Source organism: Joostella atrarenae (assembly GCF_021764745.1).
Lineage (GTDB): Bacteria > Bacteroidota > Bacteroidia > Flavobacteriales > Flavobacteriaceae > Galbibacter > Galbibacter atrarenae.
The window spans coordinates 1-57671 of the sequence record NZ_JAETXX010000006.1; the positions used below are offsets into that span (position 1 = coordinate 1).

A 57671-nucleotide genomic window follows, 5' to 3' on the forward strand; every position below is an offset into this window, starting at 1 on the left:
TTAACAATCACGGCTTCTAATGGCACTTCTTGTGAAACGATAACTACCATAGCCATTCCATCGGATTGCCCATCGGATTGTGTCTTCCCAGACTTAACAGTTGGACAAGGAATTTGTGATGGTGTAGGCGCTACTACATATACGGTAAACTTTACAGAGACTACCGGAGCAACACTCACTGTTACTGGAGGAACAAATAATGGTGATGGTACAATTGCTGGAACCATAGGTACAGATATAGAAATCACAGCCACAAATGGTAGTTGTGAAAGTATAATTACTATTACATCTCCAACGGACTGTGATAATCCATGTGATAGCGCAAGTATTAGTATAGGAGGAACAGAGTGTTCAGAGGATTTAACAACTTATAGCGTGTTGTTTACAGCGGTTCCAGGAGTTACTGTTACAGCAGATCAAGGAACGGTAGATCTTGCTAGCGGAACAATCACAGGTATTCCAACAGGAACGAATGTTATTATTACAACTAGTTATACTGGTTGTACAGAAGATAGAGTGGTTACTGTAACAGCTCCTTTATGTTTATCCTCTGGTATTGCTATTTTAAAAGATGGTGTTTACGAAGACAGTAATAACGATGGTATTGTAAATATTGGAGATACTGTATTATATACTTTTGAAGTTAGTAATACTGGTGACACAGCCCTTACTAATATCACTGTAACTGATCCAAAGGTGACCGTAGTTGGTGGTCCAATAAATTTAGCTGCTGGCGAAACAGATGCTACGAGTTTTACGGCTTCTTATATGATCACACAAGCAGATATTGACGCAGGTGGAGCTTATAACTTGGCGACAGTAACAGGAACTGATCCAAGAGGAGATCCTATAACGGAGACTTCTACAGATCCAACGCCTGTAGATCCATCGGATCCAACAGCGCCACCAGTAGACCCAACGTGTCCTGATTGTACGATTACAGTGATTCCAAAAGAAACTGGTATTGCTATTTTCAAAGATGGTATTTATGAAGACAGTAATAACGATGGCATTGTCAATATTGGAGATACTGTATTATATACTTTTGAGGTTAGCAATACTGGTGAAACAGACCTTACTAATATCACTGTAACTGATCCAAAGGTTACCGTAGTTGGCGGTCCAATAGACTTAGCTACTGGTGAAACAGATGCTACGAGTTTTACGGCTTCTTATATGATCACACAAGCAGATATTGATGCAGGTGGAGCTTATAACTTGGCGACAGTAACAGGAACTGATCCAGGAGGAGATCCTATAACAGAGACTTCTACAGATCCAACACCTGTAGATCCATCGGATCCAACAGCACCAGCAGTAGATCCAACGTGTCCTGATTGTACGATTACAGATTTCCCTGATGAAGTATCGCCACCACCACCATCAGATGCGACTGATATAGCAATCACTAAAGAGATAAGTAAGTTGTCTGCAGTATTAAATGAAGAAATTGTCTTTACAGTAACGGTTACTAATTTAGGAACTATCGAAGCTACAAATATTGAAGTTAGTGATAAACTCCCTAGCGGATATCGCTTTGTGGGAGCAACCTCAGATGTTGGTAGTAACTATAATGAAATTACAGGAATACTTAGTATAAATAGTTTAGCTCCTGGTGAAAGCGTAACACTATTAATGCGTGTGGCTGTTCTTAATATTAATGATTATATGAACACAGCTCGATTAGAATTTTTAGATCAAGAGGATTTAGATGATACAAATAATGAGGCGAGCGCTGGTTCTGGAGTTGTACTTTCAAATTGTTTTGAAATATTTAATGAGATGACTCCTAATAATGATGGTAAGAACGATTACTTTAAAATCCAATGTATTGAAAACTATCCAGGAAATACGGTAGATATTTATAACCGATGGGGTATAAAAGTTTACAGTGCTAAAGATTATCAAAATAATTGGGATGGAACCTCTGATGGTCGTGCTACGATAGACAAAGGAGCGAAGCTTCCAACGGGAACTTATTATTATGTGATTGACTTAAATGAAGGGGATAAACCACTCGTTGGTTGGTTGTATATCAACTAAGAAAAAGGAGCTGTTTAATTTTAGAATATTAAAATAGATGAAAATAGTACATAAATATACATTAGGGATTTTATTAGGATTGTGTGCATTCACATCTTGGGCTCAACAAGACCCGCAGTTTACACAGTATATGTATAATACAATGAGCGTAAACCCAGGGTATGCAGGGAGTCGTGAAGTATTCAGTATAACAGGACTTTATCGCAATCAATGGGTTGGAGTAGATGGAGCACCTACTACTCAAACATTAGGAATTGATACGCCGCTAGGAAAAAATGTAGGAGGGGGACTTTCTATTATTAATGACGAATTAGGGCCTTCCCAAGAGACTTATGTTGATGGAAATTTTTCATATACAGTAAATACAGGAGTGGATCATAAATTATCCTTTGGACTTAAAGCTGGGGTACGTTTTTTAAATGTTGATTTTACAGAAGGAAATATAGAGGATCCAACTGATAATAATCTTCAAAATATTAATTCAGAAGTACTTCCTACAGTTGGTGCTGGTATTTATTATCATACTAATAAATGGTACTTAGGGTTTTCTGTTCCTAATTTTTTCACTTCAGATCATTATGATGAAGTTCAAGGGAATATTGCTGCTGAACGAATGCATTACTACCTTATTGGAGGATATGTGTTTGATTTAGGTGCTTCCGTGAAGTTTAAGCCTGCCTTTTTAGCAAAAGCAGTGGAAGGAGCTCCTTTTTCATTGGATCTTTCTGCAAACTTTTTAATTCAAGAGAAGCTAACATTAGGACTTGGTTACCGTTGGGATGATTCTGTAAGTGGACTTATCGGTTTTCAGCTTACTCCAGGAGTATTTGCAGGCTATGCATATGATTATACCACAAGCGAACTAAATAATTATAATAGTGGAACTCATGAAATTATGGTTCGTTTTGATATCTTTAATAACCGTAGAATTAAATCACCTAGATTCTTTTAATTATGAAAATGAAACTACACTATACGCTACTGTTACTGATGTATCCAATTTTTATGATGGGACAAAGTTCTTCGGTGGCAAATCGATATTTTAATGAATATGCCTATGTAAAGGCTTCATCGATGTATGAAGAGATTGTAAAAAAGGATTCTTCGCAGGTCAATTTAGAACGTTTGGGAGATAGTTATTATAATATAAGAAACACCCAAGCGAGTGCTCCTGTTTATGCAGCGCTTTTAAAAGATTATGAAAAGCAAGTAGCTCCTACGTATTATTTTAAATATGCACAGAGTTTAAAATCTAATGGAGAAGATGCTTTGGCGACTACTTGGTTTGAGAAGTTTTTTAATGCTATTGAGAATGATCAGCGAGCTCAACGTTTTTTAGAAGGAATTACTACGGTAAATAAATCTAAGATTCCTGTTGCAGAAAATATTAAGTTGTCAAATATCAACACCGAATATTCGGACTTTACAGGGTTTATTCAAAAGGACACACTGTATTGGTTTTCTACAAGAAATACTACAGGAAGCAAAACCTATCAATGGAATTCTCAGCCTTATTTGGATGTCTTTGCTTCTAAAATAAGTCCCGAGGGAACCATAAACCCTGCGTTAGAAGCTAATTTTTTAACTGATATTAATACAAAGTATCACGAGGCGACTCTATGTATTACAAAGGATGGAAAGACAATGTTTTTTACACGTGATAATTATGACGGTAGAAAGCTTGGTAAAGACAAGGAGAAGACAACGCATTTAAAATTGTATAAGGCTAGTTATGTAGATGGTAGATGGGAAGATATTACAGAGCTCCCAATAAATAGCGATGCTTATTCGGTAGGACATCCAGCGTTGAATGCAGATGAATCGAAACTATACTTTGTATCAGATATGCCTGGGAGTTTAGGGAATACAGATTTATATCAAGTAAATATTGTTAACGGCAATGTTTCAGAGCAAACAGTAAAGAGTTTAGGGGATCATATAAATACAGAAGGAGATGAAATGTTTCCTTTTATTGATGCTGATAATAACTTATATTTTTCTTCAAACGGACACCCAGGATATGGGCTTTTAGATGTATTTGTAGCTTCACCTGTTGGAGATCGTTACGATACAGTAGAAAATATGGGAAGGTCTATAAATAGTAATCGTGATGACTTTGGTTTTATAGCTAAAGACGGCTTTGGTTTTATGGGATCGAATCGTGAGAATGGTATTGGAGATGATGATATTTACCGTTTTGATTTTAATAAATGTGCAAAGACACTTCAAGGAATTGTTTATGATGAGCGGACTAAAGAACCATTACCTGATGCTACCATCCGATTGATAGATACCAATGGAGAGCAATATGCTACAATAACTAGTGGAAGCGATGGTTCGTATAGTTTTGAGAATATTGATTGTTTTCCGTCTATTGTTGTTACTGGAGATAAACAAGATTATCGCCCTGCAAAAGTAGATGTGACTCTAGCAGAAGCACTAACCACACAAGATTTATATTTAACCAACTTAATAGTAGACGATCAGATTGTTTTAAAGCCTATTTACTTTGATTTTGATAAATCAGATATCCGTCCAGATGCTGCTTATGAACTGGAGAATATTATAACAGTAATGACCAATCATCCAACAATGGTGATTGCAATCGAGTCGCATACTGATTCTAGGGGTCCAGATGAGTACAATAGATTGTTATCAGATAGAAGAGCAAAGTCTACTCGGGATTACCTATACAGCAGAGGACTTGCTAGAGAGCGTATCCAAAGTGCAATTGGTTATGGAGAATCACAGCTATTAAATGGTTGTAGTAATGGAGTACGTTGTTCTAAAGAAGAACATCAACTGAATAGACGTTCTGTATTTAGAATCGTAAAATAATAGATGTTAGGATTATAAATGTGTATTCATCCTCGGAGGTTTCTTCGGGGATGAGTGTTTTTATATAACAATCTAAAACAAGTACATCAAGGACCTTACAAACCAGAACAGTATAAATATCTTAATCTAATTCCTTTAGACGTCCGCTAAAGGCTTAACTTAGGTTTGAAAGTAAGTTTATGCTTAATACTCTAAAAGCTCTTGTGGCTTAAAAGATGTATAAATATTCAGAAATGAAAACGCGATAAATTAAAAAAGCTGAACAATAAATTTATTGTTCAGCTTTTTTAGAAGTTCTTAATTATTTATTATATAAAAGAACTATATATTTTATTCAGCTAATTCGAAAACAGCCAATGGAGCCATACGAGATTTTGTAATACTAAGAACTCCATCTTTAATAGTGTAAGTGTCTGCCTTAGCTAGAATTCCTAAAAATTGACTTTCGATTTTCATATCGATACAAGCTTTTCTTGTACTTGCCATTTCAGAAGTAGAAAATCTATTTCCCTCTTTTAGAGTATATGTTCCTGAGAAATTATTACATCCAGAATTTCCACTTACTCTATTTTCTTCAGAAGAAAACATTATAAATGCTTCAGGAGCTGGTTTCTTACTCTCAGCAACAGGTTTTCCCATTAGAGATACAAGCTTCCATTTTTTATCTGTAAGCGCTTCATTTTTCACCATAACTTCTTTGTTAAGAACGTATTTATCAGCCAAATCGCCTTCTATTTTATTACCGCTATTATCTAATTTGGTAATTGTGTTTTCGCCAACAAAATATTGTTGATTAGCATCTTTATCTAAAGTAATTTGATTTCCTTTTTCATTCCATGCGAAAGATCCCGTTGAAGTATGTGGTTCTCCTTCCTTCCCCATATAGGAACTAACAATACTATATGTTTTATCATCATTTAGTTGAATAGTTGTTTCTATTCCTTCGCAGTCGGCACATGGTAAAATTCCAGTGTAAGTTCCATTCCAGTCTAAAGAATTTTCACTATTATGAGAGTCTACCATTGTTTCTTCTGTAGCAGAAGTAGTTTTATCTTCTTCTTTCTTTGCCTTTTCGTTACATCCAGTGGCTAATAATACCATGGAAAACATACTTATAGTTATTACTTTTAAACTCATCATTCTTTTTATTTTTTTAAATTAATTTTTATACTTCAGCATCAAAGTCTAATTTCTTTTTTCTTAGCTCAAAGTTTTGACCTAAATAGACTTTCCTAACCATTTCATCAGCTGCCAATTCTTCGGGAATTCCAGCTTTTAAAATATTACCTTCAAACATTAAATAAGAACGTTCGGTAATCGCTAATGTTTCTTGAACGTTATGATCTGTAATTAAAATTCCTATGTTTTTATTTTTTAGCTGAGCTACAATACGTTGGATATCTTCTACCGCAACTGGATCTACTCCTGCAAATGGCTCATCTAATAAAATAAAGCTTGGATCTGTAGCTAGTGCACGTGCGATTTCTGTTCTTCTACGCTCACCACCAGAAAGTAAATCTCCTCTATTTTTTCTGATATGTCCCAAACTAAACTCATCAATAAGCGCTTCCATTTTCATCTGTTGCTCCTTTTTAGAAAGTTTAGTAAGCTGTAGGACACTCATAATATTATCCTCAATACTTAATTTTCTAAAAACAGAAGCTTCTTGTGCTAAATACCCAATTCCATTTTGAGCACGCTTATACATAGGATAATTGGTAATCTCTTGATTGTCTAAAAATATTTTACCTCCATTTGGTTTTATCAGACCAACAATCATATAAAAAGAAGTAGTCTTTCCAGCTCCATTAGGGCCTAAGAGTCCAACAATCTCACCACGATTTACTTCAAGAGAAATTCCTTTAACTACTTTTCGTCCTTTGTAGGACTTCATGATATTTTCAGCTCTTAGCTTCATATAATGTTGCTTGCTTTTAGTACTTTAATTGCTGTATAGTATCTATAATTCCAAAAATATGCATTTTCATTATAAATAGCCTACAGTTTAATATAGGTTTAGGATTCTTTATTCTCTAAAGCATCCCAAAATTCGTAAGCTTTCCTTAAATGAGGAACTACAATTGTACCACCAACTAGTGTTGCAATTCCTAAAGCTTCTACAACTTCATCTTTAGTAAGTCCTTCTTTATAGCTCGTTTCAAGATGATATTTTATACAATCATCACAACGCAATACAGCAGAGGCAACTAAACCTAATAATTCCTTAGTTTTTACATCTAGAGCACCAGCCATATATGCATTGGTGTCTAAATTAAAAATCCTCTTAATCAGTTTATTATTGTCTTGTAAAATACGGTCGTTCATCTTAGAACGATAGTCATTAAATTCGTCTACGATATCAGCCATTATTTCTTAGATTTTTCTTTTCTTAATTTACGTGCTTCTCTTTTAAGTACAATTTTGGAAATATAAATACTTAATTCATATAATATAATAATAGGAATAGAAACTACAATCTGACTTGCTACATCTGGAGGTGTAATAACCGCAGATAGAATAAGCACGATTACAATAGCGATTTTTCTATATTTTCTAAGGAATTCTGGAGTAACGATACCTATTTTTGTTAGGAAATACATTAAAATAGGAAGTTCGAAAATAAGACCACACGAAATAACAGAAGCCCTAATTGTAGAAATATATGATGCCAAATCGATATCATTAAATACCTCTTTACTGACTTGGTAATTTGCTAAGAAGTTTATAGAAAGTGGTGAAATTACATAGTATCCAAACAATACTCCCATAAAGAATAGAAGAGAGGCTATTAATATAAATCCACGTGAATTATTACGTTCTTTTTCATAAAGTCCAGGACTTATAAAACGCCATAATTCCCATAAAATATATGGGAAACCAATTATAAAACCTGCCCAGATTGAAGTCCAAATATGTGCAGAAAACTGTCCTGCCATTTGTCTACTTTGAATTCTAAATTGAGGACCTTCACAAAAGGACTCATCCATCCCTAAAGACTTAGAAATGCTACAAAAGAATTTATAGGTGGGGAAATCTGCTTTTTTGGGACCAAAAAGGATTGTATCAAAAATGAAATCTTTAGCAATAAAAGCAACAATTCCAATAATCATTACCGCCAGAACAGCTCTAATTAAGTGCCATCTTAATTCTTCCAGGTGATCTAGGAAAGACATCTCTTCATTCTCACCAGTTCCAATTTGTTTTGTCATTATAAAATTCCTTCTTTAATTAAATCATGAAGATGTATTACTCCAAAATATTCATTGTTTTTTTCGACTAGTAGTTGAGAAATACCAAATTGATCCATAATATCCAATGCGTCAACTGCTAGCATATCATGGTTGACAGTTTTAGGATTGACTGACATAATGTCTTCTGCCTTTAATCCATTTATGCTATCGTATTTACTTAACATTCTACGAATATCACCATCTGTAACGATTCCTACAATTTTATTTTTGTTAATTACGGCGGTAACACCCATTAATTTTTCTGAAATTTCGACGATGACTTCTCTTACATCTGCATCCTCAGTGACTTCAGGCTTAAAATTAACTGCGGCAATATCTTTAACACGTAGGTAAAGTTTTTTTCCAAGTGCTCCTCCAGGATGATATTTTGCAAAATCTTGACTGCTGAAACCTTTAAGCTCTAATAAGCAAATAGCAAGTGCGTCTCCCATAACCAATTGAGCAGTAGTACTAGTAGTTGGCGCAAGGTTATGAGGGCAAGCTTCATTCTCAACATGAGCATTAATTACATAGTCTGCCTGTTGCGCCAAAAATGATTGTTTATTGGAAGTAATGGCAATAAGTTTATTAGGACCTTCTTTAATAAATGGCACTAAAACTTTAATTTCTGCTGTATTTCCACTTTTAGAAATGCAAATCACAACATCATCCTTAAGAATGGTACCTAAATCACCATGTATAGCATCTGCTGCATGCATAAATACAGACGGAGTGCCAGTAGAATTAAAAGTAGCGACGATTTTATTTGCTATAATGGCACTTTTTCCCACGCCCGTAACAATTACTCTCCCCTTGGAGTTGTATATATACTCTACTGCGTCAGCGAATTCATCATCTATAAAAGAGGCAAGGTTTTTGATGGCATTACTCTCGTTATCGATCGCCTTTAATGCATTGGCTTTGATGACACTTTTAGTATTCAAATTTAAATTTTTTAGAATTTGTAATAACTAAAGATTAATAGTATCTTTAGTAGTGCAAATGTATATAAAATAGTAAAACGAAAGGATGAGTTCAGCTGAAATTGACTTACAAGCAGCGCTTAAACAGTATTTTGGATTTAGTCAGTTTAAAGGTTTGCAAGAAAAGGTTATTAAGAATATTGTTAATGATCATAATACGTTTGTTTTAATGCCTACTGGCGGAGGGAAATCTCTCTGTTACCAATTACCAGCGCTAGTTAAAGATGGTACTGCCATCGTAATTTCCCCCTTAATTGCACTGATGAAAAACCAGGTGGATGCTATTCGTGGAATTTCTTCGAATAAAGGCATTGCACATGTTTTAAATTCTTCGCTAAATAAAACGGAAGTTCGACAAGTAAAAGAAGACATTACCAATGGAGTTACAAAATTACTTTATGTAGCGCCAGAATCATTAACGAAAGAAGAGTATGTAGAATTTTTTAGGACGGTAAAAATATCGTTCGTTGCCGTAGATGAAGCCCACTGTATATCAGAATGGGGGCATGACTTTAGGCCAGAATACAGAAATATAAAAACAATAATACAGCGTTTGGGTGATGATATTCCTATCATTGCACTTACTGCAACCGCAACTCCTAAAGTTCGAGAGGATATCTTAAAGAATCTTGGGATGAGTAGTGCAAAGGTTTTTATGGCTTCATTTAACAGGCCGAATTTGTACTACGAAGTGCGTCCGAAGACTAAAAATGTAGATGCAGATATTATCCGATTTGTAAAGCAAAACGAAGGTAAATCTGGAATCATCTATTGCTTGAGTAGAAAGCGTGTTGAAGAATTAGCACAAACACTTCAGGTAAACGGTTTAAATGCAGTTCCTTATCATGCAGGTTTAGATGCGAAAACAAGGGCTAAACATCAAGATATGTTTTTGATGGAAGATGCCGATATTGTAGTCGCTACAATTGCTTTTGGTATGGGAATAGATAAACCCGATGTACGTTTTGTAATACATCATGATATTCCTAAAAGTATTGAAAGTTACTATCAAGAAACTGGGCGTGCAGGAAGAGATGGAGGGGAAGGACATTGCTTGGCTTTTTATTCTTACAAGGATATTGAGAAGTTAGAGAAGTTTATGAGCGGCAAGCCTGTTGCAGAGCAAGAAATTGGTCATGCTTTATTGCAAGATATGGTGGCTTATGCAGAAACTTCTATGTCTAGAAGAAAGTACATACTTCATTACTTTGGAGAAGAATTTGACGAAGTGAATGGAGAAGGTGCAGAAATGGATGACAATATTAGACATCCTAAGAAAAAACATGAAGCTAAGGAAGATGTAGTTAAATTGCTGCATGTAATTAAGGAAACTAAAGAGAAGTATAAAGCAAAAGAGATAGTAAATACTTTAGTAGGAAAGGTAAATGCGGTAATAAAATCTCATAAAACAGATGAACGTCCTTTCTTTGGAATAGGAAAAGATCACGATGCATCTTATTGGATGGCTTTAATTCGTCAGGTTTTAGTTTCAGGAATGTTACGTAAAGAGATCGAGCAATATGGTGTTTTACATATTGCGGCCAGAGGAAAGGAATATATTGCAAATCCAACTTCCTTTTTAATGACAGAAGATCACTCTTATACGGAAGCCAATGATGATACCATTGTAACCTTAGGGAAAAGTGGTGGCGCCGTTGCAGACGAGAAATTACTTAAAATGCTAAGAGATTTAAGAAAGCAGCAAGCTAAAAAATTGGAGGTGCCTCCGTTTGTTGTTTTTCAAGATCCTTCATTAGAAGATATGGCTTTAAAATATCCTATTTCACTTGAAGAATTAATTAATATTCACGGAGTAGGAGAAGGGAAAGCAAAAAAATATGGAAAGCCATTTGTAGCATTCATCAAAAAATATGTAGAAGAAAATGATGTAATACGACCAGATGATATGGTTGTAAAATCTACAGGTGCAAATTCGGCTTTAAAACTTTTCTTAATTCAGAATATAGATAGAAAGTTACCATTAGATGATATTGCAGCTTCTAAAGGTTTAAAAATGGATGACCTTATTAAAGAAATGGAGCAGATTGTTTTTATGGGAACTAAGCTAAATCTTAATTATTGGATCAATGAGATTTTAGACGAAGATCAACAAGAGGAGTTATATGATTATTTCCTAGAAGCTGAAGATGATAAAATATCATTAGCAATGGAAGAATTTGATGGGGAATATGAAGATGATGAGATTCGTTTGTACCGAATTAAATTTATTAGTGACGTAGCAAATTAATTTTTTAAATAGCTTGAATAATCTCCGTGACTGATAAGAACAAAATTATCTGGGGATTTTTTAAAATGATAAACAGAGGCTTTTATTTGAGTATTATTTACTTGGATGAAAGCCTCTCTCTTTTCATAATAGTCAAAAGAAGAGTCGTAAATCCCTTCGTAACCATCTAAGGCTTTTATTACCGCGTTCGTGTTGGAATTTATTTGATATACTTCACCATAAATGAAATTCGTAGCGTTTTCATTAAAAACAGCTCCTGGAAAACTTCCTAAATCATAGATCTCGCCTTTAGTTTTTCCTTTCCCAATAAATAGACTGTTTTTTCGTAAAAATTCAGCAATAGAATTATGAAACCCACTCATTAAAGTTCCGTAGACAAAAACATACATATATTTGTTAATTGGATATTTTGTAATAACGATCAATACAATTATCTGCTTCGTTATAGAATTCTTTGATAAAATTAAAGGTAGAATCTAAAATACGTACGGAAGTAACATTGTTCTTATCCACATAAGCAACAATCTCCTTTATTTTTTTCTCTTCAAAAGCATATTTAATAAGTCCGTTTGTAACTTCTTTACCATACCCCTTTTTCCAGTATTTCTTTAAAAGTCTATAGCCAATTTCATGTTCATTTTTTTCATTTTTCACTAAAGCTACAGTGCCAATAAAATCATTATTTTCAGATAAAGTTATAGCCCAAACCCAGAAATCATTTCTTGGATCTTTATAGAATTTTAAAATATTCTCTAAGTCTTTTTTATTCTCTTCAAAAGTAAATACTTTACCACCTACATACTTCATCACCTCTTGATCGTTTTGCATTTTATGAAACAAATCGAGGTCTTCTGTAGTTAGTGCTCGTATAGATAATCTTTGAGTGTTGAATATCATACTATAAAGGTATAATAAAAAACTAACAGTTAACTTCCGTTATGTATTAAGACGATAAGCGTACTATAAATAAGTTGAAACTATTAAGAAACACTATTTTCTATTAGTTTCAAGCTATAATCTTCGGTGTTTAAAGTGGCATTTATACCTACAGGAAGTGTAATATTGTGGTCTACATGTCCTATTGGGAAACCATAAACAGCTGGTATGTTTGTAGGCTTTAATCGGTCTAATATTACTTCTTTAAGACTGAAGGAAGTGGAGCGTTTTGGGTCGTCACAACCTTTAAAAACACCTAAAACAATACCTCTAGCATGCTTAAATGTTTTAGAGTCTAATAATTGGGTTAGCATTCTATCCACACGATATGGGTCTTCATCTATCTCTTCAATAAAAACAATTTTATCTGTGTAATCTACATCGAAATCAGTTCCTGTCATCGCAGATAATAAAGAAAGATTTCCTCCTACCAATCTACCAGTTGCAGTACCAGGATTTATTACATAGTTCTGGAAAGTAGAGTCGGAAGTTGTTTTTGCTGCTGAAAAAGTTTCTGTAGCTACTTCAATACTGTTATTTGCATTTTCGATAATAGCCGATAATTGATCTCGGTTAAACTCATTATCTAAAGTAGTCCCAACGGGCCCATGAAAAGTTACAATTCCCGTTTTCTGATAAATACTATTTACTAAAGCAGTAATATCACTAAACCCTAAAAGGATTTTAGGATTCTGTTGGATATAATCAAAATTTATATCTTTTAGAATTCTAGTACATCCATATCCTCCACGAGCACAAAATATAGCATCGATCTTTGGGTTTAAAAACATCTCATGAATATCTTCAACTCTAGCAATATCAGTATTACTAAAGTACCCAAAACTTCCTGAGATTCTAGAAGTATGATACGGAATAAAACCCATTGCTTTTACATTGGTAATGGCATTTTGTAACGCTCTGTCCGAGAGAGAGTATCCAGGAGCAATTAAACCAACGGTATCTCCTTTTTTTAATTTCTTCGGAAGAACGATTTCACTTTCAACTTGATTTGTAGTTGTTTGTTGAGCAAATACAGAGCCTATTGGAATTGCCGAAAGTGCAGATGCCTGTACACTACGAGCTATAAATTTTCTACGATTCATTTTTAAAAAAGGATTTATTATTTTCAAAACTACTTATTTTTTTTCGCATCATAATCACTTTCTACAATTCATCCATGAAAACCGACAGTTCAGTATGCTCTTTTTTTAAAAAGACTCTAAATGTTACAATTTTACAGCAGTATAACTAAACCGATAACTATGATACGAATTGTTTATTATTTATTGTTACTTGTTTTGAGTTTGATAAAAGAAGAGTCGACCTCGGAACATACGTTAGCACAGAGAGAAATTATAATGGAACATAGTTCTAAGCAATGCTTCATTATTTTTAATTCACTTAAAGAAAAAGAGAAAAGCAATTATAGTTTTATAAAAGATGCTATTCAGAATAAAGATATAACAACCTTTTCTTGATTTTATTAACTTTAAGCTTTTAAGTGAAAGACGAATTAAGGTATAATTGGTTAAGAATAATAAAGTAAGCAACCTATAATAATGATTAATGTAATTAAAGAGTTTGGAAGGGCGTTCTTTTTGGGAGTGTTTATATTTATAGTGATTAACATCATAAATTATGTAAATGGAGATGCTATTGTTTTTAATCAAAGTCTCATTACTGCGTTTATATACAATCAACTTTATACCATAGTTATTTATTTGTCCAATTCTTTTTTTATTAGATATCTATTTAAAACTTATGGAAAAAAGATACGTTCATTTAGTATTATTTGGCGCTTTGTTTTAGGCTCTTTGTTGGTCACTTTTATCAGTATTTTCATTTTAAATACTTTTATCTGGACGGTTATTAAAGGAGTTACTTTTAATGAGTCTATCCAAAACCAACATTGGGCAGATTACGTTGGATATATGGTAATAGCACTTATAGTGTCGATACTTTTCTCTGCTTTCTTTTTTTACAAAACAAAGCAAGAGTCAAAGGTAAAAGAACAGAAGGTGATTGCAGGAAGGGCGACAGCTCAATTTGACGCACTTAAGAATCAATTGGATCCACATTTTCTGTTTAATAGCCTTAATGTTCTTACTAGTTTAATTGAAGAAAACCCAAAAGGAGCACAAAAGTTTACGACTTCTTTGTCTAAAGTTTATCGCTACGTTTTAGAGCAGAAAAGTAAAGAATTAGTTACTGTAGCAGAAGAAATAACTTTCGCCCAGACGTATATAGATTTACTTAGAATGCGTTTTGAAGAAAGTATAATATTTAATGTTTCTGAAGAATTATTAACCGAAGAAGCTAAAGTTGTGCCCTTATCATTACAGTTACTTTTAGAAAATGCAGTAAAGCATAATCAAGTGAGTCCTAATAAACCACTGGAGATTACAATTACAAAAGCTGATAATTATTTAGTAGTTACAAATAATTTACAACCAAAATCAGTAGTAAAAACTAGTAACGGAGTTGGACTTTTAAATATTCAGCAGCGCTATCATTTATTAACTTCTAGAGATGTGTTAATAAATAAGGAGAAAAAATATTTTAACGTTAGCATTCCAATGTTAACAAAACAAATTTCGAAAATGGCAGTACAAGAAACATATATACAAGATAAAAGATATAAGCGTGCAAAAGAGCGCGTAAATGCGATAAAGGGATTTTATGGTAACCTAACAGCTTATTTAATTGTGATTCCATGCTTGGCATGGCTTAATTATCAAACAACAGACTTTCCATGGGTAGTCTTCCCTACATTGGGCTGGGGATTTGGAATTTTAGCACACGGTATGGAAGCTTTTGGGTATAATCCATTGTGGGGGAAACGTTGGGAAGAGCGTAAGATTAGAGAATTTATGGAAAAGGATATTTAATATAATGGAGATGGAAAGTAAAGATAGGCAAAATCGATATCTACGAGCAAAAGAGCGCGTAGAGGAACTTAAAAAATTCTATAATAGCCTAACATCCTATATTATTGTGAATACTTTTTTGGCTATACTTAATTATTGGATAGATGAATGGAATTACCCTTGGTTCCTGTGGTCTGTTGGGCCGTGGGGAATAGGACTTCTATTTCATGCAGCTAAAGTTTTTGGATGGAATCCTACCTTTTCTAAAGATTGGGAAGAGCGTAAGATTAAAGAATATATGGATAAAGAGAATGATAATCAATTTACCCGTTGGGAATAATAATTACACAATGAAAATATCTGAAGAAGAAAAATATAGAATAGCAAAAGAGCGTGTAAATAAATTAAAGGGCTTTTACTGGCATCTAGCAATTTATATTGTTATCAACTCTTATATTCTTACGAATATTTATATTTCAAAAGGATATACTGGAGAAGGTTTTTGGCATTGGACGAGTTTTATAACATTATTTTTCTGGGGAATTGGACTCTTGTTCCATGCTTGGGGCGTATTCGGACCGCGATTTTTATTTTCAAAAAAATGGGAGGAAAAACAAATCGAGAAATATTTGGCAAAAGAAGATGCCGAACGTAAACAATGGGAATAATATAAGATTATGAATGTAATTATAATAGAAGACGAAGCACCATCGGCAAGGAGGTTGGGTAGAATGTTAGAAGGTTTGAATGTAAATGTAGATAAGATCCTTCATTCTGTTGAAGAATCTATAAATTGGTTTTCAGCTAATAAACATCCTGAGCTTATTTTTCTTGATATTCAGCTTTCAGACGGACTCTCTTTTGAGATTTTTGATGCCGTCACTATTAAAAGTGCTGTTATATTCACTACAGCTTATGATGAATATGCTTTACAAGCTTTTAAACTGAATAGTATTGATTATCTTTTAAAGCCCATTGATGAAGATGAATTAACGCAGGCTGTAGAAAAATATAAAAACTTTAAACCAGTTAATGAAGAAGTACAGCTGAATTTTTCTGATATTAAAAAGTTGCTTGTAAATCCGCTAGAGCGAGATTATAAAAAACGTTTTACAGTGAAAGTAGGGCAGCACTTGAAATTGATATCAGTAAACGATGTGGTTTGTTTTTACAGTGAAAATAAAGGAACCTATATTCATACTACAGACAACAGAAGTTATTTATTAGATCAGAGTTTAGAAGCGCTACAAGAGGAGTTACATCCAGAGCTTTTCTTTAGAGTGAATCGTAAGTTTTGTATAAATATAGAATCCGTAAAAGATATAGTAAGTTATACGAATGCGCGTTTGCAGTTAAAGCTTCATAATTATAATGATCAAGAAATAATAGTTAGTCGCGAGCGAGTAAAAGATTTTAAAGATTGGCTGAGTTAGTGGTTGTAATTAAAAAAGTATATTTATTAATATTTTCATATTAAATTCATTGATTGTTTAATTACTATAATTTTTACGCATTGTATAACAAAAACAATAAGGACGTATATATAAATTTATTTTGGTTTCTACTATTCTTTGTAGTGGCTTTATTGTTGAGATTCCCATTTATTTTTAAGGATGTTACGCAGTGGGACGAGAGTACATTCATTTTAATGGGGCAGTCATGGGTAGATGGGTATTTGCCTTATACAGAGTTATGGGATTTAAAACCTCCACTTGCATTTTTATATTTTGCTTTAGTAATTAAAATTTTCGGGAAAAGTCTTTTTGCAATTAGGTTTATTGCTTTGTTTTTAATCAGTTTATCTTCTTTGTATTTATATAAAATAGGGAAACAATTATCTGGTTACGCAGTTGGAGCTTGGGTTGGGGCATTATATATTATTGTTCCTAATTTATTTTATGCAGATTTACAAGGTGTAATGACCGAGTATATTGCAATGGCAGCTTTTATTCCTGGTATTTGGTTAATCTTATGTAGGGAAAAGAAGATGTATGTCTTAGCTGGAATACTTTTTGGAATCTCTATAATGATTCGTTTGAACTTAGCTTATCCTGTTCTTTTTATAATTATTTGGCTTTACTCTTATAATTATAATTCTACTCCTTTTATAGAAAGATTTATTAGTACAGTAAAAGTAATTATAGGCGTTTCTGTACCAATAATTTTAATAATGTTTGTTTATTCTGTGAATGGGTTTTTTATGCTTTGGTGGGACTCAGTAATTTTAGCTCCATTAGGGTATAATTCAGAAGGAATGAGTGATAATATAAAGACTTTTAAAAATGTACTGCCATTTTTAGCGTGGGGAGTTTTGTTATCTGTATATTTTTATAAGAATGTGAGTTATTTAAAATGGAGATATGAAATTGGAATTATAGGAGTTACTATCATAGGAATTGTGATATCTTTTATTCATTCAGGTAAATTCTATACTCATTATTTAATTCAACTCTACCCTTTTTTATTTTTACTGACAGTACTTTTTATAAAGCAATGGAAGTATGCAAAATATTCAGGATATTTATTAATCATAGGATGCGTAATTAGTTTTTTATTCTCTAATAATATTAAAGCATATGGGGAGCTATTCAATAGATTTAAAAACAACCAAGATTGGTTTTATGGGGAAAGTATAGAAGTGTCTAACTATATTTATGAAAACTTTGATAGTCCATCGGTATATTTTGTTACGGATCACCTTGGCTATTGGTTTTTAGATGTAAAGCCACCTACTAAATTGGTGACTCATCCGGATAATATTAAGCTTCAGCAAGAATTTTTATATCCTTTTGTGTATAAAGATCGAAAAAGTACTATAGAAGAGCTAAGTTTCATTTTTTCTCATGTAAAACCAGACCTTATTATAACGAGAGATGGTGAAGTTCCTTATTTAAAAAATGATAGTAATGAACAAGCTTTATTTAAGAATTATCTTAATCAAGAATATCAATTAGTAAAAATAATTGATAAAGTAGAGGTGTATAAAAGAATAATTCTCTAAAAAATACTTCCTTCAACCCTTTTCATTTTCTTTATAAATAGTATTTTTGCGCATGCAAAACAACGTACTCATTTTAGATTTCGGTTCGCAGTACACTCAACTGATCGCAAGACGCGTTAGAGAGCTTAATATATTCTGCGAAATATACCCTTACAACAATCCACCAGAAGACCTTTCTGTTTATAAAGCAGTAATTCTATCTGGAAGTCCATTTTCAGTAAGAGCAGAAGATGCTCCACATCCAGATTTATCACAGATTCGTGGTAAAGTGCCTATGTTAGCAGTTTGTTATGGAGCACAATACTTAGCTCATTTTGGCGGTGGAGAAGTAGCACCTTCAAATACACGAGAATTTGGTCGCGCTAATCTTTCTTTTATAGCTGAAGACCAACTTTTCTTTGAAGATATTTCTGTAGGAAGCCAAGTGTGGATGAGTCATAGTGATACTATCAAAAAATTACCTGAAGGGGGAGTTATTTTAGCAAGTACAAACGATGTTAAAAATGCATCCTATAAAATAGAAGGAGAAGAAACATATGCAATACAATTCCACCCAGAAGTATATCATTCTACTGATGGAAAGCAATTACTAGAGAATTTCTTAGTTAAAATTGCTGGTGTTGAACAAACATGGACTCCAGATAATTTTGTAGATATGACCGTTGCCGAACTTAAGGAAAAGATTGGAAACGATCGCGTAGTTTTAGGACTTTCTGGAGGAGTAGATTCTACAGTGGCTGCAGTATTACTTAATAAAGCTATCGGTGATAATCTATATTGTATTTTCGTAAACAATGGTTTATTGCGTAAAGATGAGTTCCAAAGTGTATTAGATCAATATGAAGGAATGGGGCTTAATGTTAAAGGTGTAGATTCTTCAGCTAGATTCTTAGATGCTTTAGCGGGAATTGAAGATCCTGAGTTAAAGCGTAAAGCTATTGGTCGTGTGTTTATAGAGGTTTTTGATGATGAGGCACACGAAATTAATGATGTAAAATGGCTAGGTCAAGGAACTATTTATCCAGATGTAATCGAGTCGATTTCTGTAAATGGTCCTTCAGCAACAATAAAAAGTCACCACAATGTAGGGGGACTTCCAGATTTTATGAAGCTGAAAGTGGTAGAGCCATTAAAGATGTTGTTTAAAGATGAAGTTCGCCGTGTAGGTGCTTCTATGGGAATAGATCCAGAATTATTAGGGAGACATCCTTTTCCAGGACCTGGATTGGCAATTCGTATCTTAGGAGATATTACTGCAGAGAAAGTTCGTATCCTTCAAGAAGTAGATGCTATTTTTATAAATGGCCTAAAAGATTGGGGATTATATGATAAAGTATGGCAAGCAGGAGCTATGTTATTACCTGTAAACTCAGTAGGAGTAATGGGAGATGAACGTACTTACGAAAAATGTGTAGCTTTACGTGCTGTAGAAAGTACCGATGGTATGACTGCAGACTGGGTGAATTTACCGTACGAATTTCTACAAAAAACGTCTAATGATATAATAAACAAAGTAAAAGGCGTTAATAGAGTAGTGTACGATATTAGTTCAAAACCACCAGCTACAATTGAGTGGGAATAAATAAAGTTTGAAGATTTATACATTCTCTTATTCTTATTTGTATGAATAAAAGGGTGATATCATTATAAATTTCTAGCTTTCGGGTTCAAAAAGTTCTCGAGAGCTAGAAATATTAATTAAAACCTCAGGCCTGAAATCAAAATAAACTGTATGAGCAATAGTAAAGTCATTTTTATACTCGCATTTCTTTTTTGCGTAACCTTACACGCACAAAAGTTCGAGACCCATGCCGTTAAAGCAGGGGAGACCTTAGAGAGTATCGCTAAGAAATACCAAGTTACACCATACTCGATTCTAAAGTTAAACCCAGAAGTAAAAAATGGAGTAAAAGCGAATACCATTGTTGTTATACCGATTTCAGAAGCAAGTGCTACTTCTCAGACAACACCTACAACTACACAAACAGACGAAGTAGAGCGTTTTATAGAGCACAAAGCAAAAAGAAAAGAAACACTTTATAGTATCGCTAAAGAATACAATGTTTCTGTAGACGATATAAAGCGTTATAACAAAGAATTATATAGCAGACAGCTAAAAAGAAACGAGAAAATTCAAATTCCAGTTTTTGGAACAGCCGTTAGTGCTGGTTCAGAATCTATGGAAAGAGAAGGTTTAGTGGCGCATACAGTGGCACCAAAAGAAGGGCCTTGGCGAATTGCTTACGAGCATGGAATCACAGTAGATTCTTTAAAAACGTTGAACCCAAATATGAAAGAAGTTTTAAAGGAAGGTGATGTTTTATGGGTTCCTTTTGTGGCTGGAAATAATAAAAAACCAGTAGAAGTAGATGCTTACAACTACTATACAGTGCTTCCTAAAGAAGGTTTTTATAGACTTAAAGTTAAATTAGGAGTAACACAAGAAGAAATAGAAGCGCTAAATCCAGAAGTAAAAGCCGATGGGTTAAAAGTAGGAATGGTGCTTAAACTCCCTAAGAATAAAATGGGAGATCTTACTGTAAATAACGGACAACTAATAGAGAAATTTTCTCTTTTAGATAGCCTTAATTATAATCAGAAATCAACACTAGCAATAATCCTACCTTTTAAATTAGACGAGCTAGATTTTGATAATTTAGATACCAATAAAGAAAAAATAAAGAGAGATAAACTACTAAGTGTTTCCTTAGATTTTTATACTGGAGCACTTATGGCGATAGATTCAGTTAAAAAACTCGGACTCTCTGTAGATGTTAAGGTTTTCGATAGTGGAGCAAACGATGCTAAAGTAGGGCAACTTGCTTCTAGCGGAAAATTAAACAATGTAGATGCTATTGTAGGACCTATTTTACCAACTACTTTTAATCGTGTTTCGGGCTCAGTTAGAGCTACAAACACGCCTGTTTTTGCACCTTTCTCTAATAAGGGAATTACTGCTAATCCAAATGTATTTCAGACATTGCCATCAGACGATTTGCTTAGACAGAAAATGATAGATTACTTAAAAATTAATGCAGTTAATAAAAATGTAATCGTCATAGCAGATAAGAAAAGTGTTGCAGTAAAGAGTCAGTTGCAAGCAGCTTTTCCTGGAGCTAAAATAATCAATCCAATAGAGGATAAGTTTATTCGTTTAGATGAGATAAACCCTTTCCTATCAAAAGATCAAGAGAATTGGGTGATTGTAGAAACAAATAGTATTCCTTTGCTTACTAATATCACAGGAGTAGTAAATTCAGCAAAAACAGAAGAATACAATATTACATTATTAACTACTTTAAAAGGTAGCGCTTACGACAGTGATAATATTTCTAATATGCATTTATCAAACTTAAACTTTCATTTTCCAACTGTAGATAAGCTTTCAAGTTTAAACACACCTTTTACTAAAAGTTATAGTAAAAAGTATGGAGCGACACCAAATAGATATGCCACTAGAGGTTTCGATATTACAATGGATGTACTTTTGCGTTTAGGATATAATAAAGATTTAGATTTTGTAGCTTCCAAAGTAAGTGAAACAGAATATATCGAGAACAAATTCGATTATAGAAAAAAACTTTCTGGAGGATATTCCAACCAAGCGGTTTATATAGTAAAATACGATAATTTAGAAATTAAAGAAGCTAAAAACGATGCCAACCTCGATAGTAACATACTTGGGAGCACTTCGAACTAAGTGTGTACACCTAAAAAGTAACAATTCTTTTATCACCGATGCTCCAACCGATAATAATGGGAAGGGAGAAGCGTTTTCTCCAACCGATACTTTGGCTACAGCTTTAGCGAGCTGCATGCTTACCGTTATGGGGATAAAAGCCCGCGATATGGAGGTTGATCTTACCAATGCAACGGCTACGGTTACCAAAACTATGGCAGCAGAACCACGTAGAATTTTTAAAATAGAAGTTGTTTTTGATATCCCAACAGCGGTTACAGAAAAGGAGCGTAAGATTTTAGAAAAAACTGCAAATACTTGTCCAGTTCACTACAGCTTACATCCCGATATAGAAAAAGATATTACTTTTAATTGGCAGTAGTTTAATTGCTTAAAATTAGTTTTTATTCTGGGCATTCCCACGTAAAAAACGTGGTCGCGCTTTCACTACTCGCTTTCCAATAAAAAAATTGAAAGAGCTCAAACATACCGCTCAATCCCTAATGCGAAAATGAGTTGAGAGTTTAAAAGGAACTGTTTGCAGAATAATTGTTTTTACAGCATACAGCATACAGCATACAGCATACAGCATACAGCCTAGCATAAACCCAACTAAAAAAGCATGGATTTAGATCAAAACAGAGAGTTCTTAGTTAAATTGGCACATGCTAAAATGCCTTTTGGGAAATATAAAGACCGTTATTTAATAGATATTCCAGAGCCTTACTATGTTTGGTTCCGACAAAAAGGATTTCCAAACGGGAAATTAGGGATGCAATTGGAGGCTATGTACGAAATAAAAGTAAACGGATTGGAAGAACTTATTTATAAAATTCGTAAAGTAAGATAAGGATTACTTTTAATTCTCTCAAAAACAATCACAAAATCCCCCTATAAGAAAAGTGTTTTTTTAATTCTTATTTGTATTTTTGCCGCGATATTTTCAACAAGCTGTTTAGGCAGGCAAATTCATTTAAGTAAAGATAATGGCAGATACCAAATACATTTTTGTTACGGGTGGTGTTACCTCTTCATTGGGAAAAGGAATCATAGCGGCATCATTGGCGAAACTTTTACAGGCAAGAGGTTATAAAACTACAATTCAGAAACTTGACCCATATATAAATGTAGATCCGGGAACGCTTAATCCATACGAGCATGGAGAATGCTATGTTACAGATGATGGGGCAGAAACAGATTTGGATTTAGGTCATTATGAGCGTTTTCTAAACGTAAACACTTCTCAAGCTAATAATGTAACTACTGGAAGAATCTACCAAAGCGTAATCGAAAAAGAGCGTAGAGGAGAATTCCTAGGGAAAACAGTACAAGTAGTTCCTCATATTACCAACGAAATTAAAGAACGTATTCAAGTGCTTGGAAAAAGTGGTGAATACGACATCGTTATTACAGAAATTGGAGGAACAGTAGGAGATATTGAGTCTTTGCCATACATAGAATCTGTAAGACAATTAATGTGGGAATTAGGAGATAACAACGGACTCGTAATTCATCTTACACTTGTACCTTACCTTTCTGCTGCAGGTGAGCTTAAAACAAAACCAACACAGCATTCTGTAAAAACATTGATGGAAAGTGGTATTAAAGCAGATATCCTTGTGTGTAGAACAGAGCATGAACTTTCTGATGATCTTAGAGAGAAGTTGGCTTTATTTTGTAATGTAAAAAGAGAGGCAGTTATACAATCTATTGATGCTTCTACAATATACGATGTTCCTAACCTAATGTTAGAGGAAGGTTTGGATAATGTAGTCCTTAAAAAATTAGCTCTAAAAGATGATTCACAGCCAGATTTAACACGTTGGAATCAGTTTTTAGATCGCCATAAAAACCCTAAAGATGAAGTTCATATTGGTTTAGTAGGTAAATATGTAGAGCTTCAAGATAGCTATAAATCGATTTTAGAGGCTTTTATTCATGCGGGAGCAGAGAATGAAGTTAAAGTAAAAGTAGAATACATCCATTCAGAACATATCGATACTAAAGTACTTCAAGATAAAATTGCAAGTTTAGATGGTGTTTTAGTAGCTCCAGGTTTTGGAGAACGTGGAATAGAAGGAAAAATAGATGTAATAAAATATGTTCGTGAGCAGAATATTCCATTCTTAGGAATTTGCTTAGGAATGCAGATGGCGGTTATAGAATTTGCTAGAAATGTATTGGCTATTAAAGATGCTAATTCTACAGAAATGAATCCAGATACTGCAAATCCTGTGATAGATTTAATGGAAGAGCAAAAAGATATTACTCACATGGGTGGTACTATGCGTTTGGGAGCATGGGATTGTAATTTGGAAGCAGGAAGCTTAGTAAATAAGATTTATGCAGCCGATACTATTTCTGAGCGACACAGACATCGCTATGAGTTTAATAACAAATATAAAGATCAAATTGAAGCTGCTGGATTAAAAGCTACAGGGCTTAATCCAGAAACAGGACTTGTGGAAGTGGTAGAATTACCTACACACCCTTGGTTTGTTGGAGTTCAATACCATCCAGAATATAAGAGTACCGTAGCAAATCCACACCCATTATTTGTAGGTTTTGTTAAGGCAGCACTTCAGCATAAGGTTAATAAATAGTGTCAGTTTGACATGAATATAAGATTTGGGCATATCTTTGCAAACTAAAATTTAGCAATGATTATTGCCCTTATTTATTGAGAGGGAAAATTTATTTTAATAAAAATTAAATGGAAGAAAAGAAATTTGATATTAACTCAATCTTAGGATTTGTACTTATAGGTGCAATTTTAATGTGGGTTATATATAACAATCAGCCAACGGAAGAAGAAATTCAAGCTGAAAAAGCGAAGCAAGAGCAGGTAGAGAAAGCAAAAGAGCAAGAAAAAAATGCTGCTGTAGTAGAAACTGTTCCAGAAGTTAACCTACAAGATTCTACGGCTTTAGAACAGTATAAAGGTTCTTTAGGTGCTTTTGCATATTCTGCAAGCTTACCTTCTGCTAAAGAAAATACTACTGTTTTTGAAAACGAATTGGTACGTTTTGAAGTTAGTAATAAAGGAGGGCAAATTATAGAAGCTAAATTAAAAAACTTTAAAACATTTGATTCTATTCCTGTATATCTTGTAAAAGATGGGAATGCTTCATTTAATTTAACTTTCGCAACTACAGATAATCGTACGCTAAATACAAAAGATCTTTTCTTTGAGCCTTCTATTACAAAAAATGGGGAGAATCAAGTGCTTTCAATGAAGCTAAAGACTTCTAATAACAAGTTTTTAGAATATCGTTATGAGCTTAAACCAGATGAGTATCTTGTAGACTTCACGGTAAGATCTCAAGGATTAAATGGTGTTCTTAATAGTTCTCAACCTGCACAATTAGATTGGAAACTTAAAGGAATCCGTCATAGTAGAAGTATAAAATATGAAAATCGTTATACTAGATTAACATACTTCCATGATGGGAGTGTTAGTAAATTGTCGCCTTCTGGAGAAGATGATGAGGCAGATACTAATGTAAGCTGGATCTCATATAGACAGCATTTCTTTAGTTCAATGCTTATCAATCCAGATTCTTTTTCTAATGTATCTATGACTTCGGAGCAGATGTTCGAAGATGAGAGTCCAGAGGAGCAATATGTGAAATTATACACAGCATCTACACCGTTAGAAATTAAAGGTGGAGAGCTTAATTATAATATGCATTGGTATTACGGACCAACAGATGCAAGAGTATTTAAAAAATATAAAGACTTAGAGCTTGTTGAGTCTATTCCATTTGGATGGGGAATCTTTGGGTTTATTAACAAACATGTTTTTACTCCTTTATATGATTACCTAAGCTCTGTTTTTCCTTATGGAATTGCAATTATTGTGATGACAATTATTGTAAGGTTGGCTTTATCTCCAGTTACATATAAGTCTTATCTATCTCAAGCGAAGATGAAGGTTATTAAGCCTGAGGTAACTGAGATAGCTCAAAAGTACAAGGATAATCCAATGAAGCGTCAGCAGGAAACTATGAAGCTTTATAGTAAAGCTGGAGTCAGCCCAATGAGTGGTTGTGTGCCTGGTTTACTACAGATTCCTGTATTCTACGCCTTATTTATGTTTTTCCCAACAGCAATAATGTTGCGTCAGAAACCATTCTTATGGGCAGATGATCTTTCTTCTTATGATATCGTATACAAATTCCCTGATGGGTTTAGTATTCCTTTCTATGGAGATCACGTGAGTTTGTTCCCAATCTTAGCTTCTGTTGCTATTTTCTTTTATATGAAAATGACAACTGGACAGCAGCAAGCAATGCAGCAACCAGCACAAGAGGGAATGCCAGATATGGGAAGCATTATGAAAGTGATGATTTACATTTCTCCAATAATGATGCTTTTCTTCTTTAATAACTATGCAAGTGGATTGAGTTTGTATTATTTTGTATCGAACTTGATTACAATTCTTATCATGTTGGTAATTAAAAATTACATTATCGACGATGAGAAGATTCATGCTAAGATTCAAGAAAACAAGAAGAAACCTAAGAAAGAGAGTCGTTTTCAGAAGAAAATGAGAGAGATGATGGATCAGGCGGAAGCTCAGAAAAAGAAATAATAATTAGTATTATTCTGATATAAAAAAGGGTGATTTGAATATTTTCAAATCACCCTTTTTACTTTAGTTATTTTTAGGTTACAATGAATAACCTAACTTATTATCCCAATTAATACATCCTTGGAAAGGTCCAGGAACAGGGTCGTATACAAGTACTTTCTCTCCAATGTACTCACTATTTTTATAAGCCCATATTGTATTTCCTCTTACTTTATTCAGAAAATTATATACCAATACTTCTGGATTGTTAAACGTTCCTTTGTTAATGCTATTGAGATAAGCTTCTTGCTTTTCTTTAGGTGCATTAAAATAGGTGTTTAGAAGTTTGTCGCAAGCCTCAGTTGTGAAATTATCTTTTTCTAAAATAGAAGTAGCTTCTACACATCCTTTACGAATGGTAGCTTTTTCTTCGTCAGAAAGTAATTCTGCAAAACTAAGATCTATGAACTTAGGAATATTAAGTTCTGCAGCTCCAGGAAGATCTGTTTTAGGGAGAATTAATTCTGTAATTTTATCTATAACAACAGCTTGTTTTTCATTGAAGAAAATAGGACTCCATGTAGTTTTATTTTCCTCTGTTTGACAGCTTTGTAGAATGGAAAATAGTGTAGGAGCAGCAGCTGCATATCCTAGCGATAAACCAATTCTTGATAATGCTTTTCTTCTCTCCATATTAGCTAATTTTTTTAAATTGTTTCGCAGCATGATCCGCTGCTCTTGCTGTGAATGCCATATATGTTAGTGACGGATTCTGACATGCTGCAGAGGTCATAAAAGCACCATCAGTTACATAAACATTTGGTACAGCGTGTAATTGATTGTTTTTATTAACAACAGATGTTTTGGCATCATATCCCATTCGAGCTCCTCCCATTTCATGAATTCCTAAGCCAGGTCCTCCTGGATCATCATAAGTAGATACATCTTTAAACCCTGCTTTTTCAAGCATTTCTGCGCCTTGTTTTAATATATCCTTTCTCATATTATATTCGTTTTCCTTAAATTCTACATCAAAATCTAATGTTGGTAATCCCCAACTATCAAGCTTTTCGTAATTTAAAGTAACTTTATTTTCATCATAAGGAAGCATTTCTCCAAAACCAGTCATTCCAAAGTTCCAACCTCCAATATCAAGAATATTATCTTTAAGTTCTTTTCCGTATCCCATTTCAGCAACAGAAGTAGTCCAATCCCCTCGATTAGCTCCACCTTGATATCCGTAGCCTCTTATAAAATCTTTGGCAGTTGTTTCCTTACTAAGGTTTCTAAATCTAGGAATATAGATTCCGTTAGGTCTACGTCCTTTAAAATACTTATCCTCAAACCCATCCATTTTTCCATTGGCTCCTAGTCGGTAATGATGATCCATAATATTAGTACCTAAAGAACCAGAATCGTTCCCCATTCCGTTAGGGAATCTGTTGGATTTGGATTGTAGAAGTATTGAGTTGGTAGCCATTGCCGAAGCACATAAAAATATAATAGAAGCAGAGAATTCGTGTTTCTCATTAGTCTCTGCGTCTATTATTTTAACTCCTGTAGCTTTTTCGATACCTTCATCATAGATAATTTCATAGGCTATAGAATTAGGTCTTAATGTCATATTGCCTGTTCTCTCCGCTGCTGGTAGGGTAGATGAATTACTACTAAAATATCCACCATACGGACAACCTCTAGAACATCTATTTCGAGATTGACAAGTTCCTCTGCCTTCAAAACTTTTGTTCCCAGTAATATGAGCAACTCTACCGATAGTTAAAATTCTATCATTGTAATTTTCAGATATTTTATCTTTTAAATGCTCTTCAACGCAATTTAAATCCATTGGAGGAAGAAATTTCCCATCTGGTAATTGCTTTAAACCTAAGTTTCTTCCGCTCACTCCAATATAAGTTTCTACCTTATCATACCAAGGAGCAATGTCTTTATAACGTACAGGCCAATCAACGCCTATTCCATCCTTTTTGTTAGCTTCAAAATCAATATCACTCCATCTATAACTTTGTCTTCCCCATGTAATAGATCTTCCTCCAACGTGGTATCCTCGAATCCAATCGAAACGTTTAATTTCATTGTAAGGATGCTTCACATCATCTACAAAAAAATGCTTATTCGATTTATCTGGAGCCCAACCTACACGATGTTGCTTATGTTGCGTAGCTTTTTCTTCAGGAGTAAGTGCTCCTTTTAGCTCGTAATCCCAAGGGTCTTTATGCATGGTAGGATAATCTTTAATGTGCTCTACCATTCTACCCCTTTCGAGTACTAACGTTTTTAAGCCTTTTTCGCAAAGCTCTTTTGCAGCCCATCCGCCACTTATTCCTGTACCGATAACAATAGCATCATATTGTGGTTTTTCTTTCATTATTTTGGGTGTTTTGTTGATTTATCGGCAATAAATATACTTAAATAAAGTCATTATGACAATAACTAGCATATTATATTTTTATATCCTTAAATATGAGGGTTTTAAGATATAAAACTAATAGGGAGGAAATTTTATTGAGAAGGTTATAATAAAGAAGTAGTGGTAAATAAACTAATAATATAAGAAGGAGGAGAGGAGGGGGTGTATTGAAAAAAGTCCTATAATTTATTTAAGAATTCTTATAGTAGGTTGGTACAAAAATCTTTAAATAAATTATAGGACTTAGGAGATCTTATTCGTATTTAAGAACTTTATCTATAACATGGGCAATACCATTCCAAGCAACAATATCTTTACTAATAACAGTGGCATTTTCAGTAGAGATATCAGTAATTGTAATAGCATCTTTTACTGAAATTTTAATAGAACTTCCTTGCCATGTGTCAAGAGTCATGTCATTTACAAGCTTAGTGGAAGGATATGATTTCCCATCGATAATATGATACTTTAAAGTCTTCTCTAATTTCTCGAAGGTTACAGTTCCCATAGTCAAAAAAGCATCTTCAGATGGAACAAAAAGAGTGATTTCTGCTGCAGCATCATGTAGTTTATCAGAGATTTCACTGTTGATTTGCTCTGAAGCATCATAAAGATTAGAAAATGCTGGATCTACTTTTATAAAAGTTGCTAATGTAGCAGGTACGATCACATCGTCTATTTGATGGATTACACCATTGGTTACATCAATATCTTCTTTTGTTACTAAAATCCCGTCATTTAAGGTAACAGTATCGTTATTCTTAGAGACAAATACATCGATATTTGCTAATGAAGGATACTCTTTAGCTTGTGTTTTATTATAACCTTCAGGAATTTCTTTTAATTTTTTTTCTGGTCCATTAAGCATGTGATTAAGAATGATTTGAGTAAGTAGGCTTGTAGGTACATTTTGTATGCTACTAACTCCATTATCATCCAAATACCTTTTAAAAGCTTCATTATTAGGAGCAAAAAAAGTATAAGACCCTGCTTTATCAACATTTAAAGCGTCTTGGTAACCAATTTGATTGATAGCTTCTACAAGAATACTATAATCTTCATTGTTACTTAGGTAGCTGTAAAGAGCTACTGGTTCGTTAATGATTTCTGGTTCTGAACCTTCATCGTTGGAAGATTCGCTGCATGCAACAAGATTGCAGGCAGAAATAAGTAAAAGCAATACTGCTTTTAAGCTTTTTTTCTGTGTGTTCATAATGTGTAAAATTTGGTGGAGTAAATATATTCTTTTTTGACAAATATTTGCTTTTTTATACAAAAAAAAGAGTCACCATTTGGTGACTCTCTTCAAAAGCAATGATAAAAAATTAAAGTGGTTTCTAGTTTGTAGTATCTGGAATTAATACTTGATTCACTGCATGAATAACACCGTTAGTAGCTTGCACATCTACAGCAACTACTCCGATACCTGTGTTTCCGGCCCCATCTGTTAAGTCAGCAATATTATCTCCAGTACCTGGTAATGTAACGGTAATGTTGTCCCCCTCAAGACTTTCTACCATCATTCCATTTGATAAATCTTCAGATCTTGCATTAGCTCCAGCTACAACATGATGTTGTAAAACTGCTGTTAACGTAGCTCCAGATGGAACTGCATCTAATGCTTCGAAAGCTGAATTTATAGGTGCGAATACTGTAAATGGAGCATCTGTTGTTCCAGAAAGAATGCTTACAAAATCTGGTTGATCATCCGCAGTAAGTGCTCCTACTAAAGAACTAAAATTAGCATCAGCAGTAGCAAAAGTAACTATAGTAGGCAATCCAATAACAGCATCTACAGCATGAATTACTCCATTACTTACTTCTACATCTGCAGTTGTTACAGTAGATACGCCGTTTAACATCACTCCAGATTCTGTGTTTATATAGATACTTAAATTGTCTCCATCTCCATTTGTTGCCATTGTATTTCCATACATGGTTGATAAATCTCCAGACATTACCTCTCCAGAAATAACATGGTTTAGTAATAATTGTGTTAATACATCCGTAGGAACATCATCTAAAGAAGCAAATCCATTATCCGATAGGAATGTAGCAAAGGCCTCATTATTAGGAGCAAATACTGTTAATCCAGCATCTTCTGCACTTAATGTTTCTACTAAACCAGCTTTCTGTACAGCAGCTAATAAAGAAGAATAATCATCGTTCATAGATACAAAACCTGCAATTGTTGGATTCAATGCGTCAACTATAGCTTGTGGTAATAATACTTTGTCGATAGCGTGGATAACACCATTTCCTGCCTGTACATCTGGAGCAATAACATTTGCGGGTGTTTCTGTAGCGTCCATAACCTGTACTCCATCAGATGTCATAATAGTAACGTCGTCTCCTTGAGCTGTAGTAATCATTTGTCCGTCAGATAAAGTTCCAGACGTAGCATTAGCACCAGCAACTACATGATATGTTAATACTGTTTCTAATGTAGCATCATCTATTTCATCTAAAGAAGAAACTCCTAACATGCTTAATAAGTTTGTAAAAGCCTCATTAGTTGGAGCAAATACTGTAAATGGAGAACCTTCTGTTCCAGAAAGTAGGTCTAGATATTGATCCCCAAATCTTCCTAATGCTTCTACTAATATGGAGAAATTTGGATTTGCTGCGGCATGATCTACAATAGTAGGAATATTTAATACACCATTTACTTTATGGATAATTCCATTTGAGGCCATAATATCTACAGTAGTTGGCATTGATGTACCGTTAAAAGTTACACCCCCATCAGTGTTAATAAACATACTGATTTGATTATCATCTGGACCAGTAGCAAGTGTATTCTTATACATTGTACTAAGTTCACTCGAAGCTAGCTCTTCGCTAAACACATGGTTTAACAAAATGTTTGTTAGCACATCGTTAGATACTGCATCTACATCTGTAATTCCAGCATCTTGAAATGCTTGATTGGTTGGAGCTAAAACTGTAAATGTACCTTCTTCATTTAGGGTGTCATCTAAACCTGTTTTAACTAATGCTGCTACTAAAATGCTTAACTCAGCATCTGAAGCAGCTGTTTCTGTGATTGTTAACTCTCCTTCTGGAGGCGTTTGGTTATTGTCGTCATCATCAGAACAGGATGCCAATCCTACTAACAAAAATGCAACAATAAAATACTTTGATAAATGGATGATTGTTTTCATTTTGATTGTTTTTTAAGTTTTATGTTATTACTGTATCTGTAATATTGTTTAACTAAATTACAATAAAAGTTAAACATTAATTAAGAGTTAACTTTTTTTAACATAATAATGTCTGCATTATATAATTGTTACTCAGTATTTTAGTTTTTATACCATACTTCGTGGTATAAATTCTGTTTAACTATTTTATGCTTATGTTAAACGTAAATTATACTGTTTTTTATGTTGTATAAATTGAAAGAATTCTGTTGATGGTTCGACTAATCTCTTCTAAATGAATTTTGTAATTTTGTATATTATTTTCAATTAAGTTAGCATGAAGAGAGTTATAGTTGGTTTATCGGGGGGAGTAGATTCTAGTGTTACAGCCTATCTGTTAAAGGAACAGGGGTATGATGTAATAGGATTGTTTATGAAGAATTGGCACGATGATTCTGTAACGATATCTAATGAATGTCCTTGGTTGGAAGATAGTAATGATGCTTTGATGGTGGCAGATAAACTAGGAATCCCTTTTCAAACTGTAGATTTAAGCGAACAATATAAAGAGCGTATAGTGGACTATATGTTTAATGAGTATGAGCGCGGTCGTACACCAAATCCAGATGTGCTTTGTAACCGAGAGATTAAGTTTGATGTGTTTATGAAAATAGCATTAGACCTCGGTGCAGATTATGTTGCTACGGGTCATTATTGCCGTAAAGATACTATTACCGTAGATGGAAATCCTGTGCATAGACTTTTGGCTGGAGTAGATGGAAATAAAGATCAGTCTTACTTTTTATGTCAGCTTTCACAAGAACAGTTAAGTAGAACATTGTTTCCTATTGGGGAGCTTACAAAACCTGAAGTACGAAAAATTGCTGCGGAGAATAATTTAATTACTGCCGAAAAGAAAGACTCACAAGGGCTTTGCTTTATCGGTAAGGTAAGACTTCCTGAGTTTCTTCAGCAGAAATTAAAACCAAAAGAAGGTCAGATTATAGAGATTGCTGCGGAAGAAGTCCTTCAAAAAAGAGTTACTCCCACTTTCAATGATAAAAGTGAAGAGTTGGCATTTAATGCTCAAAAAGTAGTTTACAATGCTAAAGACGGGAAGGTAGTCGGAAAACATCAAGGGGCGCATTATTTTACAAAAGGTCAGCGTAAAGGTTTAAATGTTGGTGGTACTCCAGAGCCGTTGTTTATAATAGAAACAGATGTTGAGGAGAACATTATATATACAGGACAGGGTAAAAATCATCCTGGACTTTTTAGAAAAGCGCTTTTTGTTACTAATGATGAATTGCATTGGGTACGAGAAGATTTAGCTTTAGATATAGATGAAAATATAGAAGTGATGGCTCGTATTCGTTACAGACAACCACTCCAAAAAGCAACGCTTTATAAAGTGGATGGCGGACTTTATGTAGATTTCGAGAACCCTCAAAGTGCTATTACAGAGGGGCAGTTTGTAGCTTTCTACCAAAGGGAAGAGCTTATAGGATCTGGAGTAATCGGATAGTATAAAACAAGTAGTCACTTTTTACAACATATATAATGGGGAGTCTATAATTTATAGATTCCCTTTTTTTATCTCGATACTCATTTTCTTAGCTACTCCAAATCTTCTTATATTTGAGTATGGAAAATAGAATCACTACACTATTTAATATTAAGTATCCCATTATTCAAGCGGGAATGGTTTGGGCAAGCGGATGGAAGTTAGCAGCTGCAGCTTCTAATAGCGGAATTTTAGGGCTAATTGGAGCTGGGTCTATGTATCCTGAAGTGTTACAAGAACATATTCAGAAATGTAAAAAAGCTACCAATAATCCTTTTGGAGTCAATGTGCCTTTGCTATATCCAGATATTGATAAGCTGATGGATATTATTATTTCTGAAGGAGTGAAAATAGTATTCACTTCCGCAGGAAATCCTAAAACATGGACCTCTCATTTGCAAGCTCATGGTATTACGGTGGTGCATGTAGTGAGTAGCGTTAAGTTTGCCCTTAAGGCACAAGAGGCTGGGGTAGATGCTATTGTTGCTGAAGGTTTTGAAGCTGGCGGTCATAATGGGCGCGATGAAACTACCACATTTACTCTTATTCCGATGGTGAAAGAGCAAATTACTATTCCGATTATTGCTGCTGGTGGAATAGCTACCGGTAGCGGAATGCTTGCTGCAATGGTGCTTGGCGCAGATGCAGTGCAAGTTGGGAGTAGATTTGTGGCTAGTGAAGAAGCTTCTTCTCACATAAATTTTAAAGAATTGGTGGTTGCTAGTAAAGAGGGGGATACCCAACTTACTTTAAAAGAACTAGCTCCAGTGCGACTAATTAAAAATAAGTTTTTTAACGATGTTAATGCACTCTATGCTAAAGGAACTACCAAAGAAGAATTGGCAACTTTACTTGGCAGAGCACGTGCTAAGAAAGGTATGTTTGAAGGTGATTTGGAGGAAGGAGAACTCGAAATTGGACAAATAAGTGGACTAATAAACGATATTCTCCCCGTAGCTACAATCGTAAATAATATGATTGCTGAATTTGAAGCAGCAAAAAAGAAAACACTCGCTATTTGATGCTATAATTTGGAGGCTGATTTAAAAAGTAAACCGATTTCTAATTTAGAATTTAAGCAGCCTAGAGCCTAGTGCATAAAGCCTAAAGCTTACAGCCTAAAACTTACTTCTTTTCTACAGGCTTCTTTTTAGGCAGTGGGCCACGGAGATGGATAATCAGACCATTTAAAAAATTACGTAAAATTTGATCCCCACATTCCATGTATTTAGGATGATCTTCGCTTCTAAAGAGCGCTCCTAATTCACTTTTAGTGATTCTAAAATCAACAAGAGCTAAGATTTCTACAATTTGTTCGTCTCTTAATTTGTGAGCTACACGAAGCTTTTTAAATATGTCGTTGTTTGTTAATGCCATGCTGCAAAGGTAATGATTGTTTTATATTTTTTTCTGAAAGTGATATCCAATAATTTCAAACCCTTGATTAAAATAGAATTTATGAGACCTTCCATTCCCAACATAGGTATTTAGTTCCATCGTTTCGAAATCATTTTCTGCTGCCCATTCTCCAATTTTAGAAATAAGAATCTTTCCAAAACCTTTTGATTGATGATCGCTATTAATAATAACGTTATCTAACTCTAGTTGCTTACCAGAATATAATTTCACAGTAATCCAACCACTACAAATCCCAACAAGCTCCTCTTCATAGAACAGTCCGAAGCATTTATACCCATTAAATGTAAACATAGAACGATGCATCTCCAATAGAGACTCCTTAGATTTCGTAGGGTTTAATTGTTGTGTAAGTGTTACAATTTTTTCGATAGCATCTTCATTAAGAAGAGCGATAGATGTTTTAAACATTATACTTATTTTATGTCTATTTTCTTTCCTAAATATTTAGGCTCCACTTTAAAAAGGAGGTCTAGAAAGACCTTGGTTCGCGCTAAATACTCTCTTAAATTTGTTTTTATACCACCGCTACCTTCCACATTTTCAGCATTAAAACCTACAGCATCAATATTAAATTTTTCAGCTAGGTAAATAGCTCTTTCATTGTGAAACTGCTGTGATATGATGGTAATACTTGTTTGTCCGAAGATTTTCTTAGCCCTTACAACAGAATCTAAAGTTCTAAAGCCTGCAAAATCTAAAAATATTTTATCCTCAGGAATCCCTCGCTTTATAAGTTCATTTTTAAAATCGTTCGGCTCATTATAATCCGTGTCGCCATTATCCCCACTAATTAAAAGAAAGTCTACTTTCTTAGCATTGAATAATTCTACAGCAGCATCAATACGATATTTAAAATATGGATTTATTTGCCCGCTGTTAAGTTTCTTAGCAGTTCCCAATACAAGCCCCACTTTATTATGCTTTATAGCTTCCGTATTGGTTGTAGTTTTCCCTTTAACACTTTTTTCAATAGCATTATTAGAGATCAATACTAATAGCAGCGCAATAACCCCTAATAGCGCGGATATCTTTATGAGTTTAATAAAAAAACGTTTTTTCATATCAGGAAAAGCTAAATTATTTCAATGTGATTTTATCTTTTAATCAATTAAAAATAGGGGACGCAGTAATGTTTGGTGGTTGCGGTGCAAGTTAGCAAAAATTAAAATTTGGTTATAGTAATTTTTTCTTAGAAAGTAGTATTCAAAAGTAGTAAGAGCTATATGCAGGTATGTGTTTTAGGTGTTTTACCATGGTAACTATATCTAAAGCCTACTGTAATCCATTTTCCGAGGACATTTATAGATAAATATAGGTTTATAATCCCAATGGATACATCTTCCATCCCGACGGATACGTGTGGCAACGTATCTGGACACGTCTTTCATCCCAACGGGTACGTATGGTAACGTATCTGGATACGTCTTTCACCCCGACGGATACGTCTTTCATCCCGACGGATATGTGTGGTAACGTATCTGGACACGTCTTTTACCCCAACAGATGCATATGGAAACGTATCTGGATACGTCTTTTACCCCGACGGATACGTGTGATAACGTATCTGGACACGACTTTCACCCCAACGGATACGTATGGTAACGTATCTGGATACGTCTTTCATCCCGACGGATACGTGTGGTAACGTATCTGGACACGTCTTTTACCCCGACGGATACGTGTGGTAGCGTATCTAGATACGTCTTTTACCCCAACGGCTACGTGTGGTAACGTATCTGGATACGTCTTTCACCCCGACGGATACGTGTGGTAACGTATCTCGACACGTCTTTCAACCCAACATACACGTATGGCAACGTATCTGGATAGATGTTACATATATATTTCTGGGTTTTTTTGGGTGTAATAGGTGGTGAGGCTGTTTTGTAGAGGTGGAGGGAAGATAATCTCTTTATGGGGCTGCACTGTAGTTTAATGACAAACCTCTGTGTCTTTTTTTCTGAATAAATTCCCGATTCTTCTAAAGATATTTTGCTTTTTTATTATCACTACTTCTCCTAAAAAGGAATTATCCTCAACCATTTTTACTTTTAGGTACTCGGTATTTCTATAGACTTTTATTTCTTGTACTTCAAAACCAATAAAAGAAAATATGAGAATAGCGTTTTTATCAAACTCCTCTTCTTTTACATTAATAGAGAAATTCCCATCAAAATCTGATAGTGTTCCATAGGAATGTCCTTTTAAAACAACAGCTACTCCAGGTATAGAGCCATTCTCATCAATAATTTGCCCTTTTATCTCTATGGAATCATTTACTTTTTTAGGATTATCCTTTTTGTTAATTTTGTTTTGAAGTTCAGTTATTCTAATATTTTCGACCTTTTTATTTTGGCTGAATACTGGATTTGCTACTGATAGCAAGGCAGATACTCCTAATAAAAGTCCAATATTATAGGACCTGTTTTGTTTTACACTTTGAATGTTTTTTTCAAGTTGATCAGGCCTAAATTTCCCGCAAATTTCTTGATTCTTATCTAGGAGAGTAGCAATTTTATAATTAGACATGTTTGTGAAATCTAATACCTCTTTCTTGCAATTAGAACAAAAAGCTCCTTTCTCTGTTGGAGACATTTCACTCCATTTTTCATTACATGGTTTCGGTATTTTAATTATATATTTCATTCTAATTATTTGTAGTGCTAACAGTAGCTCTTATTGTTTACTATAATGCAGTAAGGTCATCAAATAGACAAATTTGCATTGTCTCACCCTAAATATAAACTATAATTCACACTTTAGATAAAAATAAATTTTCATTATAATTAGGTGATAGTTAGTTAAGTAGGGTCACTTTTTAAATTCATGCATTTATCCTTCAATAATTCAGCAAAAAAATAATTTTATTTCTTTCCGACCCAAGTAGCTTTATGCCATATTCTCTCTAAAGGTCCTTGTTTGTAATACTTAAACCATAGTTTGCTGAAATTCAACTGAAGTACAAAAATTACAATCCCTACAATAAAGCTGGCTGTATATCCTAAATGGGGAGCTAAATTTAATCCGATAGGGAAAAATATAAGTGCACCTATTATAGATTGCGAAACATAATTTGTGAGGCTCATTCTACCATAAACTCTTAATTTTTCCATCCATATTCTAGCAGTACTATGGTAGTAAACAATTACAAATGATGATACGATTACAAATGTAAATGAAAGTTTTTGCCACATATCTAAAGCTGTACCAATACTATTTTTTATGATTCCGCTTGTAGCATTATCATACCATTCTACTCTTAGCGGATAAAGGATTCCAAATAATAGCGATGCTATAACAAGAGCTTTAATCCAAAATCTTGTGTTTTCTTTAGTGTTGACAAATAAATTATTTCTACTTAATAGAAAGCCTAATAAAAACAGTCCTATTGTTTGTACAAAACGACCACCATTAATAGCCCATAATAAACTTGCCTTTTGCCCAGTAGTAATATTTTCAATAAAAAAAGTACTTAAGTTTCCACTTTTTACTGCCTCTTGAACAATTAGATATAATCTTCCAACGGATAAATCTGGTAAAGTATAAGCGTGATTAAAACGACTGCTTATAAAATGAAATAATTCTATGGGTTGAAGTAAGCAAATTACAGCTATGATAAATACAGCTTTGTTGCTTAAATTACGAACAAAAACCAAAGATAAACCTGTAATTGCAAATAGTAATAGTACGTCTCCTCCTGGGAAGAATGCTGCGTTTAACGTCGCAAATACAGTAAGAAGCATAAGCCTCCATATAAAACGCCAACTGAAATCTGCTCCCTTATTTTTTTGATTTATGAATTGTACGTAAAAAGTAAATCCAAATAAAAGAGCAAATATAGAATAGCCCTTTCCTGCAATAAGTGAGAATACTACATTGAAAACTACAGAATCGAGAGCGACCAACCAATCTGGTTGTAAGGTTTCGTCAGGGTATATAGGGTAAATAAAATGTTCTACGCTATGGATTATTACAATTGCCATAACTGCAAAACCACGAAGGGCATCAACAATATCAACTCTGGGAATTTTCTTTAAAGCTGTTTCGCTCATTTCTGTTTAGGTGTGGAGGTTAGTAGATTCGCATAATATTGTATTACGCGAATGTCAAATATAAAAATTCAAATTAAAATGATCCTGCGTACAGCCACAATAAAATAGATTTTCTATTATCAATGTTAGAAATGTAACAAACCGATTCAGAAATTGGTAAATAATAAAAACTAGATTATGAAAAATGAATACTTATTGTAATTTGTAGAAAAATAAATACCATGATGAATAAATTCTTTTTTTCTGTTTTATGTTTGATGCTCGTATCCATAGGAAACTCCCAAGAGCTAACTGGAAGTGAGTTGCTTGAAAAAGCTATAAAATATCACGATCCTAATGGTAATTGGAATAACTTTAAAGGAGATTTGGTGGTTTCTATGACAAGACCAAATAAAGATAAAAGAGTTTCTGAAATTCACATCGATATTCCTGCAAGTAGTTTTGTGTTGTCTACCCACAAGAATGATTCTCTAATTACAAGTAAAGTAATCAATGACGAATGTTTTTTTTCAGTAGATGAAGAAGCTATTACTGCTAAAGAAGAATTAAAGAAACATAAACTTACCTGTAAGAGAGCCAAGCTCATGAAGGACTATTACACTTATTTGTATGGACTTCCAATGAAATTAAAAGATGAGGGTACGATTATAAATGAAAAAGTGACTTCTAAAGAATTCAATGGAAAAGAATACTTGGTGCTAAAAGTAAACTATGAGGAGAGTGTAGGGAAGGATACTTGGTATTTTTATTTTGATCCTTCAACTTATGCAATGGAGGTGTATCAGTTTTACCATTATGAGACTAAAAACGATGGAGAATATATAATATTAACAGAAGAGGAGGAGATAGAAGGGATTAAAATGCCTAAAAATAGAGCTTGGTATTATAATAAAGACAATGCTTATATAGCTACAGATGCCTTAACTGGAAAGTAGATTTTACTTAGATAAGTGAGTAAGCAGATGACTTAATATATAGGCAATTTGATAATTATAATAAAAAAAACGCTCCGATGCCTTCGGAGCGTTTTTGGATAAACAACTAAATCCTAAAACCTTTTGATTTTAGTATCCTCTTTAGAAACTATATTTGTTTTCTGCAATAACCTTATCTGCAATTGTGTTTCTTAATTCAATTACATTAGGAAGGTTTGCATATTTAGTGAAACGTTTAAGACCCATAAGCATCATACGTTGCTCATCTCCTTCAGCAAAAGAAGAAATAGCCTCTTTCCCTTTAGTTTGTATTTTTTCTACAGCATGGAAAAGATTTAATTTCGCCATTGCAATTTGTTCTTTCTGAGTATCCTCTCCAAAACGTTTTGCATTCTTTTCTGTTCTTAGAATAGCAGATTCTGCCATGTAGATCTGAATAAGAATATCTGAAGCCGCCATTAATAATTGCTGATGCTCTTCTAATGCAGCACCATATTTTTGAACCCCAGAACCAGCAACCATTAAGAATGCCTTTTTAAGCTTCTCAACCATTTCTTTTTCTTCTGAAAATAATACAGAATAATCTGGTGTATCAAAAGAAGGAATCCCCATTAACTCATCTTTTACAGCTGTAGCAGGTCCTAAAAGATCTACTTGACCTTTCATTGCTTTTTTAATAAGCATTCCTACAGAAAGCATACGGTTAATTTCGTTGGTACCTTCATAGATTCTAGAGATACGAGCATCACGCCATGCAGACTCCATTGGAGTATCGGCAGAGAATCCCATTCCTCCAAATATCTGAATCCCTTCATCGGTTGTGTTCTGACAGTGTTCCGAAACAGCAACTTTTAAGATAGAACATTCGATAGCATACTCTTCAACACCTTTTAATTCTGCTTCTTGATGAGAATTTCCTTCTTCTTGACGGATAGCAATTCTATCTTCTACATCTTTTGCAGCACGATATGCAGCCGATTCATCAACATAACAAGAAGTTGCCATTTCAGCAATCTTAGATTTTATAGCTCCAAATTGAGAAATAGGAGTTTTAAACTGAATACGCTCATTTGCATATTTTACAGCTTCTGTAATAACTCTTCTCTGCGCATCTAAACATGCAGCCGATAATTTAATACGACCTACATTAAGAGCATTCATCGCTATTTTAAATCCATTTCCTCTTTCTGAAAGCATATTTTCAACAGGAACTTTAGTATCGCTAAAGAAAACCTGACGCGTAGAAGAAGAGTGGATTCCTAATTTATGTTCTTCCTCTCCAAGAGAAATTCCATTCTCAGGATCGTTTTCAACAATAAATCCTGTGATGTTTTTATCATCTTCAATACGAGCGAAAACAATAAATACACTAGCAAATCCAGCATTAGAGATCCACATTTTCTGACCGCTGATTAGGTAATGTTTCCCATCATCAGAAAGTACAGCTTTTGTTTTTCCACTATTTGCATCCGATCCTGCTCCAGGCTCTGTAAGGCAATAAGCACCAAACCATTCTCCTGTGGCTAATTTAGGAACGTATTTTTTCTTCTGTTCTTCTGTACCGTAAAGCGTAATAGGCATAGTTCCGATTCCGGTATGTGCACCAAAAGCAGTAGCTACAGATCCTGTTGCACCAGAAATATAATCACAAACAAGCATGGTAGTTACAAATCCCATTCCTAATCCGTCATACTCCTCAGGAACGGCAACTCCTAAAAGACCAAGTTCTCCAGCTTTACGCATTACTTCTTCAGTAAGTGCATAATCTTTCTTCTCAAAGCGATCTTTGTGAGGCCAAATTTCACGATCTACAAATTCCTTTACAGAATCGCGCATCATTTTCTGCTCTTCAGAAAAATCCTCAGGTGTAAATACATCTTCAGCTTTAGTTTCTTTTACTAAAAACTGTCCACCTCTTGTCATATTTTTATTTATTTCTGTACTCATTTTTGTTATGTTTTTTTAGATGATAGATAATAGAGAAAAAGAAGAGAGACTATCTATTGAGCCTATTTTGAAAGCCTATAGTCATTCGTTGCCATTCTTCGATTTTGTTTTCTAAATTATCTAATGTTGATTTATTTATATACTTTCTATGGTGTGCGATTAATAATTGAGTTCTCTAATTCATATGAGGGACTAATAGAATAATCTAAAAAATTACAAAACGCCTTATCACTTCTTCCTGAGCCTTCTGCAATGTTACTAGGTATCGAAACAGAACATCTACTTATTTGAGAACTTAAATCATATCTTTCAAATTTTGGAAAATCAATGATTATATCTGAGATTAAATTAGCAATCTCTAATCCAATCTTCCAAATGTTCAAGTTTTTATAATTATGTCTCTGAGTCATCTATTTTCTTTACTCTATTCTCTCTTTTTTTACTTTTAATTTAAAAACTCATAAACACCAGCGGCTCCTTGCCCTGTACCAACACACATGGTTACAATACCATATTTGCTTTTTCTTCTTCTCATCTCATCGAATAACTGAACAGAAAGTTTTGCTCCAGTACAACCTAATGGGTGTCCTAATGCAATTGCTCCTCCATTTACATTCACGATATCTGGATTAAGTCCTAATTCTCTAATTACGGCTAGCGATTGTGATGCAAATGCTTCGTTTAATTCTATAAGATCGATCTGATCTAATTTTAATCCTGCTTGATCCAATGCTTTTGGAATTGCTTTAATAGGTCCTATCCCCATAATTTTTGGCGGAACACCAGCAGCAGTATAAGAAACCAATCTTGCGATAGGCTCTAGATTTAATTCTTTTACCATCTCTTCACTCATCACTAGAGTAAAAGCAGCACCATCACTCATTTGTGAAGAGTTTCCAGCGGTAACACTTCCTCCATCAGCAAAAACAGGTCTTAGTTTTCCTAAAACTTCTTTAGATGTATCTGCACGTGGCCCTTCATCTGTATCAACAGTGTAAGATTTTGTAGCTTTCTTTCCGTTTCCATCAACATAAGTCTCATCGATTTTTATAGGAACAATCTGATCTTTAAACTTTCCTTCTTTAATCGCTTTTAAAGCCTTTTGATGAGAATTAAAAGCAAACTCATCTTGATCTTGACGAGAAACGTTGTATTGATTAGCAACTGCTTCTGCTGTTAATCCCATTCCCCAGTAATAATCTTCATTACCATTCTTGGCAACTTCATAATCTGGAACTGGTTTATATCCACCCATAGGAATATAACTCATGCTTTCTGCACCCCCAGCGATGATACAATCTGCCATTCCTGCTTGAATTTTTGCAGAAGCCATTCCAATAGTTTCAATCCCAGATGCACAATATCTATTCACAGTAACTCCAGGAACATCGTCTATTTTTAATCCCATTAAAGAGATTAAACGTCCAACATTAAGTCCTTGTTCTGCTTCTGGCATAGCATTTCCGACCATAACATCGTCGATACGGGTTTTATCTAATTGCGGAATTTCATCCAGCATATGCTGAATGGTCTCTGCTGCCAGCTCATCTGGTCTTTTAAATCTGAATACACCGCGAGGTGCTTTCCCCACGGCTGTTCTGTATGCTTTTACTATATATGCTGTCTTCATGTTTTTTGAATTTTAAATGTTGAATTTTGAATGTGTTAACGACTTTTATTTGAGGTTATAATAATTTTTGTGATTATGTTAATTATATGCTCTATCTCAATTAAATAACTGCTAACATCTATTTTAGTGACATTACTTTCATTTATAAGTCGTAACCAATATTTAGTTTCTCTGGCTTCTTTTGATGCTATAGACATTTTATGAATAAAGTCTTTCTTTGATTGTGCCGCTGTGGCTTCTTGAATATTAGCTCCAATACTAGTTCCAGATCTTATTAATTGTTTTGAAAGAATAAACTCATTTTCTTCTTTTGTGAGTTGCTTAAAAAGATGAATAATGCTTAAAGCGAATTTGAATGACTTATCAGCAATTATATTTTCTTTTTTAGCCGTCATTTAAAATTTATAATTCAAAATTTATAATTAGTTTCTCAATGGTTTTCCTGTTTTCAACATATGCTGAATACGCTCTAGAGTTTTGCGTTCTGTACATAACGATAAGAATGCTTCTCTTTCTAAGTCTAATAAGTATTGCTCGGTTACTTTCGTAGCTTCAGAAAGATCTCCACCAGCCATTACATATGCTAGTTTATTTGCTATCTTCTTATCATGCTCAGAAATATAACGTCCTGCATTCATCGAATCTGTTCCAACTAAGAACATTCCTAATGCCTGCTTACCTAATACTTTTATATCTTTTCTCTTAGGAGGTTGCGTATAACCAGCTTCTGCCATTAATACAGCATGTTTCTTAGCTTCTGCAACTTGTCTGTCTTTATTTACAACGACAATATCTTTTCCTTTCTGAAGTAAATTCAAATCAAAAGCTTCATATGCTGAGGTTGATACTTTTGCAGTTCCTATTGTTAAGAAATGCTCACGAAGAACATTCGTTTCTACATCATCTTTTCTAAATAAATCGGATGCTCTTAAAGTCATTTCTTTAGAACCACCCCCGCCAGGGATAACACCAACTCCAAACTCTACAAGTCCCATGTAAGTTTCTGCGGCAGCTACAACCTTATCAGCGTGAAGTGAAAGCTCACAACCACCTCCTAAAGCCATACCGTGTGGTGCAGAAATAGTAGGAATACCAGAGTAACGCATACGCATCATAGTATCTTGGAACATTTTGATAGCCATATTCAATTCATCATATTCTTGCTCCACAGCCATCATAAAAATCATTCCGATGTTTGCTCCAACAGAGAAGTTTGCCGCTTGGTTTCCAACTACAAGCCCTTGGAAATTTTTCTCAGCTAAATCAATTGCTTTGTTGATTCCAGCAAGAACATCTCCACCAATGGTATTCATCTTAGATTGAAACTCTACATTTAGAATTCCATCTCCTAGATCTTCAACAACAACACCGCTATTTTTCCAAACTTCATTAGATTTTCTAATATTATCTAGAATAATAAAAGCATCTTGACCAGGTTTCTTAGTCTGCTTCTTAGAAGGGATATCATAATAATATGTTGCTCCGTCTTTTACAGAATAGAAAGACTTGCTTCCACTAGCTACCATTTCAGTAACCCATTTAGCAGGCTCTTTTCCTTCAGCTTTCATTAGCTCAATTCCTTTTTCTACTCCAATAGCGTCCCAAATCTCAAACGGACCGTGTTGCCATCCAAAGCCTGCTTTCATAGCATCATCAAGACGGTAAAGTTCATCTGAAATCTCTGGAATTCTATGTTGTACATATGCAAAAAGAGAAGCGAAATTCTTTCTGTAGAATTCTCCAGCTTTATCTTTCCCATCTACTAATATTGGGAACCTATCTGCAACATTATCTACAGTTTTAGTAAGCTCTAATGTGGCAAACTTTGCTTTTTTACTTTCTGTGTATTCTAGGGTGTCAAGGTCTAAAGAAAGAATTTCACTCTTACCATCATCTCCTTTTACCTTTTTGTAAAATCCTTGACCTGTTTTACTACCTAACCATTTATTATCCATCATTGTTTGGATAAAGTCTGGGAGTTTAAATAGATCATGTGCTTCATCATCTGGACAATTCTCATGAATTCCGTTTGCCACATGAACAAGCGTATCTAAACCAACAACATCTACAGTTCTAAATGTAGCCGATTTTGGTCTTCCGATAACGGGACCTGTAAGTTTATCTACTTCTTCAACAGTCATTCCAAGTTCTTTTACTTGGTGGAATAAACTCTGAATTCCGAAGATACCGATACGGTTACCAATAAAGGCAGGAGTATCTTTAGCTAAAACAGAAGTCTTACCTAAGAATTTCTCACCGTACATCATTAAGAAATCTACTACTTCTTTTTTACAATCTGGCCCTGGTACAACTTCAAAAAGTTTTAAATAACGTGGCGGATTGAAAAAGTGACTTACAGCAAAATGCTCCTGGAAGTCTTTACTTCTTCCTTCATTCATAAACTGAATAGGAATCCCAGAAGTATTAGAAGTAATTAGTGTTCCTGGGGTTCTATGCTCTTCAATCTTCTCGAAAACAGATTTTTTAATATCTAATCGTTCAACAACAACCTCAATAATCCAATCTACATCTTTAATTTTAGAAATATCATCTTCAAGATTTCCAGTAGTTATTCTACTAGCAAATTTCTGACTATAAATAGGAGAGGGCTTAGATTTTAACGAAGCCGTAAGGTGATCGTTAACCATCCTATTTCTTACAACCTTATCTTCAAGGGTAAGACCTTTAGCCTTTTCTTTATCTGTTAATTCTCGGGGTACAATATCAAGCAGCAAAACTTCAATGCCGATATTTGCAAAGTGGCATGCGATACCACTTCCCATGATTCCGGAACCAATAACTGCAATCTTCTTAATTATTCTTTTCATTTTTCTGTTTTGAAATTATTTTATTGAAACGTTTTCTGTATATATTTTCTTTTCTGTAATCAATTCGTTAATCACATCAATGACATTATAGAAACCTTTTAAATCTTTTTCGTCGATATTTTTCTTTACGGTTTCATTAAACTTTAGTACAACTTCTTTAGAATATTCTCTTTTCTCCTTTCCAAACTCTGTTAGGCATATTAAAACACCTCTTCCATCTTTGGGGTTCGGTTTTCTGGTGATAAGACCTTTATCTTCCATTGTTTTTAATGTTCTAGATAAACTAGTGCCTTCCATGCCCATTTTTGGGCCTAATGCTGTAGAGGGAGATCCTTTCTCGGGGTCTATACTAAGAAGTGTAAATCCAGTTGCCATCGTACTGTCTTCTTTACCTGCTTCTTCGTTATACATTTTGGCAACTGCTTGCCAAGTTGCTCGTAAAGCGTAATCTATAGTTAAATCCTTCATTTTTATGTAGTGGTGAGCTCAAATATACAAATATTTTATTATGCACGCATAGTAAAATAATCTAAAATTTGTTAAATCTCAAAATGTAGGGACTTAAAGTATTAAGGTAATAAAAAAACTCCCCATAAATGAGGAGTTTGATAAAAAATTATGTTAAGATACTGTTATTTGTGATCGTATAACTTATTGTATAAATCAGCATACTTTTCTTTAATAATTCTACGCTTTAATTTAAGAGTAGGAGTAAGTTGTCCGTCTTCAACACTCCACTCATCTGGAGTAAGTTCGAATTTCTTAATTCGCTCCCAGCGTCCAAACTTCTCATTATAAAGATCAACCTCTTCTTGGATTCTCTCTTTAATTTTTTCATTATTAACGAGCGCATTGCGATCTCCACTCACATCTATATTGTGTCGTTTTGCCCACTCTTCAACGAAATCGAAGTTAGGTTGAATAAACGCACATGGCATTTTCTCTCCTTCTCCAACTACCATTATCTGTTCTATAAAGCGAGACTGCTTCATTAAATTCTCGATTAATTGTGGTGCTACATATTTACCACCAGAAGTTTTAAAGATTTCTTTCTTACGGTCGGTAATTTTTAAGAAGCCATCATCATCTACTTCTCCGATATCTCCTGTATGGAAATACCCATCTTCCATAACTTCTTTTGTTTTCTCTTCATCTTTATAGTATCCCATCATTACATTAGGACCTTTACAAAGAATTTCACCGTCTTCAGCAATTTTTACTTCTACTCCAGGAAGCATACGCCCAACAGTTCCTATTTTCCAACCTCTATTATTCTGATCGTTTACAGAGATTACTGGAGATGTTTCTGTAAGTCCGTATCCTTCCATTACTGGGATTCCGGCAGCACCAAATACTCTAGATAATCTTGGTTGTAAAGCAGCACTTCCTGAAACCATTACTTTTAGGTTACCTCCCAATCCTTCTTGCCACTTGCTAAATATTAACTTTCTAGCAATACTCAATTGGAACTCATACCAAGCACCATTCGCACCATAAGGCTCAAATTTGTGCCCTAATTCTATAGCCCAGAAGAAAAGTTTCTTTTTAATTCCTGTTAAATCTGCACCTTTTGCATATATCTTATCGTAAACCTTTTCAAGAAGTCTAGGAACAACTGTCATAACATGTGGTTTTACTTCTTTAAGGTTATCACTCATCTTATCAATAGACTCAGCAAAGTAAATTTGTATTCCACAATGCTGATATAAATACACCACCATACGTTCAAAAATATGGCAAATAGGAAGGAAGCTCAATGCAACATCGTTGGAATCTAATGGTACGCGCTCTTCACTCGCTAAAACATCAGAAACAATATTTTTATGGGATAGCATCACACCTTTTGGTCTTCCTGTAGTTCCAGAAGTATATATGATGGTAGCTAAATCTTCTGTAGTTACTGCATCTTTTCTAGCTTCTACCTCATTTTGGTTGCTTTTATCTTCCCCTAAGGTTAATATTTCTTCCCAATTCTTAGTATTTGGTAAATCCTCAAAAGAATACACATCTTTTAGTGTAGGTACATTCTGCTTGATAGCATTTAGCTTCTCTAAAATCTCATTATCAGAAACAAAGCAATAAGAAGCACCAGCATGATTCAATATATACTCATAATCTTCTTCAGAAATAGTAGGGTAGATAGGAACGTTCTGCGCTCCAGTTTGTAATATACCTATATCGGCAATATGCCATTCTGTTCTATTTGTATGCGTAATAACGGCTATTTTTTCGTTTGGCTGAACTCCTAAACGCAATAGCCCTCTACTAAATTGATTCGCTTTATCTACATATTCTTGCGAGGATGTATGTACCCATTCGTCTCCATGTTTTGTAGAAAAGGCAATGTCTAAATTATATTTTTCCAACTGATGATAAGGAAAATCAAACAAACGGGTTACTTTACTCATAGCGTGTATAAATGTTATTACAGAATTGCAAATTATGAAATTTGAACAGCATTTTCAAAGTAACTTTTAAAAAATGAAGTTAAATTTTAAGAAATGCATAATCATTTTTGATTTTGAGAATTAGTTTTCTGGTGTCTTTTATTCTTTTTAAGAACTCAAATTCACATCGAAGTTCTTGATTATGTGAGTGATTAATAATAAAACTCAATTTCGAAATCTAATTATAGATTCCTCTTGTAAGTTTAAGACTTTTTATTCCTATTATATGATGATATTCCTATTTTATTTATTGAATAATGACTTATTATCATAAATTATCACTGCTGAATGTCAACTTTTAATGCTCTAAACTCCTAACTGAAGATTGTTTTTAAACAAGATCCTTCAGCGGTTAGTCTAATTATTGTTTTAAAGTTTCTAAAACTAAGGATCTATATTCAGCAATAATTTTAGAAGTCACTCCTCAAAATAAAGCGGATCACATATAGATTTCTACTAAAGAGTTGGTCGGTTAAACAACAGTTTCCTTACAAATGTTACTATGTTGTGATTCAGGTGAAAAACATTCAAGCATAAAAAAACCGTAGTTGTTTTCTTGTTTCATATAAAAGGACATGGTTTATGAATCCGATTACGTTAAAACAGTGAAAACAACTACGGTTTTACTTGGCACTAAAGTGAGTGCTTATTTATTTTCTAACCATTTTCTAGCGTTTACAAAAGCTTCTATCCATGGAGAAACTTCGTCTTCTCTTCCTTCTGGGTAATTAGCCCAGTTCCATTGGAAGATAGAACGCTCAAAGTGTGGCATTGTAACTAAATGACGACCGTTATCTGAAACCAACATAGCAGTATTAAAATCTGATCCGTTTGGATTTGCAGGATACCCTTCGTAACCATATTTAGCAACAATATTATATTTATCTTCTTGGTAAGGGAAGTTAAATTTACCTTCTCCATGAGATACCCAAATACCAAGTTTACTACCTTCTAAAGAAGAAAGCATCACCGATTTATTAGCTTGGATTTCTACAGAAGTAAAGATACTTTCGTGCTTTCCACTCTTATTATGTAACATTTTAGGCTTCTCAGAATGATCTGGATTTATAAGTCCTAGTTCAACGAAAAGCTGACAACCATTACAGATTCCAATAGAAAGTGTATCTTCTCTCTTAAAGAAGTCTTCAATAGCTTTCTTAGCTTTATCGTTGTACATAAAAGCACCAGCCCATCCTTTTGCAGATCCTAATACATCTGAGTTAGAGAAACCTCCAACAGCACCAATAAACTGAATATCTTCTAACGTTTCACGACCAGATATTAAGTCAGTCATATGGACATCCTTAACATCGAAACCTGCTAAATATATAGCATTTGCCATTTCACGCTCAGAGTTACTTCCTTTCTCTCTTAAAATAGCTGCTTTTGGTCGTTTCCCATTAAATGCAGGGAGTTTTCCTGTGAAATTAGCTGGGAAATTATAAGTAAGCGGCTGGTTTTTATAATTGTGGTAGCGATCTTCTGCTACATTGTTTAAAGTTTGCTTTTGATCTAATAAGAATGATGTTTTATACCAAACATCTCTTAACTGACTCACACTAAAAGAGAAACTGTCTGCATTGTTTATCAATTGTAAGCGATCTCCTTCAAGTGGTTTCCCTACTTTATGGAATGTTACACCTGCATCTGCAAGAGTTTTCTCAACAGTAGCATCATCTTTCGCTTGGAAAACGATTCCTGTATTCTCATTAAAGAGTAATTTTATAGAATCTGCCTCTCCAATAGAAGAAAGATCTAATTGCGCTCCTAAATTAATATCAGCAAAACACATCTCTAATAAAGTAGTAATCAATCCACCGCTAGCAACATCGTGACCAGCAAGAATCTGATTGTCTTTTATTAAAGTTTGAATAGTATTAAAAGCTGTTTTTAAATTCTTAGCACTTTTAATAGTAGGAACTTCTTTTCCTATCGCATTTAATATCTGTCCGAAAGAAGAACCTCCTAATTTAAGAGTATCTTCAGATAGGTTGATGTAATAAATACTTCCACCATTTCTCTGCAATACAGGTTCTACAACCTTTGTAATATCGCTACAATGTGCACCAGCAGAGATAATAACTGTACCTGGAGAAATTACTTCTTCATTAGGATATTTCTGCTTCATAGAAAGAGAATCTTTCCCTGTTGGGATATTAATTCCCAATTCAATAGCAAAATCAGAACATCCTTTTACAGCTTCATATAAACGAGCATCTTCTCCTTCATTTTTACATGGCCACATCCAGTTTGCAGAAAGTGAAACCGATTTTAAACCTTCCTCTAGCGGTGCCCAAACAATATTAGTAAGCGATTCTGCAATGGAGTTTTTACTTCCCGCCACAGGATCTACAAGCGCAGAAACTGGGGAGTGCCCAATAGAAGTTGCAATTCCCTCTTTTCCTTTAAAATCTAACGCCATTACCCCGCAGTTGTTAAGTGGTAATTGAAGCGGACCAGCACATTGCTGTTTCGCCACACGACCACCAACACAACGGTCAACTTTATTTGTTAACCAGTCTTTACAAGCAACAGCTTCTAGCTGTAATACTTGCTCCAAATAGGTTTGTACTTTATCGATGCTATAGGCTGCATCTGGATAATTTCTTTTAACAGTTTTATCGGTCATGATGGTTTTTGGAGAGCTTCCAAACATATCCTCCATAGCCAGATCCATTGGTTTATCACCTTTGGTACTAGACTCAAAACAGAAAACATCATCTCCTGTAACCTCTCCAACTTCATACATTGGAGAACGCTCACGCTCGGCAATATTTCTTAACTTTTCTGTATGCTCTTTCCCGATTACAAGTCCCATACGTTCTTGACTCTCATTCCCAATAATCTCTTTAGCAGAAAGGGTAGGGTCTCCAACAGGTAGCTTATCAAGATCTATTTTTCCTCCTGTATCTTCAACAAGTTCAGAAAGACAATTTAGGTGTCCACCAGCACCGTGGTCATGGATAGAAACGATTTCATTCTCATCGCTTTCTACCATTCCTCGTACTGCATTGGCAACACGCTTTTGCATTTCAGGATTAGAACGTTGTACAGCATTAAGTTCAATACCACTACTAAATTCTCCTGTATCAGCAGAAGAAACAGCGGCACCACCCATACCGATTCTATAATTCTCACCTCCTAAAACTACAATCTTATCGCTCGCTTTTGGCGATGCTTTTAGGGCTTGCTCTTCTTTTCCATATCCAATTCCTCCGGCAAGCATAATTACTTTATCGAACCCTAATTTTCTAGCTTCCTCTTGGTGTTCAAAAGTAAGAACAGAACCAGCAATAAGCGGTTGTCCAAATTTGTTACCAAAATCAGAAGCTCCATTAGAAGCTTTTATAAGAATATCGATTGGCGTTTGGTATAACCATTTACGCTCCTCCATATTTTTTTCCCAAGATCTATTTTCTTCCAAACGAGAGTAAGACGTCATGTAAACCGCAGTTCCAGCCAATGGTAAAGAACCTCTACCTCCAGCCAAACGGTCACGAATCTCTCCTCCGGCACCAGTTGCAGCACCATTAAAAGGCTCTACTGTAGTTGGGAAATTATGTGTTTCTGCTTTTAATGATAAAACAGAATTAAAATCTTTCTCTTGATAGAAGTCTGGTTTGTCTGCCGTTTTAGGAGCAAACTGTACCGCTTTTGGTCCTTTTATAAATGCAACGTTATCTTTATATGCAGATACAATTCCATTTGGATTCTCTTCAGAAGTCTTTCTAATCATCTTAAATAAAGACATCGGTTTCTCCTCTCCATCAATCACAAAGCTTCCGTTGAAAATCTTATGACGACAGTGTTCAGAATTCACTTGAGAAAAACCAAAAACTTCAGAATCGGTTAATTTCCTTCCTAGTTTCTCAGAAAGTTCATTTAAATAATCAATCTCTTCATCATTTAAAGCCAATCCTTCTTGCTGATTAAATAACGCAACATCATCAATATCTTTAATAGCAGCTGGCTCAATATCAATCTTAAAAATATCCTGATCTAAACCATTATATTTCTGTGTAAGCATCGGGTCAAAATCTTCCGAATTTTCTTTACAAGCATGAAACTCCTCAATTCTGATAATCGCAGGGATACACATATTCTGAGTAATTTCAACAGCATTGGTACTCCAAGGAGTAATCATTGCTGCACGCGGCCCAATAAAAAAAGCGTCTACAGACGCCGATTCGATTTGTGGCTGATCGCCAAATAACCATGATAACTTAGTTATATTTTCTTGTGAAATTTCGTCGTTCGTTTGAACGGCAAAGACCTTGATTTCTGGGTTTCCGAAGAAAAGGATCATACTATATTGTGTTTGTGTCTTAATTATAACAGACGTCTAGTTTGTATTAAAGCGCAAATTTAAGCAATTACTTCTTATTTTAAGTCGTTAATTTTAAGCATTTCTTACACTTTTTTAATTGTATTAAATATAGATATGACTACCTTGTAGAAAATATACGTTTATAGGTATATATCCCTAATAATGACAAAAATTGTTTTACAAAATAGCTTTTAAATGAAATACGATTTTATAGCCAATGCCTTGTCTTTACAGGCTTTTAAAGAGATGGATTATAAAGCAGTTGCAGAGCTGGCGCTCCCCATAGAACTTATGATGGAAAATGCTGGCCTCCATTTAGCACGTGTTATTGCTCGTAAAGCAAGCCCAAAAAGCACCATATTAATAGGCGCAGGAAACGGGAATAATGGTGGTGGCGGACTCGTAGCTGCGAGGAGACTTGCGGCATGGGGATATAACGTGTATTTGGACCTTCCGATAGAAATTACCAAAGAATTGCCTTTGCAACAATTAAAACGAGCCTTGTTATATGGAGCAAAAAGAGAAGCGATAAAAAATCCAGATGTTTGGGTGGATGCCTATTTAGGGTTTTCGCAAAAGCTCCCTTTAGGAAACCTATTCGAAACCATTATAGCTAAGGCAAATAGTGCAAATGCCATTCGCATTTCATTAGATTTACCCATGGGGATTTCTGAGGGTGATAGCAGTCCACGTTTTAATGCAGACCATATTATTACTTTGGCAGCTCCCAAGAAATTATTAATTCCGTTACTAGAAACCGATACACAAATCTATATTGCCGATTTAGGAATTCCAGAAAAATATTACGGCGACATAGGAGTTGCCATGCCACCGTTTGCTAAAGAACAACTCTATTTTGTGTCCTAATTTTTTAATGCTTCTTCAATACCTTTCTTTACCAAAGGCTCCATAATATCATAACCTTTAGAGGTTGGGTGTACGCCATCGGAAGCCAATTCTTCACTCAATCCCATTTTATCATCTACCATCGCCTTGTAATAATCTACATAGACAATATTATTTTTCTTGGCATAAGCTTTAAGCATTTCATTAAGCTCAATTACCTTGGTTGCAGGTTGTATTCTTTCTCTCCACGGAAAATGATTTGCAGGAAGGGTAGCGCAAATTATCGGAACGATGTTGTTTTGCTGAGCCAATTCTACCATAGAAATAATATTTCCGAACACATCTTTAATTTCAATAGGTCCCGTGTTTTCTGCAATATCATTAATCCCAGCTAAAAAGGTAACCGCCTTAGGTTTTAGGTCGATTACATCTCTACGGAAACGAAGTAACATCTGCGAAGTCGTTTGCCCACTAATACCGCGGTCTATATAAGGGTTGTTTTCAAAAAACTCAGGGTGATTGTTTTTCCAACCTTCCGTTATAGAATTCCCCATAAAAACTACGCGGTCTTCCGAAGCCTTTGGAGCTGGTAGGGCTTTATTTTCAGCTTCATATTTTGCAAAGTTTGCAAATTCTACTGCCGTTTGTTGTCCAAAAGAATATACAGCAGAAAATAGGCAGATCATTAAAAAGTGTTTTTTCATTATTATAAGTGTTTTGGTTTTGCTTTATGTACCAAATATACGCATACTCTTTTTTAATTTTTTAAGTTTACAACTTGTAAGAATCTAAAACCAACCGATGGAACATAGAATAGAAACTATTGATAAGATCGTATTAGTGGGGAAGTATTTAGAAATGTCTATTGCTGAAAATAAAACAGCAACCTTATGGGGGAGTTTTATGCCTGAAGCTATTAAGATTAAAAATAGAGTAGGAGCAGACTATTTTTCTGTGGAAGAATATGACGAAGACTATTTTAAGGAGTTTGTACCTACAAAGAATTTTAAAAAATGGGCGACTGTATGTGTTAGTATTGCTGAAGAAGTTCCGCAAGAGTTTGCAACACTTATTGTTCCTAAGGGTAAATATGCTGTGTTTACCTATAAAGGCAAATCATCTGAAGCATTTAAGGCGTATCAGTATATTTTTGGAGAGTGGCTTTCTTCTACTAAGAATGTATTGGACCACCGTCCTCATTTTGCGATTATGGGAGCGAAGTATAAGAACGACGACCCTACTTCCGAAGAAGAAATTTGGATCCCAATTCAGTAAAAATAGTAGCAATCTACCTTTTAAGGCTATCCTCCGCCCAGTGGTAGCAATGCATTACAGTATATAAACGCTTCCCCACGCTATGAGTGGGCTTCCCCACAGGTATAAAAGCGTTCCCCACACAGTTGGGATGCTTCCCCACGGGGTATAAAGCCTTCCCCACGGTTAGTCTACTGCTCCCCACCGTGGGGAAAAGCAGACTGTATGTGGGGAGAACTTTAAGAACTTCTATTTCTTTTTTTATGCTTACTAATGTATCCTTTAAAGCGTTCAGGATTCTTTCTGAATACATATTTTCCGGTATCTCTTATTTCATTTACCGCCTCATAGAGATGTGTATATGCTTGATCTCGGATATGTTTCTGCTCGCTATTATCTTCAGTAGACTCATTGGCTTTCGCTAGTAAATCTGCCATCTCATCTGAAGTATCTGCGGCAATATCTAGTAATGTTAAGTCGAATTTTATCGCCTGAAGCTCCTTTTTGTTTTTCTTTCCAAAGGTTTCCAAATCGCTTAAATCTTGAATCATATCTGGATGCCCATAGCCATCAGAAATTTCGCTTACACGGTTTATTAAATCCTGCCTGTCTCTATAGGCAAATCTAAAAGCATTAAGCAAATCGTCTCTAAGCTCGTATGCCTGCGGAGATACAAGATCCCATTCTTTACGAGCCTCCTCGCGGCCGTAACGTTCTGCTACCCAAAGCGACTGTGCATGGCGTAATGCGCCAGCACGAACGGGGAGATCGTTAACAAAAGTCTGCCAATCAAGTCCCACACTTTTTAATTCTTTACTATCTTTTTGCAACCAAACATAAAGGTCTTCTGCTTCTTGTAAAAAAATATCTACAGGCATGTTTGGGGTTTTTACCGCCTCTTGCGGTATGGCTTGCAACAGCGCTAGTTTGGTATCATAGTTTTCTTTGCTCATATATATAAGATGTTTTGGTTACGTATGTAACGCCTTTAAATAGCGGGTTTTTTAAGAATGCTATTTATAATGCGGGGTAATGGTGTAAAAGTGATACCGTAAAAGACAACCGCCCATTTGCTATTTAATTAATGGTATTGCCTTCCTTTTTATTGATGTGTGATGTTGTAAAGTTGTGCTTTTAGCTTTGGTGTGTGTTGTTGTGAGGTTGTTACGATGTAATCTTTTATACCAAAGCGGAGCAAAAAATTATATTTACTATAAATATATGTATATTTTCTATATAAAATATAAAGTCTTGTAAATGAATTATTTCTGAAGTTGTTAAAGAGTGGGAGTAGGAGGGCTAGATAAAGCTATTACCAGCGATTCTCTGCTTTTTTTCCGCCCCAAATAAGCGTTGCTAGATACGGATTATCAATAAAAGGATTTCTGTTTCCTTGAACCTTAGCGATTCTATTATTACGTTGTATTTCAAACTCAGAAACAGGATCTTCAGCATTCCATTTTAAAAAGAGTGCAATGCTTCCTATGTCTTTAAAAGATTCGTTGCAGCGGAGATTCAAATACATAATCATTCGTGCAACATCACCTTTCCATTCATCCCCAGGAAACCAACTTTTATATTTCAATTCGTAGTCGCCACTCCCTTCTACAAACTTATTATTGCTTCTTCGGGTATTGGTTCTCTCGTCGCAAACTCTTAGGTGGTGTAAATCTCCTTTAGCGGTGTTTTCAATAAGCGATTGTGGGTAAACGTGCTCGGTATTAAATGTCTGCTTTTTGTATGGGTTGTTCCCAGATACATACTCTTTCCAATAGCGTTCTTCGCCAGAATACATTAGTATCACACTATCAGTATTGGTAGTGCTAGCATCTACTTTATAAAGGTATTTATGGCGCTGTCTGTAGCTTAAAATATTGGTGTGTTTGGCAATAGTAGTAACAGCCAACGCCTCGTATAGTGGGATTGTTCTTAAAGAAAAATCTATGTCTTTATAGTAGTTTTTTAATTCCTTCGGAAGTGTAAAAGTAGTAGCATCTTGCTTCGGATTGATTAAAGCCGTAGCCGCAGATTCGTTTGTCTTTGTTTTACAAGCAACCGATAAAACTAAAAATAAAGCTAGTATAGATCTAAAAAACATAAAAGGGGAGTTTACTTTTTCTGAAGTAACGCCATATAAAATCCATCAAATCCAGCATTAGAAGCCAGTACTTTTTTGTCTTTTATAAGTTCAAATTCCTTTCCATTTTCAGACTTTAAAAACGCGGTCACCTGATCTTGGTTTTCCGATGGAAGTACAGAACATGTAGCATAAACTAATTTCCCACCAGACTTCACCATTTTAGAGTAGTCGTTTAAAATTTCTTGTTGTGTAGTTTTAATTTTATCAATAAACTCAGGTTGCAATTTCCATTTAGCATCTGGATTTCTACGCAACACTCCCAATCCGCTACAAGGCGCATCAATTAGCACACGATCCATTGTATTGTGTAGCT

At 34.5% G+C, this 57671-nt stretch carries 50 protein-coding genes (1 of these 50 running past the window's edge); 21 read left to right on the plus strand and 29 right to left on the minus strand.

The annotated features are described in order from the left end of the window. The 3 genes from JM658_RS10035 to JM658_RS10045 all read left to right on the plus strand — a co-directional run. The coding region (locus JM658_RS10035) for a DUF7507 domain-containing protein (protein WP_236959127.1) at positions 1-2043 on the plus strand (2043 nt) is incomplete at its 5' end. A gap of 37 nt (positions 2044-2080) precedes the next feature. Beyond that, positions 2081-2995: a PorP/SprF family type IX secretion system membrane protein gene (locus JM658_RS10040; RefSeq protein WP_236959128.1), complete on the plus strand. Its 915-nt coding sequence runs from the start codon at positions 2081-2083 to the stop codon at positions 2993-2995. 8 nt (positions 2996-3003) lie between these two features. Continuing rightward, on the plus strand, positions 3004-4881 hold the full coding sequence (locus JM658_RS10045; RefSeq protein ID WP_236959129.1) for an OmpA family protein: 1878 nt from the start codon (positions 3004-3006) through the stop codon (positions 4879-4881). 330 nt (positions 4882-5211) lie between these two features. On the opposite strand, the gene JM658_RS10050 is transcribed toward JM658_RS10045, so the two are convergent. The 5 genes from JM658_RS10050 to JM658_RS10070 form a co-directional block, all read right to left on the minus strand. After that, the gene (locus JM658_RS10050; RefSeq protein WP_236959130.1) at positions 5212-6021 is read right to left on the minus strand and encodes a copper resistance protein NlpE N-terminal domain-containing protein; all 810 of its coding nucleotides are present in this window, start codon (positions 6019-6021) and stop codon (positions 5212-5214) included. Positions 6022-6046: 25 nt separating this feature from the next. Further along, positions 6047-6799, minus strand: coding sequence for an LPS export ABC transporter ATP-binding protein (lptB, locus tag JM658_RS10055; RefSeq protein WP_236959131.1), 753 nt, complete (start codon positions 6797-6799; stop codon positions 6047-6049). Positions 6800-6897: 98 nt separating this feature from the next. Then, a complete protein-coding gene (locus JM658_RS10060) occupies positions 6898-7248 on the minus strand; it encodes a carboxymuconolactone decarboxylase family protein (protein ID WP_236959132.1) in 351 nt (116 codons plus the stop codon). Then, positions 7248-8090, minus strand: coding sequence for a twin-arginine translocase subunit TatC (gene tatC / locus JM658_RS10065; protein WP_236959133.1), 843 nt, complete (start codon positions 8088-8090; stop codon positions 7248-7250). The genes JM658_RS10060 and tatC overlap by 1 nt, the downstream gene beginning before the upstream one ends. Then, on the minus strand, positions 8090-9055 hold the full coding sequence (locus tag JM658_RS10070) for a KpsF/GutQ family sugar-phosphate isomerase (RefSeq protein WP_236959134.1): 966 nt from the start codon (positions 9053-9055) through the stop codon (positions 8090-8092). The genes tatC and JM658_RS10070 overlap by 1 nt, the downstream gene beginning before the upstream one ends. 85 nt (positions 9056-9140) lie before the next feature. On the opposite strand from JM658_RS10070, the gene recQ reads away from it, so the two are divergent. Continuing rightward, complete coding sequence (recQ, locus tag JM658_RS10075; RefSeq protein WP_236959135.1) at positions 9141-11342, plus strand: DNA helicase RecQ; 2202 nt, start codon at positions 9141-9143, stop codon at positions 11340-11342. On the opposite strand, the gene JM658_RS10080 is transcribed toward recQ, so the two are convergent. The 3 genes from JM658_RS10080 to JM658_RS10090 form a co-directional block, all read right to left on the minus strand. Further along, entirely contained in the window at positions 11339-11731 is a 393-nt protein-coding gene (locus JM658_RS10080) for a gamma-glutamylcyclotransferase family protein (protein ID WP_236959136.1), read from the minus strand. The two genes, recQ and JM658_RS10080, sit on opposite strands and share 4 nt — an antisense overlap. A gap of 7 nt (positions 11732-11738) precedes the next feature. After that, positions 11739-12239 carry a GNAT family N-acetyltransferase gene (locus tag JM658_RS10085; protein ID WP_236959137.1) on the minus strand — a complete coding sequence of 167 codons (501 nt, stop codon included), beginning with the start codon at positions 12237-12239 and terminating at the stop codon, positions 11739-11741. 83 nt (positions 12240-12322) lie between these two features. Next, the gene (locus tag JM658_RS10090; RefSeq protein WP_236959138.1) at positions 12323-13381 is read right to left on the minus strand and encodes a S66 peptidase family protein; all 1059 of its coding nucleotides are present in this window, start codon (positions 13379-13381) and stop codon (positions 12323-12325) included. Between the two features lie 159 nt (positions 13382-13540). On the opposite strand from JM658_RS10090, the gene JM658_RS10095 reads away from it, so the two are divergent. The 12 genes from JM658_RS10095 (at position 13541) to yidC (ending at position 26419) form a co-directional block, all read left to right on the plus strand. Continuing rightward, positions 13541-13756 carry a hypothetical protein gene (locus JM658_RS10095; RefSeq protein ID WP_236959139.1) on the plus strand — a complete coding sequence of 72 codons (216 nt, stop codon included), beginning with the start codon at positions 13541-13543 and terminating at the stop codon, positions 13754-13756. A gap of 81 nt (positions 13757-13837) precedes the next feature. Continuing rightward, a complete protein-coding gene (locus JM658_RS10100; protein ID WP_236959140.1) occupies positions 13838-15166 on the plus strand; it encodes a 2TM domain-containing protein in 1329 nt (442 codons plus the stop codon). A 10-nt stretch (positions 15167-15176) separates the two neighbouring features. After that, positions 15177-15485 carry a 2TM domain-containing protein gene (locus JM658_RS10105; RefSeq protein ID WP_236959141.1) on the plus strand — a complete coding sequence of 103 codons (309 nt, stop codon included), beginning with the start codon at positions 15177-15179 and terminating at the stop codon, positions 15483-15485. 10 nt (positions 15486-15495) lie between these two features. Continuing rightward, positions 15496-15813, plus strand: coding sequence for a 2TM domain-containing protein (locus JM658_RS10110; RefSeq protein WP_236959142.1), 318 nt, complete (start codon positions 15496-15498; stop codon positions 15811-15813). A 9-nt stretch (positions 15814-15822) separates the two neighbouring features. Then, entirely contained in the window at positions 15823-16578 is a 756-nt protein-coding gene (locus tag JM658_RS10115) for a LytR/AlgR family response regulator transcription factor (protein ID WP_236959143.1), read from the plus strand. A 155-nt stretch (positions 16579-16733) separates the two neighbouring features. Beyond that, entirely contained in the window at positions 16734-18146 is a 1413-nt protein-coding gene (locus JM658_RS10120; protein ID WP_236959144.1) for an ArnT family glycosyltransferase, read from the plus strand. A gap of 52 nt (positions 18147-18198) precedes the next feature. Next, complete coding sequence (gene guaA / locus JM658_RS10125) at positions 18199-19728, plus strand: glutamine-hydrolyzing GMP synthase (protein ID WP_236959145.1); 1530 nt, start codon at positions 18199-18201, stop codon at positions 19726-19728. A gap of 150 nt (positions 19729-19878) precedes the next feature. Next, on the plus strand, positions 19879-21846 hold the full coding sequence (locus JM658_RS10130; protein WP_236959146.1) for a LysM peptidoglycan-binding domain-containing protein: 1968 nt from the start codon (positions 19879-19881) through the stop codon (positions 21844-21846). Continuing rightward, positions 21803-22207: an OsmC family protein gene (locus JM658_RS10135; RefSeq protein WP_236959147.1), complete on the plus strand. Its 405-nt coding sequence runs from the start codon at positions 21803-21805 to the stop codon at positions 22205-22207. The genes JM658_RS10130 and JM658_RS10135 overlap by 44 nt, the downstream gene beginning before the upstream one ends. A gap of 240 nt (positions 22208-22447) precedes the next feature. Continuing rightward, a complete protein-coding gene (locus tag JM658_RS10140; protein ID WP_236959148.1) occupies positions 22448-22675 on the plus strand; it encodes a DUF3820 family protein in 228 nt (75 codons plus the stop codon). Between the two features lie 136 nt (positions 22676-22811). Then, positions 22812-24428: a CTP synthase gene (locus JM658_RS10145; protein WP_236959149.1), complete on the plus strand. Its 1617-nt coding sequence runs from the start codon at positions 22812-22814 to the stop codon at positions 24426-24428. A 110-nt stretch (positions 24429-24538) separates the two neighbouring features. Further along, the gene (yidC, locus tag JM658_RS10150) at positions 24539-26419 is read left to right on the plus strand and encodes a membrane protein insertase YidC (protein ID WP_236959150.1); all 1881 of its coding nucleotides are present in this window, start codon (positions 24539-24541) and stop codon (positions 26417-26419) included. 78 nt (positions 26420-26497) lie between these two features. On the opposite strand, the gene JM658_RS10155 is transcribed toward yidC, so the two are convergent. The 4 genes from JM658_RS10155 to JM658_RS10170 form a co-directional block, all read right to left on the minus strand. After that, the gene (locus JM658_RS10155) at positions 26498-27091 is read right to left on the minus strand and encodes a gluconate 2-dehydrogenase subunit 3 family protein (protein ID WP_236959151.1); all 594 of its coding nucleotides are present in this window, start codon (positions 27089-27091) and stop codon (positions 26498-26500) included. A 1-nt stretch (position 27092) separates the two neighbouring features. Next, positions 27093-28784 carry a GMC oxidoreductase gene (locus JM658_RS10160; RefSeq protein WP_236959152.1) on the minus strand — a complete coding sequence of 564 codons (1692 nt, stop codon included), beginning with the start codon at positions 28782-28784 and terminating at the stop codon, positions 27093-27095. A gap of 295 nt (positions 28785-29079) precedes the next feature. Then, entirely contained in the window at positions 29080-30039 is a 960-nt protein-coding gene (locus JM658_RS10165; protein ID WP_236959153.1) for a fasciclin domain-containing protein, read from the minus strand. 124 nt (positions 30040-30163) lie between these two features. Continuing rightward, positions 30164-31990, minus strand: a complete 1827-nt coding sequence (locus JM658_RS10170) for a fasciclin domain-containing protein (RefSeq protein WP_236959154.1) — start codon at positions 31988-31990, stop codon at positions 30164-30166. 316 nt (positions 31991-32306) lie between these two features. On the opposite strand from JM658_RS10170, the gene mnmA reads away from it, so the two are divergent. Beyond that, positions 32307-33494 carry a tRNA 2-thiouridine(34) synthase MnmA gene (mnmA, locus tag JM658_RS10175; RefSeq protein WP_236959155.1) on the plus strand — a complete coding sequence of 396 codons (1188 nt, stop codon included), beginning with the start codon at positions 32307-32309 and terminating at the stop codon, positions 33492-33494. Positions 33495-33613: 119 nt separating this feature from the next. Then, a complete protein-coding gene (locus JM658_RS10180; protein ID WP_236959156.1) occupies positions 33614-34555 on the plus strand; it encodes an NAD(P)H-dependent flavin oxidoreductase in 942 nt (313 codons plus the stop codon). Positions 34556-34658: 103 nt separating this feature from the next. On the opposite strand, the gene JM658_RS10185 is transcribed toward JM658_RS10180, so the two are convergent. The 5 genes from JM658_RS10185 to JM658_RS10205 form a co-directional block, all read right to left on the minus strand. Then, positions 34659-34910 carry a DUF1456 family protein gene (locus JM658_RS10185; protein ID WP_236959157.1) on the minus strand — a complete coding sequence of 84 codons (252 nt, stop codon included), beginning with the start codon at positions 34908-34910 and terminating at the stop codon, positions 34659-34661. A 21-nt stretch (positions 34911-34931) separates the two neighbouring features. Next, entirely contained in the window at positions 34932-35360 is a 429-nt protein-coding gene (locus tag JM658_RS10190) for a GNAT family N-acetyltransferase (RefSeq protein WP_236959158.1), read from the minus strand. A gap of 5 nt (positions 35361-35365) precedes the next feature. Next, positions 35366-36013 carry a SanA/YdcF family protein gene (locus JM658_RS10195; protein WP_236959159.1) on the minus strand — a complete coding sequence of 216 codons (648 nt, stop codon included), beginning with the start codon at positions 36011-36013 and terminating at the stop codon, positions 35366-35368. Between the two features lie 871 nt (positions 36014-36884). Further along, complete coding sequence (locus tag JM658_RS10200; RefSeq protein WP_236959160.1) at positions 36885-37598, minus strand: carboxypeptidase-like regulatory domain-containing protein; 714 nt, start codon at positions 37596-37598, stop codon at positions 36885-36887. 218 nt (positions 37599-37816) lie between these two features. Further along, positions 37817-39004, minus strand: coding sequence for a DUF418 domain-containing protein (locus JM658_RS10205; RefSeq protein WP_236959161.1), 1188 nt, complete (start codon positions 39002-39004; stop codon positions 37817-37819). Positions 39005-39225: 221 nt separating this feature from the next. Between JM658_RS10205 and JM658_RS10210 the strand changes: the two genes are divergently transcribed. Beyond that, the gene (locus JM658_RS10210; RefSeq protein WP_317207871.1) at positions 39226-39939 is read left to right on the plus strand and encodes a DUF6503 family protein; all 714 of its coding nucleotides are present in this window, start codon (positions 39226-39228) and stop codon (positions 39937-39939) included. A gap of 141 nt (positions 39940-40080) precedes the next feature. Here JM658_RS10210 and JM658_RS10215 read toward each other — a convergent pair whose 3' ends face one another. From JM658_RS10215 to purL, 8 genes are all read right to left on the minus strand, one after another. Then, positions 40081-41886 carry an acyl-CoA dehydrogenase family protein gene (locus JM658_RS10215; protein ID WP_236959162.1) on the minus strand — a complete coding sequence of 602 codons (1806 nt, stop codon included), beginning with the start codon at positions 41884-41886 and terminating at the stop codon, positions 40081-40083. 146 nt (positions 41887-42032) lie between these two features. Then, positions 42033-42296, minus strand: coding sequence for a four helix bundle protein (locus JM658_RS10220; protein ID WP_317207872.1), 264 nt, complete (start codon positions 42294-42296; stop codon positions 42033-42035). A gap of 35 nt (positions 42297-42331) precedes the next feature. Beyond that, positions 42332-43516, minus strand: a complete 1185-nt coding sequence (locus JM658_RS10225) for an acetyl-CoA C-acyltransferase (RefSeq protein ID WP_236959163.1) — start codon at positions 43514-43516, stop codon at positions 42332-42334. 35 nt (positions 43517-43551) lie between these two features. Further along, positions 43552-43911, minus strand: a complete 360-nt coding sequence (locus JM658_RS10230) for a four helix bundle protein (RefSeq protein WP_236959164.1) — start codon at positions 43909-43911, stop codon at positions 43552-43554. 27 nt (positions 43912-43938) lie between these two features. Further along, positions 43939-46344: a 3-hydroxyacyl-CoA dehydrogenase/enoyl-CoA hydratase family protein gene (locus tag JM658_RS10235; protein WP_236959165.1), complete on the minus strand. Its 2406-nt coding sequence runs from the start codon at positions 46342-46344 to the stop codon at positions 43939-43941. 15 nt (positions 46345-46359) lie between these two features. Continuing rightward, complete coding sequence (locus tag JM658_RS10240; protein ID WP_236959166.1) at positions 46360-46812, minus strand: MarR family winged helix-turn-helix transcriptional regulator; 453 nt, start codon at positions 46810-46812, stop codon at positions 46360-46362. Between the two features lie 164 nt (positions 46813-46976). Further along, on the minus strand, positions 46977-48752 hold the full coding sequence (locus JM658_RS10245) for an AMP-dependent synthetase/ligase (protein WP_236959167.1): 1776 nt from the start codon (positions 48750-48752) through the stop codon (positions 46977-46979). 685 nt (positions 48753-49437) lie between these two features. Then, positions 49438-53097, minus strand: a complete 3660-nt coding sequence (gene purL, locus JM658_RS10250) for a phosphoribosylformylglycinamidine synthase (protein ID WP_236959168.1) — start codon at positions 53095-53097, stop codon at positions 49438-49440. Between the two features lie 216 nt (positions 53098-53313). Here purL and JM658_RS10255 point away from each other — a divergent pair, with 216 nt between their 5' ends. Further along, positions 53314-53985 (plus strand): NAD(P)H-hydrate epimerase, encoded by a 672-nt coding sequence (locus JM658_RS10255; RefSeq protein ID WP_236959169.1) that lies wholly within the window; start codon positions 53314-53316, stop codon positions 53983-53985. Here JM658_RS10255 and JM658_RS10260 read toward each other — a convergent pair. Beyond that, positions 53982-54668, minus strand: a complete 687-nt coding sequence (locus tag JM658_RS10260) for an SGNH/GDSL hydrolase family protein (RefSeq protein WP_236959170.1) — start codon at positions 54666-54668, stop codon at positions 53982-53984. The two genes, JM658_RS10255 and JM658_RS10260, sit on opposite strands and share 4 nt — an antisense overlap. Before the next feature lie 97 nt (positions 54669-54765). On the opposite strand from JM658_RS10260, the gene JM658_RS10265 reads away from it, so the two are divergent. Further along, positions 54766-55239 carry a GyrI-like domain-containing protein gene (locus tag JM658_RS10265; protein ID WP_236959171.1) on the plus strand — a complete coding sequence of 158 codons (474 nt, stop codon included), beginning with the start codon at positions 54766-54768 and terminating at the stop codon, positions 55237-55239. 218 nt (positions 55240-55457) lie between these two features. Here the strand turns inward: JM658_RS10265 and JM658_RS10270 are convergent, their stop codons facing one another. The 3 genes from JM658_RS10270 to JM658_RS10280 all read right to left on the minus strand — a co-directional run. Beyond that, complete coding sequence (locus tag JM658_RS10270) at positions 55458-56171, minus strand: hypothetical protein (protein WP_236959172.1); 714 nt, start codon at positions 56169-56171, stop codon at positions 55458-55460. Between the two features lie 359 nt (positions 56172-56530). Continuing rightward, positions 56531-57316 (minus strand): endonuclease I family protein, encoded by a 786-nt coding sequence (locus JM658_RS10275; RefSeq protein WP_236959173.1) that lies wholly within the window; start codon positions 57314-57316, stop codon positions 56531-56533. Positions 57317-57327: 11 nt separating this feature from the next. Next, positions 57328-57671: the 3' end of an RsmB/NOP family class I SAM-dependent RNA methyltransferase gene (locus JM658_RS10280; RefSeq protein WP_236959174.1), read on the minus strand. It continues 868 nt past the right edge of the window; only the last 344 of its 1212 coding nucleotides appear in the window; its start codon lies beyond the right edge, outside the window — the gene reads right to left on this strand; it ends in the stop codon at positions 57328-57330.

Excerpts from the sequence above, each read along its gene's own strand:
- JM658_RS10180 (WP_236959156.1), top strand. The coding sequence starts at position 33,614 with ATGGAAAATAGAATCACTACACTATTTAATATTAAGTATCCCATTATT.
- JM658_RS10115 (WP_236959143.1), top strand. The coding sequence starts at position 15,823 with ATGAATGTAATTATAATAGAAGACGAAGCACCATCGGCAAGGAGGTTG.
- JM658_RS10270 (WP_236959172.1), bottom strand. The coding sequence starts at position 56,171 with ATGAGCAAAGAAAACTATGATACCAAACTAGCGCTGTTGCAAGCCATA.
- JM658_RS10230 (WP_236959164.1), bottom strand. The coding sequence starts at position 43,911 with ATGACGGCTAAAAAAGAAAATATAATTGCTGATAAGTCATTCAAATTC.
- JM658_RS10165 (WP_236959153.1), bottom strand. The coding sequence starts at position 30,039 with ATGAACACACAGAAAAAAAGCTTAAAAGCAGTATTGCTTTTACTTATT.
- JM658_RS10080 (WP_236959136.1), bottom strand. The coding sequence starts at position 11,731 with ATGTATGTTTTTGTCTACGGAACTTTAATGAGTGGGTTTCATAATTCT.
- JM658_RS10215 (WP_236959162.1), bottom strand. The coding sequence starts at position 41,886 with ATGAGTACAGAAATAAATAAAAATATGACAAGAGGTGGACAGTTTTTA.
- JM658_RS10190 (WP_236959158.1), bottom strand. The coding sequence starts at position 35,360 with ATGTTTAAAACATCTATCGCTCTTCTTAATGAAGATGCTATCGAAAAA.
- JM658_RS10185 (WP_236959157.1), bottom strand. The coding sequence starts at position 34,910 with ATGGCATTAACAAACAACGACATATTTAAAAAGCTTCGTGTAGCTCAC.
- JM658_RS10240 (WP_236959166.1), bottom strand. The coding sequence starts at position 46,812 with ATGAAGGATTTAACTATAGATTACGCTTTACGAGCAACTTGGCAAGCA.
- tatC (WP_236959133.1), bottom strand. The coding sequence starts at position 8,090 with ATGACAAAACAAATTGGAACTGGTGAGAATGAAGAGATGTCTTTCCTA.
- mnmA (WP_236959155.1), top strand. The coding sequence starts at position 32,307 with ATGAAGAGAGTTATAGTTGGTTTATCGGGGGGAGTAGATTCTAGTGTT.
- JM658_RS10225 (WP_236959163.1), bottom strand. The coding sequence starts at position 43,516 with ATGAAGACAGCATATATAGTAAAAGCATACAGAACAGCCGTGGGGAAA.
- JM658_RS10135 (WP_236959147.1), top strand. The coding sequence starts at position 21,803 with ATGCCAACCTCGATAGTAACATACTTGGGAGCACTTCGAACTAAGTGT.
- JM658_RS10260 (WP_236959170.1), bottom strand. The coding sequence starts at position 54,668 with ATGAAAAAACACTTTTTAATGATCTGCCTATTTTCTGCTGTATATTCT.
- JM658_RS10095 (WP_236959139.1), top strand. The coding sequence starts at position 13,541 with ATGATACGAATTGTTTATTATTTATTGTTACTTGTTTTGAGTTTGATA.
- JM658_RS10245 (WP_236959167.1), bottom strand. The coding sequence starts at position 48,752 with ATGAGTAAAGTAACCCGTTTGTTTGATTTTCCTTATCATCAGTTGGAA.
- JM658_RS10085 (WP_236959137.1), bottom strand. The coding sequence starts at position 12,239 with ATGATATTCAACACTCAAAGATTATCTATACGAGCACTAACTACAGAA.
- JM658_RS10275 (WP_236959173.1), bottom strand. The coding sequence starts at position 57,316 with ATGTTTTTTAGATCTATACTAGCTTTATTTTTAGTTTTATCGGTTGCT.
- JM658_RS10100 (WP_236959140.1), top strand. The coding sequence starts at position 13,838 with ATGATTAATGTAATTAAAGAGTTTGGAAGGGCGTTCTTTTTGGGAGTG.
- JM658_RS10050 (WP_236959130.1), bottom strand. The coding sequence starts at position 6,021 with ATGATGAGTTTAAAAGTAATAACTATAAGTATGTTTTCCATGGTATTA.
- JM658_RS10195 (WP_236959159.1), bottom strand. The coding sequence starts at position 36,013 with ATGAAAAAACGTTTTTTTATTAAACTCATAAAGATATCCGCGCTATTA.
- purL (WP_236959168.1), bottom strand. The coding sequence starts at position 53,097 with ATGATCCTTTTCTTCGGAAACCCAGAAATCAAGGTCTTTGCCGTTCAA.
- yidC (WP_236959150.1), top strand. The coding sequence starts at position 24,539 with ATGGAAGAAAAGAAATTTGATATTAACTCAATCTTAGGATTTGTACTT.
- JM658_RS10160 (WP_236959152.1), bottom strand. The coding sequence starts at position 28,784 with ATGAAAGAAAAACCACAATATGATGCTATTGTTATCGGTACAGGAATA.
- JM658_RS10200 (WP_236959160.1), bottom strand. The coding sequence starts at position 37,598 with ATGAAATATATAATTAAAATACCGAAACCATGTAATGAAAAATGGAGT.
- JM658_RS10235 (WP_236959165.1), bottom strand. The coding sequence starts at position 46,344 with ATGAAAAGAATAATTAAGAAGATTGCAGTTATTGGTTCCGGAATCATG.
- JM658_RS10220 (WP_317207872.1), bottom strand. The coding sequence starts at position 42,296 with ATGACTCAGAGACATAATTATAAAAACTTGAACATTTGGAAGATTGGA.
- JM658_RS10210 (WP_317207871.1), top strand. The coding sequence starts at position 39,226 with ATGATGAATAAATTCTTTTTTTCTGTTTTATGTTTGATGCTCGTATCC.
- JM658_RS10040 (WP_236959128.1), top strand. The coding sequence starts at position 2,081 with ATGAAAATAGTACATAAATATACATTAGGGATTTTATTAGGATTGTGT.
- JM658_RS10255 (WP_236959169.1), top strand. The coding sequence starts at position 53,314 with ATGAAATACGATTTTATAGCCAATGCCTTGTCTTTACAGGCTTTTAAA.
- JM658_RS10155 (WP_236959151.1), bottom strand. The coding sequence starts at position 27,091 with ATGGAGAGAAGAAAAGCATTATCAAGAATTGGTTTATCGCTAGGATAT.
- JM658_RS10110 (WP_236959142.1), top strand. The coding sequence starts at position 15,496 with ATGAAAATATCTGAAGAAGAAAAATATAGAATAGCAAAAGAGCGTGTA.
- JM658_RS10090 (WP_236959138.1), bottom strand. The coding sequence starts at position 13,381 with ATGAATCGTAGAAAATTTATAGCTCGTAGTGTACAGGCATCTGCACTT.
- recQ (WP_236959135.1), top strand. The coding sequence starts at position 9,141 with ATGAGTTCAGCTGAAATTGACTTACAAGCAGCGCTTAAACAGTATTTT.
- JM658_RS10105 (WP_236959141.1), top strand. The coding sequence starts at position 15,177 with ATGGAAAGTAAAGATAGGCAAAATCGATATCTACGAGCAAAAGAGCGC.
- JM658_RS10170 (WP_236959154.1), bottom strand. The coding sequence starts at position 31,990 with ATGAAAACAATCATCCATTTATCAAAGTATTTTATTGTTGCATTTTTG.
- guaA (WP_236959145.1), top strand. The coding sequence starts at position 18,199 with ATGCAAAACAACGTACTCATTTTAGATTTCGGTTCGCAGTACACTCAA.
- JM658_RS10140 (WP_236959148.1), top strand. The coding sequence starts at position 22,448 with ATGGATTTAGATCAAAACAGAGAGTTCTTAGTTAAATTGGCACATGCT.
- JM658_RS10060 (WP_236959132.1), bottom strand. The coding sequence starts at position 7,248 with ATGGCTGATATCGTAGACGAATTTAATGACTATCGTTCTAAGATGAAC.
- lptB (WP_236959131.1), bottom strand. The coding sequence starts at position 6,799 with ATGAAGCTAAGAGCTGAAAATATCATGAAGTCCTACAAAGGACGAAAA.
- JM658_RS10045 (WP_236959129.1), top strand. The coding sequence starts at position 3,004 with ATGAAACTACACTATACGCTACTGTTACTGATGTATCCAATTTTTATG.
- JM658_RS10130 (WP_236959146.1), top strand. The coding sequence starts at position 19,879 with ATGAGCAATAGTAAAGTCATTTTTATACTCGCATTTCTTTTTTGCGTA.
- JM658_RS10265 (WP_236959171.1), top strand. The coding sequence starts at position 54,766 with ATGGAACATAGAATAGAAACTATTGATAAGATCGTATTAGTGGGGAAG.
- JM658_RS10145 (WP_236959149.1), top strand. The coding sequence starts at position 22,812 with ATGGCAGATACCAAATACATTTTTGTTACGGGTGGTGTTACCTCTTCA.
- JM658_RS10205 (WP_236959161.1), bottom strand. The coding sequence starts at position 39,004 with ATGAGCGAAACAGCTTTAAAGAAAATTCCCAGAGTTGATATTGTTGAT.